General features: G+C 60.5%; 48 protein-coding genes and 1 riboswitch. Of the genes, 28 read left to right on the forward strand and 20 right to left on the reverse strand.

Annotated features, from left to right (window positions below):
• The first annotated feature begins 219 nt into the window (after positions 1 to 219).
• The 19 genes from ACEW8N_RS19685 to ACEW8N_RS19775 all read left to right on the forward strand — a co-directional run bounded on the left by ACEW8N_RS19685 (position 220) and on the right by ACEW8N_RS19775 (position 20,244).
• On the forward strand, positions 220 to 846 hold the full coding sequence (locus ACEW8N_RS19685; RefSeq protein WP_373501572.1) for a class I SAM-dependent methyltransferase: 627 nt from the start codon (positions 220 to 222) through the stop codon (positions 844 to 846).
• A gap of 150 nt (positions 847 to 996) precedes the next feature.
• Entirely contained in the window at positions 997 to 2,157 is a 1,161-nt protein-coding gene (locus ACEW8N_RS19690) for an iron-containing alcohol dehydrogenase (protein ID WP_373501573.1), read from the forward strand.
• A gap of 17 nt (positions 2,158 to 2,174) precedes the next feature.
• Positions 2,175 to 3,377 carry a histidine kinase dimerization/phospho-acceptor domain-containing protein gene (locus tag ACEW8N_RS19695; protein WP_373501574.1) on the forward strand — a complete coding sequence of 401 codons (1,203 nt, stop codon included), beginning with the start codon at positions 2,175 to 2,177 and terminating at the stop codon, positions 3,375 to 3,377.
• 43 nt (positions 3,378 to 3,420) lie between these two features.
• Positions 3,421 to 4,758, forward strand: a complete 1,338-nt coding sequence (locus ACEW8N_RS19700; protein WP_373501575.1) for a sigma-54-dependent transcriptional regulator — start codon at positions 3,421 to 3,423, stop codon at positions 4,756 to 4,758.
• Between the two features lie 482 nt (positions 4,759 to 5,240).
• On the forward strand, positions 5,241 to 6,743 hold the full coding sequence (locus ACEW8N_RS19705) for a DUF362 domain-containing protein (RefSeq protein WP_373501576.1): 1,503 nt from the start codon (positions 5,241 to 5,243) through the stop codon (positions 6,741 to 6,743).
• Positions 6,744 to 6,838: 95 nt separating this feature from the next.
• The gene (locus tag ACEW8N_RS19710) at positions 6,839 to 7,771 is read left to right on the forward strand and encodes a DUF362 domain-containing protein (RefSeq protein WP_373501577.1); all 933 of its coding nucleotides are present in this window, start codon (positions 6,839 to 6,841) and stop codon (positions 7,769 to 7,771) included.
• 25 nt (positions 7,772 to 7,796) lie between these two features.
• Positions 7,797 to 8,783 carry an Mrp/NBP35 family ATP-binding protein gene (locus ACEW8N_RS19715; RefSeq protein ID WP_373501578.1) on the forward strand — a complete coding sequence of 329 codons (987 nt, stop codon included), beginning with the start codon at positions 7,797 to 7,799 and terminating at the stop codon, positions 8,781 to 8,783.
• A gap of 98 nt (positions 8,784 to 8,881) precedes the next feature.
• Positions 8,882 to 9,208 carry a hypothetical protein gene (locus ACEW8N_RS19720; RefSeq protein WP_373501579.1) on the forward strand — a complete coding sequence of 109 codons (327 nt, stop codon included), beginning with the start codon at positions 8,882 to 8,884 and terminating at the stop codon, positions 9,206 to 9,208.
• Positions 9,209 to 9,218: 10 nt separating this feature from the next.
• Positions 9,219 to 9,581, forward strand: a complete 363-nt coding sequence (locus tag ACEW8N_RS19725; protein WP_373501580.1) for a hypothetical protein — start codon at positions 9,219 to 9,221, stop codon at positions 9,579 to 9,581.
• 93 nt (positions 9,582 to 9,674) lie between these two features.
• Complete coding sequence (locus ACEW8N_RS19730; protein ID WP_373501581.1) at positions 9,675 to 10,484, forward strand: mycofactocin-coupled SDR family oxidoreductase; 810 nt, start codon at positions 9,675 to 9,677, stop codon at positions 10,482 to 10,484.
• Between the two features lie 83 nt (positions 10,485 to 10,567).
• A complete protein-coding gene (mftA, locus tag ACEW8N_RS19735) occupies positions 10,568 to 10,714 on the forward strand; it encodes a variant-type mycofactocin precursor (protein ID WP_373501582.1) in 147 nt (48 codons plus the stop codon).
• 21 nt (positions 10,715 to 10,735) lie between these two features.
• Positions 10,736 to 11,017, forward strand: a complete 282-nt coding sequence (gene mftB, locus ACEW8N_RS19740) for a mycofactocin biosynthesis chaperone MftB (RefSeq protein ID WP_373501583.1) — start codon at positions 10,736 to 10,738, stop codon at positions 11,015 to 11,017.
• A complete protein-coding gene (gene mftC / locus ACEW8N_RS19745) occupies positions 10,998 to 12,032 on the forward strand; it encodes a mycofactocin radical SAM maturase (RefSeq protein ID WP_373501584.1) in 1,035 nt (344 codons plus the stop codon). The genes mftB and mftC overlap by 20 nt, the downstream gene beginning before the upstream one ends.
• A gap of 12 nt (positions 12,033 to 12,044) precedes the next feature.
• On the forward strand, positions 12,045 to 12,929 hold the full coding sequence (larE, locus tag ACEW8N_RS19750; RefSeq protein ID WP_373501585.1) for an ATP-dependent sacrificial sulfur transferase LarE: 885 nt from the start codon (positions 12,045 to 12,047) through the stop codon (positions 12,927 to 12,929).
• Entirely contained in the window at positions 12,922 to 13,770 is an 849-nt protein-coding gene (gene larB, locus ACEW8N_RS19755) for a nickel pincer cofactor biosynthesis protein LarB (RefSeq protein ID WP_373501586.1), read from the forward strand. Before larE ends, larB begins: the two co-directional genes overlap by 8 nt.
• 103 nt (positions 13,771 to 13,873) lie before the next feature.
• A complete protein-coding gene (gene larC, locus ACEW8N_RS19760; protein WP_373501587.1) occupies positions 13,874 to 15,094 on the forward strand; it encodes a nickel pincer cofactor biosynthesis protein LarC in 1,221 nt (406 codons plus the stop codon).
• A 114-nt stretch (positions 15,095 to 15,208) separates the two neighbouring features.
• Positions 15,209 to 16,951 (forward strand): aldehyde ferredoxin oxidoreductase family protein, encoded by a 1,743-nt coding sequence (locus tag ACEW8N_RS19765; protein ID WP_373501588.1) that lies wholly within the window; start codon positions 15,209 to 15,211, stop codon positions 16,949 to 16,951.
• Between the two features lie 131 nt (positions 16,952 to 17,082).
• Positions 17,083 to 18,246 (forward strand): FIST signal transduction protein, encoded by a 1,164-nt coding sequence (locus ACEW8N_RS19770; protein ID WP_373501589.1) that lies wholly within the window; start codon positions 17,083 to 17,085, stop codon positions 18,244 to 18,246.
• A gap of 42 nt (positions 18,247 to 18,288) precedes the next feature.
• The gene (locus tag ACEW8N_RS19775; protein WP_373501590.1) at positions 18,289 to 20,244 is read left to right on the forward strand and encodes a PAS domain S-box protein; all 1,956 of its coding nucleotides are present in this window, start codon (positions 18,289 to 18,291) and stop codon (positions 20,242 to 20,244) included.
• 37 nt (positions 20,245 to 20,281) lie between these two features.
• Here the strand turns inward: ACEW8N_RS19775 and ACEW8N_RS19780 are convergent, their stop codons facing one another.
• The 12 genes from ACEW8N_RS19780 to ACEW8N_RS19835 form a co-directional block, all read right to left on the reverse strand.
• Positions 20,282 to 21,439 (reverse strand): radical SAM protein, encoded by a 1,158-nt coding sequence (locus ACEW8N_RS19780; RefSeq protein ID WP_373501591.1) that lies wholly within the window; start codon positions 21,437 to 21,439, stop codon positions 20,282 to 20,284.
• Positions 21,440 to 21,473: 34 nt separating this feature from the next.
• Complete coding sequence (locus tag ACEW8N_RS19785) at positions 21,474 to 21,785, reverse strand: putative quinol monooxygenase (RefSeq protein WP_373501592.1); 312 nt, start codon at positions 21,783 to 21,785, stop codon at positions 21,474 to 21,476.
• 27 nt (positions 21,786 to 21,812) lie between these two features.
• Positions 21,813 to 22,088, reverse strand: coding sequence for a DUF4242 domain-containing protein (locus ACEW8N_RS19790; protein ID WP_373501593.1), 276 nt, complete (start codon positions 22,086 to 22,088; stop codon positions 21,813 to 21,815).
• A gap of 254 nt (positions 22,089 to 22,342) precedes the next feature.
• Entirely contained in the window at positions 22,343 to 23,077 is a 735-nt protein-coding gene (locus tag ACEW8N_RS19795) for a transporter (RefSeq protein WP_373501594.1), read from the reverse strand.
• 65 nt (positions 23,078 to 23,142) lie between these two features.
• Complete coding sequence (locus tag ACEW8N_RS19800) at positions 23,143 to 24,345, reverse strand: radical SAM protein (protein WP_373501595.1); 1,203 nt, start codon at positions 24,343 to 24,345, stop codon at positions 23,143 to 23,145.
• A gap of 116 nt (positions 24,346 to 24,461) precedes the next feature.
• Positions 24,462 to 25,895: a mycofactocin biosynthesis glycosyltransferase MftF gene (gene mftF, locus ACEW8N_RS19805; RefSeq protein ID WP_373501596.1), complete on the reverse strand. Its 1,434-nt coding sequence runs from the start codon at positions 25,893 to 25,895 to the stop codon at positions 24,462 to 24,464.
• Between the two features lie 67 nt (positions 25,896 to 25,962).
• Positions 25,963 to 26,871 carry a hypothetical protein gene (locus ACEW8N_RS19810; RefSeq protein WP_373501597.1) on the reverse strand — a complete coding sequence of 303 codons (909 nt, stop codon included), beginning with the start codon at positions 26,869 to 26,871 and terminating at the stop codon, positions 25,963 to 25,965.
• A gap of 33 nt (positions 26,872 to 26,904) precedes the next feature.
• Complete coding sequence (locus tag ACEW8N_RS19815) at positions 26,905 to 28,839, reverse strand: heterodisulfide reductase-related iron-sulfur binding cluster (RefSeq protein ID WP_373501598.1); 1,935 nt, start codon at positions 28,837 to 28,839, stop codon at positions 26,905 to 26,907.
• A 73-nt stretch (positions 28,840 to 28,912) separates the two neighbouring features.
• Positions 28,913 to 29,731, reverse strand: coding sequence for a hypothetical protein (locus tag ACEW8N_RS19820; RefSeq protein WP_373501599.1), 819 nt, complete (start codon positions 29,729 to 29,731; stop codon positions 28,913 to 28,915).
• Positions 29,728 to 30,720, reverse strand: coding sequence for an electron transfer flavoprotein subunit alpha/FixB family protein (locus tag ACEW8N_RS19825; RefSeq protein WP_373501600.1), 993 nt, complete (start codon positions 30,718 to 30,720; stop codon positions 29,728 to 29,730). The genes ACEW8N_RS19820 and ACEW8N_RS19825 overlap by 4 nt, the downstream gene beginning before the upstream one ends.
• Before the next feature lie 8 nt (positions 30,721 to 30,728).
• The gene (locus tag ACEW8N_RS19830; RefSeq protein ID WP_373501601.1) at positions 30,729 to 32,687 is read right to left on the reverse strand and encodes a mycofactocin system FadH/OYE family oxidoreductase 2; all 1,959 of its coding nucleotides are present in this window, start codon (positions 32,685 to 32,687) and stop codon (positions 30,729 to 30,731) included.
• Positions 32,684 to 34,645 (reverse strand): FAD-dependent oxidoreductase, encoded by a 1,962-nt coding sequence (locus ACEW8N_RS19835; RefSeq protein ID WP_373501602.1) that lies wholly within the window; start codon positions 34,643 to 34,645, stop codon positions 32,684 to 32,686. The genes ACEW8N_RS19830 and ACEW8N_RS19835 overlap by 4 nt, the downstream gene beginning before the upstream one ends.
• Positions 34,646 to 35,208: 563 nt before the next feature.
• Here ACEW8N_RS19835 and ACEW8N_RS19840 point away from each other — a divergent pair.
• The 3 genes from ACEW8N_RS19840 (at position 35,209) to ACEW8N_RS19850 (ending at position 38,761) form a co-directional block, all read left to right on the forward strand.
• Positions 35,209 to 37,302 carry an NAD(P)/FAD-dependent oxidoreductase gene (locus tag ACEW8N_RS19840; protein WP_373501603.1) on the forward strand — a complete coding sequence of 698 codons (2,094 nt, stop codon included), beginning with the start codon at positions 35,209 to 35,211 and terminating at the stop codon, positions 37,300 to 37,302.
• A 130-nt stretch (positions 37,303 to 37,432) separates the two neighbouring features.
• Positions 37,433 to 38,293 carry a M14 family zinc carboxypeptidase gene (locus ACEW8N_RS19845; RefSeq protein ID WP_373501604.1) on the forward strand — a complete coding sequence of 287 codons (861 nt, stop codon included), beginning with the start codon at positions 37,433 to 37,435 and terminating at the stop codon, positions 38,291 to 38,293.
• Between the two features lie 12 nt (positions 38,294 to 38,305).
• The gene (locus ACEW8N_RS19850; protein ID WP_373501605.1) at positions 38,306 to 38,761 is read left to right on the forward strand and encodes a ferritin family protein; all 456 of its coding nucleotides are present in this window, start codon (positions 38,306 to 38,308) and stop codon (positions 38,759 to 38,761) included.
• 57 nt (positions 38,762 to 38,818) lie between these two features.
• Here ACEW8N_RS19850 and cobI read toward each other — a convergent pair whose 3' ends face one another.
• The 3 genes from cobI to ACEW8N_RS19865 all read right to left on the reverse strand — a co-directional run bounded on the left by cobI (position 38,819) and on the right by ACEW8N_RS19865 (position 41,053).
• Positions 38,819 to 39,535, reverse strand: coding sequence for a precorrin-2 C(20)-methyltransferase (cobI, locus tag ACEW8N_RS19855; RefSeq protein WP_373501606.1), 717 nt, complete (start codon positions 39,533 to 39,535; stop codon positions 38,819 to 38,821).
• 183 nt (positions 39,536 to 39,718) lie between these two features.
• A riboswitch (cobalamin riboswitch) is annotated at positions 39,719 to 39,904 on the reverse strand.
• Between the two features lie 142 nt (positions 39,905 to 40,046).
• Positions 40,047 to 40,568 (reverse strand): rubrerythrin, encoded by a 522-nt coding sequence (gene rbr, locus ACEW8N_RS19860; RefSeq protein WP_373501607.1) that lies wholly within the window; start codon positions 40,566 to 40,568, stop codon positions 40,047 to 40,049.
• 38 nt (positions 40,569 to 40,606) lie between these two features.
• Entirely contained in the window at positions 40,607 to 41,053 is a 447-nt protein-coding gene (locus ACEW8N_RS19865; RefSeq protein ID WP_373501608.1) for a Fur family transcriptional regulator, read from the reverse strand.
• A 286-nt stretch (positions 41,054 to 41,339) separates the two neighbouring features.
• Between ACEW8N_RS19865 and ACEW8N_RS19870 the strand changes: the two genes are divergently transcribed.
• From ACEW8N_RS19870 to ACEW8N_RS19880, 3 genes are all read left to right on the forward strand, one after another.
• The gene (locus ACEW8N_RS19870) at positions 41,340 to 41,495 is read left to right on the forward strand and encodes a hypothetical protein (protein ID WP_373501609.1); all 156 of its coding nucleotides are present in this window, start codon (positions 41,340 to 41,342) and stop codon (positions 41,493 to 41,495) included.
• A 206-nt stretch (positions 41,496 to 41,701) separates the two neighbouring features.
• A complete protein-coding gene (locus ACEW8N_RS19875; protein ID WP_373501610.1) occupies positions 41,702 to 42,679 on the forward strand; it encodes a class I SAM-dependent methyltransferase in 978 nt (325 codons plus the stop codon).
• Between the two features lie 89 nt (positions 42,680 to 42,768).
• Positions 42,769 to 43,359, forward strand: a complete 591-nt coding sequence (locus ACEW8N_RS19880; protein ID WP_373501611.1) for a hypothetical protein — start codon at positions 42,769 to 42,771, stop codon at positions 43,357 to 43,359.
• Between the two features lie 30 nt (positions 43,360 to 43,389).
• Here ACEW8N_RS19880 and ACEW8N_RS19885 read toward each other — a convergent pair whose 3' ends face one another.
• Entirely contained in the window at positions 43,390 to 43,899 is a 510-nt protein-coding gene (locus ACEW8N_RS19885) for a type 1 glutamine amidotransferase domain-containing protein (protein ID WP_373501612.1), read from the reverse strand.
• Between the two features lie 262 nt (positions 43,900 to 44,161).
• On the opposite strand from ACEW8N_RS19885, the gene ACEW8N_RS19890 reads away from it, so the two are divergent.
• From ACEW8N_RS19890 to ACEW8N_RS19900, 3 genes are all read left to right on the forward strand, one after another.
• The gene (locus tag ACEW8N_RS19890; protein WP_373501613.1) at positions 44,162 to 44,758 is read left to right on the forward strand and encodes an alpha/beta fold hydrolase; all 597 of its coding nucleotides are present in this window, start codon (positions 44,162 to 44,164) and stop codon (positions 44,756 to 44,758) included.
• A gap of 106 nt (positions 44,759 to 44,864) precedes the next feature.
• Entirely contained in the window at positions 44,865 to 45,143 is a 279-nt protein-coding gene (locus tag ACEW8N_RS19895) for a type II toxin-antitoxin system Phd/YefM family antitoxin (protein WP_373501614.1), read from the forward strand.
• Positions 45,136 to 45,432: a Txe/YoeB family addiction module toxin gene (locus ACEW8N_RS19900; protein ID WP_373501615.1), complete on the forward strand. Its 297-nt coding sequence runs from the start codon at positions 45,136 to 45,138 to the stop codon at positions 45,430 to 45,432. Before ACEW8N_RS19895 ends, ACEW8N_RS19900 begins: the two co-directional genes overlap by 8 nt.
• On the opposite strand, the gene ACEW8N_RS19905 is transcribed toward ACEW8N_RS19900, so the two are convergent.
• From ACEW8N_RS19905 to ACEW8N_RS19920, 4 genes are all read right to left on the reverse strand, one after another.
• Positions 45,426 to 47,060 (reverse strand): TolC family protein, encoded by a 1,635-nt coding sequence (locus ACEW8N_RS19905; RefSeq protein WP_373501616.1) that lies wholly within the window; start codon positions 47,058 to 47,060, stop codon positions 45,426 to 45,428. The genes ACEW8N_RS19900 and ACEW8N_RS19905 overlap by 7 nt on opposite strands.
• 18 nt (positions 47,061 to 47,078) lie before the next feature.
• Positions 47,079 to 48,188 (reverse strand): ABC transporter permease, encoded by a 1,110-nt coding sequence (locus tag ACEW8N_RS19910; RefSeq protein WP_373501617.1) that lies wholly within the window; start codon positions 48,186 to 48,188, stop codon positions 47,079 to 47,081.
• Between the two features lie 12 nt (positions 48,189 to 48,200).
• A complete protein-coding gene (locus ACEW8N_RS19915; RefSeq protein ID WP_373501618.1) occupies positions 48,201 to 49,379 on the reverse strand; it encodes an ABC transporter permease in 1,179 nt (392 codons plus the stop codon).
• Positions 49,376 to 50,297, reverse strand: a 922-nt coding sequence (locus tag ACEW8N_RS19920; protein WP_373501619.1) for an ABC transporter ATP-binding protein, incomplete at its 5' end; no start/stop codon positions are given. The genes ACEW8N_RS19920 and ACEW8N_RS19915, both read right to left, overlap by 4 nt.

Genomic DNA, 50,297 nt, shown 5'->3' on the forward strand with positions numbered 1-50,297 from the left:
AATTGCCCGGCCTGCCTGAACGGGCTGGGCCGCCAGCGGGGCGTAAGGCCTGTCCACCTGGCCGTCGCCCTGGCGGAAGCCCTGGACGGCCGGGGGTGGAAGGACGACGTCGCGGCGCGGCTGGCCGGGGCGGAGCTGATCCGGTTTTAGGGGTGTTGCCGGCCGGTGTTTCAACTGCAGGGGCGAGGCGTGCCCCGCCCTGGAGGTCTGAAAGCCCATATGACGGATTACTACGAAAGCCATTTCCAGGCCTATGCTGCGGAAACCTTTTTCATCGACCCGGAATCCTTTCTGGGGCCGTTTGTCCGGCGGCTTGCCCCCGGTGCCCGGGTTCTGGACGTGGGGTGCGGTTCGGGCCGGGACCTGCTGTGGCTGAAGCAGCGGGGGTTCCGGCCGGTGGGCTTTGAACGGTCCCGCGGCATGGCCGCCTTGGCCAGAGAGGCCTCCGGATGCGAGGTGATCGAGGGGGATTTCGAAACCTACGATTTTTCGGGGGCGTCGGTGGATGCCGTCCTGCTGTCCGGGGCACTGGTCCACATTCCCCGTGAAAACCTGGGGCCGGCCCTGGAAAACATCTCGCGGGCTTTCATCGGCTGCAATCCTTCCGGAGGAGGCCCCGCCGGGGGAGGCCGGCTCTACGCGTCTCTCAAGGAGGGGACGGGCTCCTTCATCGACCGGCGCGGCCGGGCCTTTTACCTGTGGCGCGACGGCGCGCTGAGGGCCTTGTTCGCCCGCCTGGGCATGGAGGTCCGCCACTTTCTGCGAAGCCCCTCGGTCGACAGTACGGGAAGATTCTGGCTGGGGTATGTGCTGGCGCCGGGCGGAGGATCCGGCGTTGAATCCTGATCGGATGATCGCCTAAACTGTTGCCGTACCGGCTGCTTGATGATATCCGTTTGGGACGTCGCATGCGATGATGCCCGGATTTCCGGCCGGGCGGCTCCCGTCATCCGGGGGCGATCCCTGTTCCTGCGAGCCCTCAGAGGATGGAACCCGATGGCATACAGTGTCGACGATCTGCTGAAATTCGATATCCCCGAGATCATCTACGGTCCTGGCGCGTTGTCCGTGATCGGGCGTTGCGCCGCGCGGCTGGGCGGGGAGAAGATCTTCCTGGTCACCGATCCGGGCATTATCCGGGCCGGCTGGGTGGACCAGACCCTCCAATACCTGAAGCGCATGCGGCTTGACTGTGTGGTGTACGACAATGTGGTCGGCAATCCGCGTGATTTTCAGGTCGATCAGGGGGCGAAGCTATACCTTCAGAAAAAATGTGATGTGATTGTGGCGGTGGGCGGCGGCAGCACCATCGACACGGCCAAAGGGATCGGTGTATTGGCCACGAATTACGGGAGCGTCAAGGATTTCGTCGGCTGCAATCTCGTTTCCCAGCCGATTCCGCCGCTGATCTGCGCGCCGACGACGGCCGGGACCGGGGCGGATGTGAGCCAGTTCGCCGTGTTGCTGGACAGCCGGGAAAAAATGAAGATGTGCATCCTGAGCCGGGTCATCATGCCGGATATTTCCATCATCGATCCCACCCTGCTCCAGACCAAATCGCAGGAGCTCATCGCGGCGACAGGCATGGACACCCTGACCCACGCCATCGAGGCCTATGTCTCCTCTTTGTCCTGGCCCATGACGGACCCCCATGCCGTCCATGCCATCGAGCTGGTCAACGAGCATCTGGTAAGGGCCGCGGAAACCAAAGATATTGTTGCCTTGGAGGGGATGGCCGTTGCCTGCCTGGAGGCCGGCATCGCCTTTTCGAACGCCATCCTCGGCGCAGTTCATGCCCTGGCCCATCCGGTGGGCGGGATCTACGACCTGCATCACGGGGTTGTCAATTCCGTCCTGCTGCCGGCGGTGGTTCGCCGCAATCTCGATCATGCCCATGACAAATTCGCCGTCATGGCCAGGGCCCTGGGGGTGAAAACCCGCGGCATGAGCACGGCGGAGGCGGCTTTTCACGTACCCGAAAAAATTGAGGAATTGATCAGCAGGCTGGGGCTTCCCAGGCATCTCGCAGAACTGGGCGTGTCATCCGACGATATCCCGATGATGGCCGAAATGGCCCAGCAGGATATCTGCATGCTGACCAATCCGTGCACCTATTCAACTCGCGATATCGAGGCCATGTACCGCGAGGTCTGGTAGATTCAGGGAGTCGTGATATGGCGGAGAAGAAAACCCCATCCTCACCCGACTTCAAGGGGTTGGGCCATTCCAAGATCGGTTACTTCAAAGAGGTGCGGTCCAAGATAAAGGAGCTCGAAAAACTTAATATTCAGCTCGCCCGGCGGCACAGCCGGCTGGATGCGATTTTCAACAGCATGGTAGACGGCGTCACGATCCTGGACCGGGGGTTGAATATCGCTTTTACCAACCGGGTGCAGAAAGAAATGTTTCCGGAGAGTTCGAAGCCGGAGATGAATTGTCACCAGATCTTCTACCAGAGAGACCGGCGGTGCCCCAATTGCCCGGTCCTGAAAACGCTCGAGACCGGTGAAATGCTTCGCGGGGAGCATATGTTCAAAAAGGGAAGGCTGGCCGGTCGATATTATGAATGGACCACCTCGCCCATCTCGGATGCCTTTGGCAAGGTGGAGGAGATCATCCTGATCATGCGGGATATCACGGAAAGAAAAAAATATGAATTCAAATTGATGCAGACAGATCGGATGGTTTCCGTGGGCTTTTTGGCCACGAGCCTCGCCCATGAAATCAACAATCCCCTGACATCCATTGCCGGCTTTTCCGAGGGGCTGCTCAAGCGCCTGAGGACCAAGGACCTGCTTCAGGACGATAAGATAGTGGCATCCTTCAAGGAATACCTGGAGATTATCAACAGCGAGGCTTACCGGTGCAAGGACATCATCCAGAACCTCCGGGAATTCAGCAGCAGCGCATCCGATGAATACGAACCCATCGAGATTGATCAGATCATCCGGGATACCCTCTCCCTGATCCGCCAGCATGCCAAGGATCACCATATCCGCATTGTCTTCGAGAACCACCTGGCCGCCGGTTTCAATAAAATGATCGGGAAAAGAGGCCAGTTGAAACATCTTTTCCTGAATCTGTTCAAGCAATTGTTCAATGCCATGACCGCAGGCGGGGATCTGTGGGTCGAAGCGCGAAATGATGGGGAAAAAATCGATATCCTGCTGTCTGACCCGGATGGGAGCCTTACCCATGAATTTTCAGGGTGCCCGACCTATCAGGCCCTGGATGGACGTGTCGCAAAAGCCGGGGAAAGAATGGATTTGTCAATCTGTTACAGCATCATCCACCACCATCGGGGCGACATCAGATCCATGCAGGCGAGCGACGGCGGTCGTCTGCTGACGTTCCGTTTTCCGGCCGCATTGACGTGAGGGAGGCGCTGAATATCCAAAAAATGGAAAAGGAAACTGCGTTATGGCGCATGGAAAAATTCTGGCCATCGATGATGAAAAAAACATTCGTCATCTGATTCAGAGCGAATTCACACTGGAAGGGTTTGAGGTCGTAACGGCCGGCAGCGGGGAAGAGGGACTCGAACGCTTTTACCAGCAGAAGTTCGATATCGTCTTTCTGGACCTCAAGCTCCCGAATATGGACGGCATCGAGACCCTGCGGCGATTGAAGCAGAAATCATCGGCCGCGGAAGTCATCATGATTACCGGCCACGGAGAGGTCGAATCGGCGGTGATGTCGCTCAAGCTCGGCGCGAGGGATTATGTCACCAAACCCTTCAAGCTTGACGAACTGGTGACCCTGGCGAAGCATGCCATTCAAGACCGGCGGGCCGCGCAGTGCGAACCCAAAACAACGGCCGGCAGCGTTTGCGCAGGCGACGGCAGGGGCATCCGATGCCCCAGTCCGGCCATGGCAGAGATATACAGGGCCGTGGACCGTATCGCCCCCACCGATGCCACCGTGTTGATTCAGGGAGAAACCGGCGTGGGGAAGGACGTGCTGGCCACCCAGATCCACCAGGGAAGCCCCCGGAAAAAGGCGCCTTTTGTTGTTCTCGACTGCGGCATGCTCAATGAAAACCTGGCCGAGAGCGAGCTGTACGGGCATCGGAAAGGCGCCTTTTCAGGGGCCGATGAACAAAAACGGGGCCTGGTCGAGCAGAGCGACAAAGGCACCCTCTTTCTGGATGAAATCGGGAATATCGACCTCGATCTTCAGAAAAAATTTCTCCGCTTTCTGGAGACCGGCCGGTTTCGGCGCGTCGGGGAAACCAGTGAAATTCAGGTCGATGCGCGCATCATTCTGGCCACCAACGTCGATTTGTGTGACGCAGTGCAAAAAGGTCAACTGCGAAAAGATCTCCTCTACCGGATGGATGTCGTCTCCCTGACGATCCCGCCCCTGCGCCAGCGCCCCGAGGACATTCCCCTGCTCGTCGCCAAAGTGATCGAGGTATACGGCGCAGGGGACAGCAAGATCAGGATGTCTTCCGACGCCCTGGAGATTCTGGCCCGGTACAACTGGCCCGGCAATATCCGGGAGTTGAAATCGGTGATCACCAAAGCCCTGATTTTTGCCGACACAGACGTTATCCTGCCGGACGATCTTCCCCGCCATCTTGCGGCCCATCGAAAAGCGCCAACAAGGCAGCCCAAAACCCTTGAAGAGATGGAAAAAAACCACATCATCGCCGTCCTGGCGGAGACCGAAGGCAATCAGTCCCAGGCGGCCGACATTCTGGGAATCAACCGCAAGACCCTCTACAAGAAAATACACAAGTTCAAGATCTTCTCCTGACCCGGAGCTCCTCCTTGAAAACGACTCCATTCTCCGGCAAGGAAGGGGGCATGTGGTTGGGTGTCCATTTTGGCCCCATCAGCGGATTGCTAAATAAATACAAGCAATAACAATATTTTATATTATAAATTTCGGAATTACCATCACCCGGATCACCTCAGCCCCCATTCACGGCCCATTCTGCGTTTTTTTTCTTCCGCCCGATTTTAGACAATTTCTACCGGGTGGTTTTGCATATATAAAATTGATATTATAAAACAATCTTGAAAATTGGTTTTCGTGCGGTTCCATCGACTGGCGGTATTCAAAGAGGATGGTACGGCATTTGCTGAACTCATTTGGGTACGGTTTGTCTCTAATCTTTCAGCACAGGGGAGGGGGGATGTATTTCAGAGGTCATGGGAGGCCGTCGGCATGCGTCGCGGCATTTGAAGAGGCAGCGAAAAAACCGTTAACACCCAAACTGCGAGGAGGAAGCATCGATGACTGATTACAAATGCGAACCGACCAAATGGACCGAGATGAAGGGGCCGGTCGACGGAGGTCGCGACAACTATCAGGCAAAAAGCTGGAAACCGCCGAAAGAGAAATGGGGGCCGTTTACCGAAAAGGGACCCGGCAAGGTCTGGTTTGCGGAGGCGAACGCTACCAACTGGACCGAATCCATGATCTGCAAGTCAAAGGACCTCTTTTACGAAGCCAAGCTGAACGAATGCTTTGACAAGGGGGACGAGGTCGCCATCAAGATCCACTACGGCGAGTATAACCGGACGGCCGTTCTGCGGCCGGAATATATCGCCGCCATCGTGGAGGAGGTCAAGGCTTGCGGCGGTCATCCCTATGTCGTCAACGACACCACCCTTTCCTACCATACCCACAACAGCATGGCGATTTCCCAGTACCAGATGGAAGGGGCGATTCGCCACGGCTATACCGACGCTACCTTCGGCTGCCCGGTGTTGATCGCGGACGGATATGCCGGTGAGGATGATTACCGGGTCGATCTCCCCGAGGGGCTCATTCTGAAAGAAACCTATGTGGGGCGGGCCATCGCGGAGGCGGATGCCATGATTGTCCTGGCCCATGCCCGCGGGCATTCCATTACCATGTACGGCGGGGTCTTGAAACAACTGGGAATCGGCTGTCAGTCGAAGCGGGGCAAGTACATCACCCATCTGGCCCACTGGGGAGATCCCCACGATGCCATCGGCTGGCCCAAGTTCACGGATAACTGTCCGGGCAAGGCGTGTAAATTTCATCAGATGTGCGATGATTCCTGCCCGAGAAACGCTCACAAGGTGACGGAGCACGGCAAGCAATGGTTCCCTGAAAGGTGCCGGCTGTGCTATTCCTGCCAGGTGACCTGCATCTTCTCCGGCATGACCGGCATCACCTTCGAGGAAAATTACTTCCCCAATGCCATGATCGCCCATGCGGACGCGGCCCTGGGCGCCCTCAAGTGCTTCGAGCGCGGCAAAGTGGGCTATATCAACCACGCCATCGACGTGGTTCCGGAATGCGACTGCTTTCCGTGGGCCGGCCTGGCGGTATGCCCGGATGTGGGCCTTTTTGCCGGCAAGGACATGATTGCCCTTGAAATGGCGACACTGGACGCCATCGACAATATGCCGATCAATCCGGGATCCGTGGCCGCCGAAAAGGGGCTCAAACCAGGCGATGACAAATTCCGCGTGATCAACGGTTTCAGTCCGCGCATCACCATGGCCGCGGGTGAAAAGATCGGTCTGGGGACCCAGAAATATGAACTGATCCATTACGAACCGGTTCTGACCCCGGAAAATGCCGCCAAGTGGCAGGTTCGCGACGGCAGCCATAAACCCACGACCGTCAGGCTGAGGGATACGTTCCATCGGCACGATCTGGCCACGGAGGTCATGCCGTTCAGACGAAAGGAATACAACAAGGAATGGGTGTTCAACGAGTGGAAGAAATATGACCCGTTCAAGGGTGCAAAACCCGAATAAATCGGCACCTCAAGGGGGAGGCCGTTACGGCCCCCCCGGATCCCCAATGCCGAGGCGCGGGAAAACATGAACCCTTATGCAAAAAGGCAACCGATATGAGTGATGTGGTCTGGGTGGACAATCAGCACGTGTCCTTTGACAATACGGTGGAGCACAAGATCCGTCGGCTGGCCGATGCGGCGGCGGCGACCCGCAGGTTGTCCGAGGGCATGCGGGTGGCCTTGAAGGTAAATACATCGGAATCAGGGTATGAATACGGATTGCGCCCGAGTTTTATCCGCACCCTGTCCGATCTGGCTCGGATTGCGACAAAACAGCGGCCCGCCATATGCGACGGCCAGCGATTGGTGGACTACTGGAAGCGTGCGGGGGGCAATGCGTTTTTTGAGATGAGCAACCTTACGGGATACTCGAGCGAAACCCTGGGCGGCCATTTCGTCATCAACGGGGGATTCAGCGGTGATGAAGGGGACCTTTTTCCCTGTGGCGACGATTCCGGGCTGGGCGGGGTGGAGGTGGGAACGGCCGTCTGCCGAAGCGACGCCCTGTGGGTACTCTCGCATGTGACCCTCAACCCGCTGTTCGGTTTAAGCGGCGCCCTCTATAACGGCGGATTCGACTGCCTCTCGGCCCGGGCACGCACCCGGGTGCTCAAGGGGCTGAACCCCTACCTGTTCAACGGGCAGCGACCTTCACCGGAGGAGCTCAGGGCGTTTCGCATCCGGGCGCTGGAAAGCCATATGGCGGTCAGGACCGCCATGGAAGACCGCGTATTTTATGTCAATTTTCTGTGGGATATCACGCCCCAGCCGGAGTATTACCCCTTCAGCGAATCGCCGCTGCTGGCAAATATTGGGTTCATGGCGTCTCATGATCCGGTGGCCCTGGATGCGGCCACCTTTGCCGTTATCAAGGAGAACGCCGCAGTCACGCCCCGGATCGACGAGACGGTTTTCGAGGAGGTTATCGAACACGCCGAGCGGATGGGTGTAGGGATAAAGGGCGAAAGCCTTAACCGTTTGTCATAATATGGAAATAATGGGGGAGGACGGGATGGAGTTGGACCGCAAGGAATTCGTTGACAGGCAAAAACGACAGTTGATGATGGACGGGTCGATTGCCGACGCATTGAAATACGTGAAATACAAGATCGCCATATTGTCCGGCAAGGGCGGGGTGGGGAAAACGGCGGCCACCGTGAACCTGGCGGCCGCGCTGAAAAATATGGGCCTCCGGGTGGGCATTTTTGATGCGGATCTCCACGGCCCGAGCGTTCCCAAGATGCTGGGGATTAAGCAGGAAGCCAAGCTCGACGGCGCATTCTGGCTCAACCCGGTGACCACCCGATCCGGGATCAAGGCGCTTTCGGTGGCCCTTTTCTGGCCGGGGGACATGACCCCGGTCATGTGGCGGGGCCAGACCAAAAGCCGGACCATCCGGCAGCTTTTATCCGCCGCCAAATGGGGCGCGCTCGACTTCCTCCTGGTGGACCTGCCGCCGGGCACGGGGGATGAACCCATCGCCATTCTCAAATCGATCCCCGACCTGGACGGCGTGGTCATCGTGACGACCCCCCAGGAGGTCTCCACGCTGGTCTGCTCCAAGGCGATCAATGCCTCCCGAACCCTGGGCGCCAAAGTGCTCGGCCTGATTGAGAATATGAGTTCCTATACCTGCGGGTGCGGGGATACCGTCTATCTTTTCGGAAAAGACAAAGGGAAACAACTGGCCAAGATGATGGAGATCCCCTTCCTGGGGTCCATCCCCATCGACCCGCTCTTTTCTGAAGCGGCCGACACCGGGGTGCCGGTGGTCGATCTTCACCAGGGAAGTCTCACCGCAAGAGCGTTTGTGGAGATCGCGGAAACGCTGGCAAAACAGCTTCCGCCCAAAGTGGTGGCGGAGGCGCCCCCTGAAGCGGCGAGCGCCCCCTGTCCCGGATCGGGATGTCATCACCCCCATCACCCCCGCCACGGGGATGCGGCGGCTCACAGCCACCATCATCCGCCGGCGGGCATGACCATCATCACGGGCAAGTAACCGGCCGGCATGCCCGGTCGTCAGCAGCACGGGAATTTTCGAATCGGATACCTATCGATTCGTTATTATACGTAAAATTCGTCAAAAGGAGATGAACATTGAACGAACAAAAAATGGGAACCCACTACGTCAGGGAAATCAGCCAGAACTTCAGGGAAATCGCCCAAAAGACCTCGGTGGGGGTACTGAAAGACAAATTGACGGGGTTGGCGGATCAACTGGACCCCCTGGCCACCAAACTCTTCTTCAAAACCCAGAAGGGGAACGAGGATATGCAGAGGGCGGCGGAAGAGCTGGAGGGCATCAAGGATAAACTGGCCGCGGCTCAGGATCCTGCGGAGGCCGAAGCCATGATTGCGCCGCTGGCCGAAAAACTCGAGCAGACCATCAAACACGTCAAGACGATGAAGGTTCGGATGACCTGAGGAGAAGGCAATGGGCTTGAATCCAGCGGATCAGGAGATGGTGAAGGATATCACGCGCATGGGTGTTCGCGCCGGCGTGCTTCTCAGAGGGGTCATGCTTCAGAAGGTGGACGAGGAAACGCTCCGATGGGGGCTGCGGGAGCTGGCTCCCGGCGACATGATGGGCCGGTATATGCCGGTGCTGAGGAATCACCCGGAATATGTGCAGTTGCTCAACATCCTTCATCTGATCTTCAGCCTCGAGGGACAGCTCGATTTTCAGATACAGGAATATGGGTTTGATTCCCTGAAGGATGACCTCCAGGAGATCAATTTCAGCCTCCAGCAGGTCGGCGAACAATTTGACCTTCAGGAATTGGCCCAGACCGTCTGATGATCGTCCGGTAAGGAAGCCGGGGCAATTCCACGGCCGTGCTGTCTCAAAATGGGTAACACAGGTTGTTGACATCAAGAAAGGAGCGGATTTATGAAACTGGAAGGGAAGGTTGCCATTGTCACCGGCGGGGCGCGCGGCAATGGCCTGGCCATTGCCAGGTGTCTGGCAGAAGAGGGCGCGGACATCGCGATTGCCGACATTTGCGAGGATATGAAAACCCTGCCCTACAAGCTGTCCACGCCCGAAATCATGGCGGAAGCGGTGGAGGGAATCCGGGGGATGGGCCGCCAAGCCCTGGGCGTCAAATGCGACGTGCGCAAGGCATCGGATGTTTCCGCCATGGTGGATCAGGTGTTGAAAACCTTCGGCAGAATCGACATCCTCATCAACAATGCCGGCAACACCTCCATGGTGGCTATCGCCGAGATGGCGGAGGAGGTGTGGGATGAGGTCGTCGACACCCACCTGAAAGGCATGTACCAGTGCTGCCACTTTGTGCTTCCCCACATGATCGGCCAGCACAGCGGGAAGGTGGTCAGTATCTCATCCGTGGGCGGTCAGCGCGGGTTCGGCATGGGCGGCCACTATTGCGCCGCGAAACACGGCATCATCGGGCTGAACAAATCCATCGCCATGGAGGTGGCCGATCACAACATCAACGCCAACGTGGTCTGTCCGGGTACCGTGTGGACCCCCATGATGAAAGGAATCGCTGAAAGCTTCGGCATGGGCGACGAAGACGGCAAAGAGCAGTTTTTTGCAGGTCACCTGCTGAAAGATCGCGAACTTACGCCCGAGGATATCGGCCGGGCCGTGCTCTGGCTGTGCACGGAAGACTCGCAGAACATCACCGGCAACGTGATCACCGTGGATCAGGGATGGACGGCGCAGGCGCCTTGAGCATCCCCTCCGGCGGACATTTTTTCAACCCTTAATGCTAACCCGCATCATTTCAACCCTCATCATTGAAGGAGCAAAACATCATGCAGATCAAAGAGAAAGACATCAAGGAAACCCTGGAGCAGAAAAAAGAGACCGATACCCAAAACCAGCAGACCATCGCCCCCCCGTTCCTCGAGGAGATCACCATCGAAGAGCTGGCCGTGGACGGGATTTGCGGGATCTATTAACCCAATATGTCAGGGGAAGCCATGCATCTGGATTCGGTATACCGGCTGGCGGAGGGTGTTCAGGTTCGGAACGAGGTCTTTGGGCTCCTGTTTTACGATTATCGCGGTCCCCGGCTCTATTTCGTGCCGTCAAAGAATCTGATCACCGATGCGTTTTTCGAGGGCAGGCAGCGGGTGGCGGACCTCCTGGACATCCTCTGCGCGGAAATGCCCTGGCCCCGGAAATGGATACAGGATCAGGTGGAGCAGGTACTGGAAAAACTCGAAAGAAAGGGGCTCATCCATGGGCAATCAGTATGTTGAGATGGGCCTCTCGGCGCCCGTCAACGTCACCTGGGAGGTGACGTACGCCTGCAATCTCTCCTGCATCCACTGTTTGTCGGATTCGGGGAAAAAGCGGGCGGCGGAGCTCTCCACCGAAGAATGCCGTCAGGTCATCGATGCCCTGTCCGCCATGAAGGTCTTTCAGTTCAATATCGGGGGCGGAGAGCCCTTCATGCGGCCGGATTTTCTCGATCTCATGGATTACGCCCACGACAGGGGAATGGTCACCTGCATCAGCACCAACGGCACCCTGATCGACCGGGATATCGCGCGAAGACTCGACCACCGGCTGGTATACATCCAGGTCAGCCTGGATGGGGCCTCCCCCGAATCCAATGATCCCATCCGGGGCAGGGGCAGTTTCCAGAAGGTCCTGAATGCCCTGGCATGTCTGCGGGAAAGAAATATCGAGGTCAGCATCAATACCGTCCTGACACGGCTCAGCTTTCCCGAACTGGACCGGATGACCTCGCTGGCGACCGAATACGGCGCCAAGCTTCGGGTCTCCCGGTTCAGGCCGTCGGGGAGAGGCAAGCAGTCCTGGTCGCGGCTGAATGTCACGGGGGAACAGATGCTTGCCTTCTCCGACTGGCTCGGCCGCCACCTGGGGGTCTCCACCGGCGACTCCTTTTTTTCCGTCTCCACCGAAACCAGGCGATCCCTGGGGCTCAATATGTGCGGGGCGTGCAAACTGACCTGCTGCATCTCTCCCGAGGGCGGCGTCTATCCCTGCGCCTTTCTCCAGGAACCCGACTTTCGGGCCGGCGCGGTGCCGGAATCGTCGTTCGGCGATATCTGGCGTCAGTCCCCTGTTTTTCAATCGTTCAGAGGGCTGGAGATCAAATCCTGCGAATCCTGTCATCGGTTCGATCTCTGCCACGGCGGATGCCCCGCCATCGCCTACCATACCCAGCGGAAACTGGGCGTGGCGGATCCCGGATGCCTGGAAAACTGCGTTCGGGTGAAGGCGGCGGGCGCGGGGAACTCCGCATGAAAGAGAAAAGAGATGAACGAGATGCCTGAAGTGTCGGCGGTGGGCCGGGCCGGGCATGAACGCCTGCGGACGATCCTGCGGGAGATGGGACAGGTCCTGGTGGCCTTTTCCGGGGGGGTGGACAGCACCCTGCTCCTGAAAGTCGCAGCCGACGAGCTGGGGGACCGGGTTGTCGCGGTGACGGCCCTGTCGGCGACCACACCGGCGCACGAAAAGCGGGATGCCGTCGAAATCACCCGTGCCATGGGCGTTCGCCATCTGGAGATCGCCTCGCATGAACTCTCGATCCCGGCATTTGTCGAAAATTCCCCGGACAGGTGCTACATCTGCAAAAAAAGCCGTTTCGGAGAACTCGTCGGGCTGGCATTCGAACACGGGATCCCCTGGGTGGTGGATGGTGAAAACGTGGATGACGCGGCCGACTATCGCCCCGGGAGCCGGGCCGCCAGGGAACTGGGGGTTCGCAGTCCCCTGCGGGAGGCCGGCATGACCAAGGGCGAGATTCGCCAATGCTCCCGATGGCTGGGGCTCCCCACCTGGAACAAGCCCGCCTATGCATGCCTCGCATCTCGGATTCCCTACGGGCATTCGATTACGGCCGAAAAATTGGAACAGGTGGATGCGGGGGAGTCCTTCATCCGGGAGCTGGACATTTCATGGCAGGTAAGAATCCGGCACGAGGGAGACACGGCCCGCATCGAGGTCGAGGCCGAAGCCGTTGATCGCTTCATGGACAAGGACATTCGCCGCCGGGTGGCAGCCCGTCTCAGGGCCCTGGGATTTAAATTCGTGGCCCTGGATCTGGAGGGGTATGCCACCGGAAGTCTAAACCGCGTCATTGACGCACCGGCCGGCATGGAACAGAACACACGGGGGGAAGGAGTCGCCAATGGATAACCAGCACCTCATGGAATTGCTGAAACGGGTCCAAAGCGGTCAGACGGATCTGGACGCGGCCATGCAGCAACTGAAGAAGCTTCCGTTTGAAAATCTCGGATACGCCAGGATCGACCATCACCGCTGCCTGCGCACCGGCGTGTCGGAGGTGATCTATTGCGAGGGCAAGACCATTGAACAGACCCAGGGCATCATTCAACGGCTTTTGCGTCATCATGACAACATCCTGGCGACCCGGGCGAGTCGCGAGGTGTACGAGGGCATCCGGGAGGTGACGGAGGACTGCGAATACCACGCCATGGCCCGCATCGTGGTCATCCATCCCAGGGAGGTCGATCGCGTGGGAAATATCGCCGTCGTCACCGCCGGCACCTCGGATATTCCCGTGGCCGAAGAGGCGGCGGTCACCGCGGAAACCCTGGGCAACCGGGTCAATCGCATCTACGATGCCGGGGTGGCCGGCATTCACCGGATCCTGAACGTCCGGGAGGATCTCTTCCAGGCCAACGTCGCAGTGGTGGTGGCGGGCATGGAAGGCGCTTTGACCAGCGTCGTGGGGGGACTGGTATCCTGTCCGGTCATCGGCGTGCCCACCAGCATCGGTTACGGGGCCAGTTTCGGCGGTGTGGCCGCACTGCTCTGCATGCTGAACAGTTGCGCTTCCGGAGTGTCGGTGGTCAATATCGACAACGGGTTCGGCGCGGGCTACCAGGCCAGCCTGATCAACAAGCTCGGCGCAAGGCACCTGGAAAACCGGTCCTCCGGAACGGACGCCGCGAACCATCCGGAAAGAAAAGACGGCACGACCGACGCCAGAATCTCTCTGGTGAAGTCATCCTGAGGCATGGGCTGAAACGCGGCCCCGGTCGAATCCCGGACGGACGCCGTTTCGACGGAAGGGTGACGGATAACGGAACACTTATGGATACGGTTCGGAGGGTCTTTTGAAAATTGCCTACTTTGATTGTTTTGCCGGCGCCAGCGGGGATATGATCCTGGGCGCCCTGCTGGATGCGGGGTTGACCATTGAGCGCCTCCGGGAGGAGATCGCCAAACTGCATTTATCCCATTACGAACTGGATGTGGAAAAGGTGGTCAAGAAAGGGATCGGCGGCAGTCAGGCCCATGTCATCATCGACCAGGACCACCATCACCACCATCACCGCCATCTTTCCCACATCCGGGAGATCATCGGGAAGAGCGATCTGGATGCACCGGTCAAGGAGAAGAGCACGGCAATCTTCATCCGGCTGGCCGAGGCCGAAGCCCGGGTTCACCGATCGAGCGTGGAATCGGTCCACTTTCATGAAGTGGGGGCAATGGACGCCATCATCGACGTGGTGGGCGGCGTCGTCGGGTTGACCGCGCTGGGCATCGACAAGGTCTTCTGTTCGCCCCTTCACGTGGGCAGCGGCACCATCGAATGCGCCCACGGCACCCTGCCGGTGCCGGCGCCGGCCACCCTGGAACTGATCCGGGGGAGACCCGTCTATTCCACGGGCGTGAAGGGCGAACTGCTCACCCCTACCGGCGCGGCCATTCTGACCACGCTGGCATCGGGGTTCGGCCCCATGCCCCCCATGGCCGTGAACCAAATCGGCTACGGGGCCGGCACGGCAGACCCGGGCATTCCCAACCTGCTCCGGGTGGCCATTGGGGAAGCGAGGGACGATACGGGGGATTACGAGGTCGAGCAGACCGTGTTGATCGAAACCAACATCGACGACATGAATCCCCAGCTCTATGATTACCTGATGGGGCTGCTTCTGGGTGAAGGTGCGCTGGATGTCTTTCTCACATCCGTCCAGATGAAGAAGAACCGGCCCGGCACCCTGTTGTCGGTGATCTGCCTGCCGGATTCGGTCGGAAAGTTTTCGGATATCCTTATGAGAGAGACCACCACCATCGGGCTGCGATGGCGGGTGGAAAATCGCATCATGGCCCATAGACAGATCCGACAAATCGATACGGTTCATGGACCCATTCATATTAAGCTGGCCGAGAGCAATGGCCGGATCATCAACCTGACCCCGGAGTATGATGACTGCAAGCGGGCGGCACTCGAGAAGAATATTCCACTCAAAACGGTGATGGACGATGTGCGGTCCGAGGCCATCCGGCAGCTTCAGGGGATGGACGGTTTAACAAAACAGGGTTGTAATTAGGAAATGTAGGGGCAGGCCCCCGTGCCTGCCCCTTGCCGGGAGGAACCGCATGGGGTTGCCCTGCGGAGGCACTACGGCGGCGAGGTTCATGCCAAACCAGGAGGAAAGATCGTTATGGACAAAATTTTAAGAATCAACATGGGGGCCGACGGCGGTCCTGAAATCAAGGAAGATCCACTGGGCGACTATGCCGGCCTCGGGGGCAGGGGGTTGACATCGATGATCGTGGGCAAGGAAGTGCCGCCCTCGTGCCATCCCTTGGGGGAGGACAACAAGCTGGTCATTGCGCCGGGTCTCTTGAGCGGGACCATTGCATCCATGTCCGGGAGAATTTCCGTGGGGTGCAAAAGCCCCCTGACCGGCGGGATCAAAGAATCCAACTCCGGGGGCCAGGGGGCACAGGTCTTGGCGCGGCTGGGGTACGCGGCGATCGTATTGGAGGGCAAACCCAAAGATGACACCCTCTACAAAATCCTCATCAACAAGGACGGGGTAAAGATCGAGGCGGATAACAGCTTGAAGATGCTGGGCAATTATGATCTGGTCGAGAAATTACGGGCGGCATACGGGGAAAAGGTCGCCTGTATTTCCATCGGTCCGGCCGGCGAAATGAAGTTGAGCGCGGCATCGGTGGCGTTTACCGATATGGAACAACGTCCCACGCGCCATGCGGGCCGGGGCGGCGTCGGTGCCGTGATGGGCTCGAAGGGCGTCAAGGCCATCATTCTGGACGACACCGATATGAAGATGCGGCCGGCCAGGGATCCGGAAAAATTCAAGGCGGCCAACAAGGAATTTGTGGCGGGACTGAAAAAGCACCCGGTCACGGGAGAAGGGCTTCCGGCGTTCGGCACCAACGTGCTGACGAATGTCTTGAACGAGGCGGGCGGGTATCCCACCCTCAATTTCAGCAAGGGCCAGTTCGAAGGTGCGGGCAAAATCAGCGGAGAGACCCAGGCGGCCCTGGAAAACAGCCGGGGCGGCGAAGGCTCGGCCACCCATGGCTGCCACCGGGGCTGCGTGATCCGCTGCTCGGGCACCTTTTATGATAAAAACGGCCGCTTCCTGACCAAACAGCCCGAGTACGAAACGGTTTGGGCCCACGGCGGCAACTGCGGCATCGACGATATCGACGCCATCGCCATGATGGACCGCATGGACGATGATTTCGGGGTGGACACCATTGAAATGGGCGCCACCATCGCGGTCGCAATGGAAGCGGGGCTTGCGAAATTCGGCGATGCCCAGGGCGCCATCAATCTTCTCAAGGAGGTCGGCAAAGGGACCCCGCTCGGCCGAATCCTGGGCAACGGTGCCGCGGTGACCGGCAGGGTGTTCGGCGTGGAGAGGGTGCCCGTCGTCAAGGGTCAGGCCATGCCCGCCTATGATCCCAGAGCCGTTCAGGGCATGGGCGTGACCTATGCCACCACCACCATGGGCGCAGATCATACGGCCGGATATGCCGTGGCCACCAATATCCTGGGGGTCGGGGGCAGCGTGGACCCCTTGAAACCCGAGGGGCAGATCGAACTCTCCCGGAACCTCCAGATCGCCACGGCCGCCATCGATTCCACGGGAATGTGCCTCTTCATCGCCTTTGCCGTTCTGGATCAGCCGGAGACCTTCCAGGCCCTCATCGATCTGTTGAATGCATTCTACGGATTGGAGATGACAGGAGACGATGTGGTGGCTCTTGGGAAAAAGATTCTGACAACCGAAAGAGATTTCAACGTGCGGGCCGGGTTCACATCGGAGCACGACCGGCTGCCGGATTTCTTTCACAAAGAAAAATTGCCTCCTCATAACATCACGTTTATGGTAACGGATGAGGAGTTGGACGAGGTTTTCAACTGGTAGCAGGCGTGCGGTTTTGAGGATTGGTGTTTGAGTCAATGGGCGGGGAGTTTCCCGAGAGAACTCCCCGTTTTTTCCTCTGCAGCGTTTCACCAGGCGGCACCCCTGCCACCCCCTGACCCCCGGATGCGCCCATGGTCAAAGCCGAAACAATTCTATTGAAAGATCCATTTTCCCGGAAGACGGGAAGACGAATGGGCGCGGGCCTGGTCGAAAAACTGGGGATGGCCCCCGATGCCTGCTGGCTGTTCTGCTCTCCGGAAAACGGTCTGGAATCGCTGGCCAAAGGCGTTTATGAAGCCGTCGGAACCCGATTGCTCATCGGATGCACCACCGCCGGCGAAATCTCCACCGCCGGTTTCACCAACGGATCGGCCGTTCTGGGCGGTGTCGCGTCGGATCAGATCGGCTTCGAAGTGGTCTCCGTCACTGACATCGGCCGAGACAGCGAGCAAGCCGGCAGGGATCTGGCAACGGCTTTCTCCGATTCGGTCCGCTACGTTCAGCTCTTTTCCGACGGCATCACCGGAGACGGCAGCGCGATTTTGCGGGGGATGGCGTCTGCATTCGGGAAAAACATCCCCGTTGGGGGCGGGACGTCCGGAGATGCCGGGAAATTCTTGAAAACCTGGCAATTCGCCGGCGACCGCGTCCTCTCCGACGCGGCCGTGGCCATCGGCTTCACCGGTGATTTCAAGCTGGGCACCGGTGTGCGGAGCGGATGGTCGCCGATCGGCCTGCCCAAGAAGGTGACCCGCGCCGTCGGCAACATCCTCTATGAACTGAACGGCGAATCGGCCCTGAATGTGTACGAGCGGTTTCTGGGCAAGCATGCGGAAAAACTGCCGGCCGTAGGTGTGGAGTACCCTTTGGGGCTCATCGGCCAGTTCGAGGATCTTGACGGAAACGGCCAACTGCTGATGCGGGCGACCATGTCGGTGGACCGGGAGGAACGGTCGATCCATTTCGCGGGGGAAATCCCTGAGGGCACAATGGTCTATCTTACTTGCGGGGACAGAACCTCTCTTTTGGATGCCACGGAAACGGCCGTCCGGTCCGCCATCCAGGACCTGGGGCATACCACAAGGCCGTCCCTGGTCTTTTTCTACTCCTGCATGGCCCGGAGGGCCCTTCTGGGGCTGCGAACGAAAGAAGAGGTCGATCGGGTTCGATCCCAGTTCAGCCCGGAGGTGCCCCTACTGGGGTTCTATACCTATGGGGAATACTGTCGTATCAAGCCGGGCGGCCCCAGCCTCCTGCACAACGAAACCGCAACCCTGTCCGTGATCGGGGTCTGACGCGTGCGTGCCAACCGGTCCCTGCTGAAGAGGATATCCGATTTGCAGGAACTGATCGAGGTCTCCGAGCGAAAAGCCGACATCCTCACGAACCTGCTCAAAGAGGCCGGTGCGGAATACGAGCAGACCCTCAAAAAGATCCAGGTATCCGAGGCGAACTTTCGGACCATTTTTGAAAACGCGCCCGAGGCCATCTACATCATCGATATCGATACCCGCCGGATCCTCGACTGCAATCCCTTTATCCAGAAATGGCTTGGCTACACCCGGGAAGAACTCCTGACCATGCGGCTGGAGGAGATTCTTGCGCCGGGGGCCGAAAATGTCCATGAAAACATTCAAAAAGCCGTCGAGGAGGGACTGGTTTACGTTCAGGAGCGCCGATTTCAGAAGAAGGACGAGGCCATTGTCGATGCCGAAGTGACGGGCACGATTGTGGACTATGAGGGTAAAAACTGTTTCGTGGCCCTGATCCGGGATGTCACCGAGCGGAAACAGATCGAAGCCCTGTCCCGCTATAAGGAACTTTTCGAGAGCGTCAGCGACGTGGTGTTCATCAATGACGCGCTGGGCAGGTTTCTGGAGGTCAATGACGTGGCCTGTCATTGCCTGGGATATTCGAGAGATGAGTTTCTGAAGCTCACGTTGAAGGACCTGACCTGCCCCGAGTATCACGGCGTCCTGTGGGAAATGGGCCGCCAGATCAGCAAAGACCGGGCGTATCAGTTTGAAATCAGCATGGTGAGCCACAAAGGCTTGCCGATCCCCTTCGAATTCCAGGGGCGTATCATCTCATACCGGAATAGAACGGCCTTTTTAAGCGTCGCCCGGGACATGAGTGTGCGGAAAAAACTCCAGGAAACCCTGATCCGGACGGAGCGCCTTTCCGCTGTCGGCGAAATGGCCAGCGGCGTAGCCCATAATTTCAACAACCTGCTTCAAATGATCATGGCCGGCGCCGAAGCCGCCAGGACCAAACTTGAGTCCGGCAGGATCCTGGACTGCCGGGAGGCCATTCAGAACATCATCAACGCCTCCCACAGGGGGGCTGACGTGGTTCGACGCATCAAGGATTTTACCCTGGTAACGCCCGATGGGATCGATGAGGGCGCTGTGTTCGATCTGGAAGCATTGGTTGCGGAATCCATCGAACTGACCCAGCCCCTGTGGAAACCCCCGTCTTCCCCGCGCAGGTATCGCCTCAATTTTCTCAAGAAGGGCGATTGCCACATCAAGGGAAAATCCTCCGAGATTTATGAGGTGCTGGTCAATCTGATTAAAAACGCGCTTGAGGCAATGCCCCGGGGCGGCATGCTGACCCTGTCGACCTACGCGATGGGGGGCGCCGTTTTTTTGAGGGTATCGGATACCGGCCAGGGAATACCGCAAGAACAGTTCCAGCGGATTTTTGAACCTTTTTTCACCACCAAGGGCACCCAGAGCAGCGGGCTGGGCCTGTCATCGTGCTACGGTATCGTAAAAAAACACCAAGGAGAGATTCAGGTCGACAGCTTCCCCGGACAAGGAACTGAGTTTATACTAAAATTTCCGAAAGCCCAGATGATTGGGGCGCCGGAAGCGGAGGCTATGCGCCCCATCGAAAAACAGACCGCCATTCGATTTCTGTTGATCGACGACGAAATCAACATCCTCAAGGCGGTGGAGATGTATTTCGAAGACTCCGAAATCGCCATCTCCACGGCCAATACGGCCCAGGAAGGGCTCGCGGCCATCCAGTCCGATCCGTTCGATGTGATTCTGTGCGATCTGGGTATGGATGACATGAACGGACTGGAGGTGGGAAAATGGGTGGTCGAATACTGCCGAAGCCGGGGAATCCCCAAGATCCCGCTGCTGCTCTATACCGGCCTGGACAAAAAGCTCGATAGCGTCAGGCTCAAGGAGGCGGGCGTTGACCGCGTTGTCAACAAACCCACCTCCTGCAGGGACCTGCTTTACATCATCCGGGAAATGGTCGCGCTCCGCAGGTCGTCATGATCCGCCGCCCCGAGACGGCCTGAACCCGCATATGATCCTATTCTTCGGCACGACGCCTGCGGTAAACCGTTTTTCGAAGCCGGCACCGGTCTTCGACGGAGAAGAAATCCCCGTGGGCCGAATAGGCGCGGCCCATGCAGCCGGCGCCGCACCTTGCATAATCCGGGCAGACCTTGCAGGCGGCCAGCCGGGTGAGGCGGGATCCGCTGATCTGCTGCAGCCTCGACCATGACGCGATCTTTTCGGAGATGGCGGCGGTGACGGGGCGGTTATAAACCTCCGTGGCCGCGAAGTCGTCCGCATGGAGCATGACGCAAGGGTGGAGGCGCCCCTCCGCGGTGACGTAGGGCGTTTCGATGAAGGTGCAGCAGGTGCCAGCGGCCCGGGCGGTTCCCAGGAACCATTCCAGCGCGGCGATGTTGCCGATGGCGTCATACCGGTCTCTGAAGGTCCTGTCGCGCTGGTAGCGCGACACCAGCGCCGCATACTGGGCCGGGGTGGGCGGTTCCGGACCGCCCGGCGCAGCGGCCCGGCCCCTGGAAACCAGGGTGCCCGTGACGAACCGGCCGATGCCCATGTCGCCCGCAAGCTTCAGGAGGTCGGGGATGTCCTCCAAATTATGCCGCATCTCCGTAAAGGTGATGCAGATCCGGGGGGCCATCCCGCTTTTTTCCAGCAGGCGCAGCCCCGCCAGGGTCCGGTCGAAGCTTCCCGGCCCTCTCACCCAATCGTGATACGCCGCCGTCGCCCCTTCAAGGCTCGTCTGGATGAAGAGCCCCCGATCCTTCAAGGACAGGAGAGCCTCCACATGCGCCGGGGTGATCAGGATGGCGTTGGTCTGGAGACGGACCTCCCTGATCCCCGGCCGGGTGCAGGCATAGGAGAGCATCTCGAACCAGTCGGGGTGGGTCAGGGGCTCGCCGCCGGTGATGACGAGCTTTTCGGCGCCCAGTGCCGAAAAGCCGTCCATCAGCCGCAGCACCCGGTTTTTCGGCACCACCGGCGCATTCTCGTCGGGGCCGCTGTCGGGCCAGCAATGACGGCAGCTCAGGTTGCACCGGTTGGTGACGGCAAGGGTCACCGACCGGGGCGGTTTCAGCCCGACCTCGGCCAGACGCCGGATAACATCCGCCGCTGTCGGCGTCACCCTGTCAGATCGTGCCGTATCGATGGGGTCCCTTCGGGTGCGATGCATTCATGTTGTTCACCCCCGCGCCGGCGAAAGAGGGTCATTTCGACGGCTCGCTGATCATCTGCCACAGCGCGATATCCACCGGCGCCCTCAACATGCCGTCGGCTTTTCCCAGAAAGTCCTTCAGGTACGGCATGGCCAGATGCTCATCCAGTACTTTTTTGCTGACCCAGTTTTCATAAAGCATGAAAATGGACGGATCCTCGGTGGATTGGTGCAGGTCATAGTTGATGCACCCGGATTCTGCCCGGGTCGGCGGGATCAATGCCTGAATTGCCTCCCTGACCGTCTCTTCCATACCCGCCTTTGCCTTGAATGTCGCGACCACGGTGACTTTGCCATGAGCCATGAGTGACCTCCTTGGGTTGACGCCGGTTTATCCTTCCGCGCTCGTCGGATCGATCATTCGTCTGACTTCCGAGATCTTGTTTGCCGGAAAGCCGCCTTCCTCGGCGTGCTTTTCGATTAATTCCCGGTTGGGGGCAATGTAGACGCAATAGATTTTATCATCGGTGACAAAGCTTTCCACCCACTGAATCTGAGGCCCCAATCCACTCAGCACCTGGCATGATTTTTGTGAAATTCCCAAAATCTGATCGTCTCCAAGATCGCCTGCACCCGGTAATTCGCGTTCGATGATGTACTTTGGCATAGGATCGCTCCTTGTAAAAGTGGTTTAAGATAGTTTAGTTGGGATACAAAGGGGTTGTCCACCTATTTCCGCCAAAAAAATCGGCAAGGTTTCAGGAAGTCGCATCAGGTCAGAAGAAAAATGCCAGACGTCCCCCGATGGTGCTTGTTTTCAATCCATTTTCAACCTCCAGGTCCTGTTTGTATTTGAAGAGGAGCTGGCAGGAAGGCGAGAGCATGAAACCCAGGGTGCATCCGGCTGAATGATCGTTTTCTTCATTTTCCTGATCGATTCCGTCCGCATTTGTTTCCCCCCCCGTAGTGATAAAAGTAATCCGCGGAGAGAAAAAAGGATGGGTTGAAGTCGTAGCTCAGATGCCCTTCCAGGATGTATAAGGGGTCCTGTTCGAGCGTCAGGCCGGCGGGTGTGTAGTCGTCGTTATCGGTGTAAAATTCCACATTGGCGGCGAGATCAAGAATAACATTCCCAAAGCCTTTGACAAACCCCAGTTCTGTTTTGAAAGCGTACCGGTTTGCTCCCAGATTGATTCCCTTATTGTTGTCATATTCCCCGATGGGCAAGGTGATAAACGGGGTAAAGCCCAACCAGGTTTTCGATTCCGGATCGTTAAGAAACCAGAGGGTCGCTGCCAATATCGGGTCGGCAAGTCCGGATGATTGGATCTCAACCCCTCCCACGGCCTCTCCGTCCAGGGATTGCGCACCGAAAGGAATGATCGCCTGGGGGTCTATGGTAAACGGGCCGATTTTTGTATAGTAAACCGGCCGGATAACCCCGATGTTGGCGTTAAGATTCGCATCGCCGCTGATTTTATCCCCTTGTTGATACAAATCCGTTGCGCTGGTATAGTTGTAGTAGAGCGCCATCAGCATGGTGCCCGGCGGCAGCGGTATGTAGTCCCGGACATCGTTGTCTGCGAATACCGATGTGGGCAAAACCAGTAGAACTAAACTGCAGCATACCCCGATACTTTTCAACAAGCGTTTCATCGCGCCCTCCAGATTCGTTGATGCCTTGAAAATTTATTTTAATTGTCTCTTGCCGAGGCCCTCAGTTAGTAAGAATCTTCCCTCCTTTCAGGTTTCGATGAATTGTGAAAACACGCAGCCCCCTGCGTAAAGTATTTATCGAGGCCCATGTGATGGTGCATGTGGAGAAACCGTTTTCTGCCCATCTTCGGCAGCAGGGAGAGATACGTCCACCCTTCACAGGGCAGGCTGTATCGTTCGAGCCCCGGTTCGGTGCAATGGCGGCATTCCGGAAAACGGCCGGCCTGGCGGCGGATTCGGACGGCCGCGTCCGATGCCAGCAGGGTTTCAACAGGGGTTTCCGCCACGTTTCCCGGGCTGGCATCGATCATCGGGCAGGGAAAGAGAGCCCCATGGCTCCGGATAAAGAAATAATTGAATCCGCAGGAACAGGCTTTTTTCATTTGTCCGGTTTGAAAGTACCGGACGAGGCACTCTTCGTGAAACGACCACCGGGATGCCTGTTTCTGAAAGAACCGGGTCATCTCCTGAACCTGCTCCGGGGTGAACGCCAGATCCTCCGCCCGGTCGGGGTTCAGGTACCTGCCTCGGGTAATGATGCAGGGAGAAATGATTGTGAAAAGATCGTTTTTTTTCGCATACCGGACGATGGCGTCGAGCTGCCCGACGGTTATCGGCAATACGGTGGTTTTCAGGCCGATGATCAGGTTTGAAAATTCCGCCCGCAGACGCTTGAGCCCTTGAATGGTCTGGTCGACCCGGCGCCAGCCTCCCGGAACATTTCTGACGCCATCATGGACATCCCCCACGGCGTCCATGGCGCAGACCATGACCAGGTCCACGTCGGCGCACCGGGCTTCAAACAGAATTTTTCGGCTTTCTTCCAGGACCCGGCGGGTCAGGAATCCGTTGGTGGTGACGGCGATGGACCTGAGGGAGGCCAGACGGCTCTTTTTCAATTCGCAGACCGATGTCAGCAGGTCGGACAGATCCTTTCGCAGAAACGGCTCCCCGCCGGTAATGTCCAACTCCACCAGATCGCTGAACAGATCGCGCGAGAGCAGCGCCAGCCAATCCTGGGCGGAGAGCGACGGGGTATCCCGGGGGATCCGCCAGATATTGCACATGATGCATCTGGCGATGCATTGGTGGGTGACCTCGATGCTGACGGCCGAGGGTTTTTGGACTTTTCCGGATGCCCTCAGGCAGCGGAAACGGATGCCGTTCGTGATCAGTCGTCCCGCCAGCGTTATCAGGGAATCCGGCAATAGGGTGCCTCTCGAAGGTCAGCCTCGGGGGGCTGCCCGTACGGTTTATCTACCACGGGTGGTTGCTCCTGCGTTCAGGGTTGGTTGCCGGCGGCAGGGCATGGCCGTTTGTGCCGTCATGAGACCCGTTTGTGAACGATCCTCGGGAGTACCGGGCTGAAATTGACCCGGTGAATGCACTCCCACCATACGCCGGATTGATAGGATGCCTGTTCCAGCGTGAAAAAGAACAAAAAGGAAAAGGGGTTCAAGCGCGGTTTCCGGACCGCGTATTCCACCATGCCTGCGGTCAGGTGCATTCCGGCCATGACGGCGGCGGCCTGCGGGGAAATCAGGGTGACCGCGGGCAGGGCGACCAGATAGTAGCGGGATATAAAACCGCAGCAGTGATGGACGAAGGCGAGGTATCCGCGGACGACGGCCGTGAAGGTCTGACGTCTTGTCACGGGGATCTGCCGAATTTTCAGCCTGCCGTGTTTTCTAATGCCGTCGGCAAGGAGCAGGATCGCGCCCGGAAAAAGGGGCAGGGCGGTTTTCAGAACCACCGACAATAAGAGGAAGAGCCAGAAGAGGGATTCGGGCCAGGGCATATACAGGGTTTTCACCCGGCCGGCGTGGATTTGCTGAAGTACGGGTTCAGAGGTTCCGTAATCGAACCGCCGGGCGCAAAAAGCCGCAAGTCGGTTTCGATGTCTGTGAGACACCTTTCCCATGGGCCGATATTCCAGAACATGGCCCGCATCCTGCAGTCGCCAGCAGAAATCGACGTCCTCCCCCACATGAAGGTCCTCCCGGAAGCCGCCCAGGCTCAGGAAATCCGTCCTTCTCACCAGGAAATTGCAGGTGGGGACATAAAAGAACCGTTCGGCCGGTTCGGACCGCTTGAACCAGGACCCGATGTTCAGGGCCGATTTGACTTTTTCATACCGGTCCAGCCCGTTCTCTTCCGAGGCGGCATCGACCCAGCCGCCAAGGGCGCCGAGGGCGGGGTCCCGAAACGCGGGCACCAATTCCCTGAGCCAGGTGGCATCGGCCAGGCAGTCCGAATCGATGAAGGCCAGGATGTCGCCCCGGGCGGCTTCGGCGGCCCGGTTTCGGCAAAAAGAGGCCTGGCGGTGCTGCTGCATCCGGAGCAGGCGGACCTTTGGAAATCGGGCCACCGCCTCGGGGGTGTCGTCTTCGGAGGCATCGTCTGCCACGAGGATCTCCAGCTTTTCGGCCGGATAATCGAGGCGGGCCAGGGAGGCGAGGCAGTCGGTGATCTCCGCCGGACGGTTTCTGACCGGGATGATGACGGAGACCGCGGGGCAGTCGGCGTCATCGAGCCGGGCGAATCCATCCTGGGCGACGTACCCCTTCTGAATCAGGGTGTTGAGGAAACGTTCGATCTGGTCGGGCGGAATATGGGGAACCGCTTCTGTGATCTGTCCCAGCGGCACCCACGCATCATCATCATGAATATCATCCATATCATCAGGGCACAGACAGGCCAGCAACGGATGCCAGAAGTCATGGACGAACACCGCCCGCAGCGGAAAAAGCAGCACCATCGCAACCTTTCCGTCCGGGAGGCGGCGGCATAGTGCCCGGGGCCTCAGCCGAAAGGCCAAGGGGCGGTTAATGGGCTGCACCGTTCGCCCCGAGGAAGCCGTTGGCTTTCAGAAAGGCGATGATCCCCTCGACCTGCGATTCGGGGTTTCCGGTCAGCATCTCTCCTTTTTTCTCGACCCGGCTGCCGGTGAGAAGCCGCATGACCCGTTCATAGGCCTGCAGGCGGCTGTCCGGTGCGGGGACGATTTTCGGGCGGGGGCGCGGTTGAAACCGCCGGGTGCAGACGACCTTGGGAGCGACGACGTCTTCGCCCAACGCCAGTTGGCGGGGGATATAGGTCCCGGCCCATTGCCGCCCGGCAAACCTGGGGAGCCTGAGATCCGGACCCAGATCCACACTGAGGACGGCCGGCAGGCGGCATTCGATGATCTCCCGGACCCCCCGGCCGGCGCTTCGCTGCACCTGCAGGGCGCCGCCGGAGGGGTCCATCTGAAGATCGGTGATCGCCGATACATAGGGCCGGTCAAGGCGATGCGCCAGGAGCGCGCCGACCTGACCGCTGCCCTTATCGAGAGACGCTTTGCCGCAGAGTACCAGGTCCCCCCGGATGTTGTTTGCGGCTCGGGCCAGGAGATCCGATTTGACCCACGGGTCGGGCTGATCGAGGGGATCGGACGCGGGGGAATGCTCCCCTGACGCGCACGGCCCGTTGGCAGGGATGTGATACAGATCGTCGGCGCCCGCGGCCATGCACCGCCTGAGCGCGTCTTCGGCGATCATGGGCCCCAGGGTGAGGAGCACGACGGTGGTGTTCTCGTGCCGGTCTTTCAGCCGAAGCGCCAGCTCCAGGGCCGCCTCATCGTGGGGGTTGACCCGGTAGACGCCGTCTTCGGGGCAGATGTAATGGGATTCGGGCGATGTTCCCGTTCTCGCGTAGGTATGTCGAATTTGCTTGGCACAGACGATGATCTTCATTTCATCCTCGTTTGGTGATGGAAATGGTGGCGGCTATCCCAGCGAATCGGCAACGATGTCGATGATATCGGCCACTTTCGGCGTTTTCTCCAGTTCGAGGGATTTCACCCCGTCGTCCAGCATGACCAGACAGTAGGGGCAGGCAGTACCGATCAGATCGACGCCGGTCTCCGCCATCTCCCCGGCCCGCACCACATTGATGTTCCGGCCGATGTTTTCATGCAGCCACATCCGTCCGCCGCCGCCGCCGCAGCAGAAGCCGCTGTCCCGGTTCCGCGCCGTCTCTTTGATCCGGGTGCCCGGCACGGCCCGGAGGATATCCCGGGGCGGCTGATACACCTGGTTATACCGCCCCAGGTAACAGGCATCGTGCACGGCCATGCTGTCCGCCACGGGATACTTGAGGGTGATGCGCTTGTCCCGGATCAGGGTCATGACCAGTTCCGTGGCATGGATTACGTTCAGCGTGCAACCCAGCTCCGAATATTCATTTTTCAGGGTGTTGAGACAGTGGGGGCAGAGGGTGACCATCTTTTTCACCTGATAGTGATTGAATCGGTCGATGTTGGCCCGGGCCAGCTTCCGGAAAAGGATCTCGTCGCCCAGCCGCCGGGCGGGATCCCCGCAGCACATCTCCTCTTTTCCCAATATGGCGAACCGGACGCCGGCCGCCTTGAGAATCTTCACCAGGGCCCGGCTGGTTTCCTGGTTCCGGGGGTGGAATGCGCCGGAACAGCCGACCCACAGGAGGATGTCCACATCGAACCCGCTTTGGGTCGGGGTCCGGGACATCCGGGTAACCTCCCGGTTCACGGCCCAGTCCGCCCGGTGCGCCGCACCCTTGCCCTGAACGTCGCCGTAGAGTTCCAGGTCCCGGATCATCGGCCGGGCCTCGGCGGGGAGCCGGCCCTCGCCCATGACCTGATACCGCCGCATGTCGATGATCTTGTCCAGGGGTTCGATGAAGACCGGGCAATGCTCCACGCAGGCCATGCAGGAGGTGCACGCCCACATTTCATCGGCGGTGACGGCGGTTTCCAGGAGCGGCGGCTCGGGCGCATTCCACATGACATGCCACGGGCGCTGCTGATCTGCCGTGACCGTCTCCATCTGTTCCCGGATATTCCGGATGACCTTCCGGGGCGACAGGGGTTTGCCGGAGATGGCGGCGGGGCAGTTTTCATCGCACCTGCCGCAGGCCACGCAGGCTTCGGCATCCAGCATCTGCTTCCAGGAGAGGTCTGCCACGGTTCTGGCGCCGATCTCTCCGTTTTCGATCGACGGGTGCGTCAGGGCGGCCCGGGCCCCCCGCTTCCTGTAAAATACGTTGAGGGGAGAGGCCGCGGCATGGCGCATGAAGGTAAACGGAACGGCCGCGATGAGCAAGAGCACGGCAAAGAAGTGGAGGCGGATCATCATCTGCATGAAGACCGGCGATGCCGGCGAGATGAGGGAGAAGACCCATCCCGCGGGAGAGGGCCACGGAAACCCGTCGGCCCGGAGGATGCCAAGCCTGGCCCCTTCTGCCAGAAACCCGGAGACAAGGATGGTCAGCAGCAGAACCATGGGCAGCATGGTGCGCGAAGGTCCTTGGGCGTCCGTGCTTCCCATGCGCCGAAAGAGCAGGAAGAGGGTCCCGATCAACAGCGCAATGCCCGCAAGATCCTGAATCAGGGAGAGCAGTCTGGCCGGCGCCTGGGGGATGATGAACCCGAATTGGGCGACGATGATCACGATCAGGGGAATGACGACCCCCCAGAACGCCGCCAGATGGGCCCCGCCCACCGAGGGCCTTCGCAGGATGTCGCGGTGCTCGATCAACGCGGTCTTGAGGCCCTGCCAGTCGCCGGGGATGCCGGCGGGTTTCCGCTGCCGCCACAATGACCATCGCCCTGCCAGGCCGACCGCCAGGATGAGAAACGCCAATGCGATCAGCAACAAATCAAATGAGGTTAACAGTGCCTTCAACGCTTATCTCCTCGGTAACTGAATTGGATTGGGGTTGCCGCTTTGATCGCATCATTATTGACCCTTTTCGGGTTTACCGGTTTCGGGGGATCCGGTCGAAAACGAGATCCAGGAGCCTGCCCAGGAGCACGATCAGACCGATGCCGACAAAGACCTGATAGATGGATGCAGCGAAAAAGACGGTCGGCTGGGTCTTCATGTCCGCCCTCGGGTGCATCACCCCCCACATGGCGCCGGTCGCCTCCGGAGACAGGTGGCACTTATGGCAGTCCTGATCGTTGATCGGCTCCGGCTCGCCGTGGGCGGCGGCGCCCTGATGACACCCCAGGCAGTTGTCTTTTTCGTAGGCGGTCGCGAAATCCCCTTTGTTGTGGGAGGCGATCTGGAACGAGGGAAACCACGAAAAAAAGTCGGTTTCGCCGGAAGCTTCCGGATGGCACCCGGCGCAGGTGACCGCCAGTTGATCCGGGTGAACGGCGGAAGCGGGGTCGGTCCTGGCGCGCATGTCATGCGGGGTGTGGCAGTCGTGGCATTGGGGCCGAAGGTCTTCCGGTCCGTTCAGGCCGTGCCGGTTGACCTGCTCGTGGCACGCGCCGCAGTCTGCGGCCCCCGAACCCTCGGTGCTCTGGTGGCTGTCGTCGATCACGCCCGTATGGCAATCCAGGCAGGTGATCTCCGGGCCGTGAACAGATGCCTTGTATTCCTCGACGGAGATGTGCAGCCCGCTCTCTTCGCTCCCCGTCTGGTGGCATTCGATGCAGTCCTCCGGGGTATAGGCCGTTGCGGCTTCGTCGGTTTCGGAAGCCCTGCCGTGTCCGGCCATCAGGAGGGTGATGGCCATGGGGATCATTATGGCGCCTGCGCATAGGGAATGAAAGGGGGATCGCTTCATTTCTGTTCCTCGATTCGGGAGATCAGCAGGGGCAGGATTTCATGGACGTCGCCGATGACCCCCAGGTCGGCGAACCGAAACATCCGGGCCCTCGGGTTGAGATCGATGGCGATGACCTGTTGTGATTTTTCCATGCCCGCCGTGTATTCATTGGCGCCCGAGATGCCGCAGTTGATGATCAATCGGGGGGAGACATACTTGCCGGTCTGGCCGATCTGGCGTTCGTAGGGCAAGAGTCCCCAGTCGACGACGGGCCGGGTGCCCCCAACCGATCCGCCGATGGCCCGGGCCAATGCATGGATGGGTTCAAAGGACGCTTCTCCCTTGCCGAGGCCCCGGCCTCCGGCCACGATGATATCGGCCTCTTCCAGGTCCAGGTCTTCGGGTGCGGCCTCGATCACCGACACGGTTCGGGTTTTCAGATCATCGGCGGGCGCAGGCGACGGGACGCGGATCACGCTTGCCGTCGCGTCCCGGTCGGGTTCCGTGTCAAAGAGCACGGACGGCAGAAACAGGACAATGGGGGACGGGCGGCTGTCCATGACCAGGTCCTCGAAAAGGTAGCCGCCCGCAACCGGACGAATGGCCCGGGCAGAGCCGTCGGGCGTCATGGAGAAATCCATGGCCCGGGTGACGAGGGCGGTCTTCATCATGGCCGCCATCCGCTGGGCCAGGTCTTCCGTTTCCGCTGACTGGACCATGAGAAGACAGGCGGGATCCTCCTGTTGAACGAGATCAACGAATGCCCGACTGAAGATTTCGCCCTGGTAACGGTTCATATGGTCGCCTGAAGCATGCAGCACACGGTCTACGCCATAGTCGCCCAGGCGCTCCAGCACCGATTCGGAGGCGGGGCCCAGGGCGACGGCAGTTATCCGGCCCGCTTCGCCCTGTTGTGCGATCATCCGTCCGGCCTCGGCGGCAAGGCCGTAAGTGGCGTCCTCGATGTCGTCGCCCCGGTGTTGAACGAATATCCAGATATCAACCATGGCCCCTCCTATATGGCTCTGCCGATGCGGTGGCCCTCGATGATGGCCATGTCCGTTTTCCGGGGCGCCACGCAGTCGCCGACCCGGTATAGTTTTTCCACGCGGCCTTTCAGCTCGAAATAGAGGCTGTCGTTTGCGATATTCCCCGCAGCCAGCACCACCGTATCGTAGCCGTCGAAATCAATCAGTTCGTTGGAATAGACGTTGAGCCCCTTGACCAGGGTTCCCTGGATTTCGAGCACCGCGATGTCAGGGGTGAAGGTCACCCCTTTCAGGGCAAGCCGGTTGCGGGTGAGATAGAGATCCTGGAGGGGGCCCAGGGCCGAGCCGATAAAGAGCGCCGCGGTGATCATGTGGACCCGTCTGCCGCGGTCCGCCAGAAACTCCGCCGTGCCGGTGGCCTGATGGTGGCCGTCCAGGTCGATGAGGAGCACCCTTTCCCCGGCCTCCACCGCATGGGTGAGAATCTGCACGGTGGTCACCACCTGCGGCGGTCCGTATTCACCGGGAAACGGTGCGGTTTTGGGGAAAGAGCCGGCGGCGATCACCACCACGTCGGGCTTTTCCGCGAGCACCTGGGCCGCAGTGGCCTCGACACCCAGCCGGATATCCAGGTCGAGCTTGTTCAACTGGCTCACCAGCCATCGGGTAACCCCGGTAATCTCCTGGCGGCCGGCCGCTTTTCCGGCAAGGATGTTCTGGCCCCCGACCTCATCCTCCTTTTCGAATAAAATAACGCGATGTTTCCGCAGGGTGGCCACCCGGGCCACTTCGAGGCCGGCGGGACCCGCGCCGACCACAACGACCTTTTTGGGGGTCTCGGCGGGCGTGAGTGTGCCGATGCCCAGGGCCTCCTCTTCGCCGGCGGCCGGATTGTGAAGACATCCCAGACGGTAGCCCAGGCCCATGCGGGCGATGCAGCCCTGGTTGCAGGCGATGCAGTTCCGGATATCGTCCGTCCGTCCTTCCATGGCTTTGTTGGGCAGCTCCGGATCACAGATCAGGGCCCGCACCATGCCGATGATGTCGGCCTGGCCGTTTTCCAGGATCTTCTCCGCCAGATGGGGGTCGTTGATCCGGTTGGTGCAGAATACCGGCAGGTTGACCACCGACCGCATGCCGGCGGACAGGGGTACGGTGTAGGCCAGGGGGGTGTGCATGGAGCCTTCCACCAGGAAGAGATTGTAAAAGGTGCCCAGGCTGAGGTCCAGGAAGTCGAGCTGACCGGATGCCTCCAGACGGACGGCCACCTGTTTGGCATCCTCGTGGGTGAGCCCTCCCCGGGGATGCATTTCGTCGGCATTGAGCCGGATCCCCAGGGTAAAATCAGGACCCACGGCCTTGCGGACCGCATCGATCACCTCGAGGGCGAAACGGCAGCGGTTCTCCATACTCCCGCCGTAAGCGTCCTGCCGGTGGTTGGTGAGGGGCGATAAAAACTGGCGGATCAGGGAACTGTGTCCCAACTGGAGTTCGATACCGTCGAACTCGCCTTCTACGGAATTTTTCGCGCATATGGCGAAATATTCGATGCATTCCTGGATATCTTCGAGTTCCATGGCCTTGCAGGTTTCCCGAAAGATGGGATCCTTGCCGGTCGACGGCCCCCATACCGGCAGTCGGGAAATCTTGCCGTCCCCCTGCATGCCGTTGTGGTTGAGCTGGGCGAAGATTTTGGTGTCGTAGTCGTGGATGGCGCGCGACAGCCGCTTGAACCCGGGAATCACCTCCGGTTCATAGACATCCACCAGCTTGTCATAGGGGTGGTCCGTGGGATGGATCCCCATCTCCTCGGTGGTGATCAAGCCGACGCCGCCTTTGGCCCGCTCCCGGTAATAATGGATATGCCGGTCGCTGATCAGGTTGTCCACCGCATAGTTGGTCATATGGGCGGCGAAATGGATCCGGTTGGGTACCACCGTGGCGCCGATTTTGAGTGGTGAAAAAAGATATTTGAATTCGCTCACAACAGTTCTCCCACCTGTCTGCCTTCGATAATCGCCATGTCGATTCCCCTCGGCGCGACGCAATCTCCGGTTCTGTAGAGCTCCTTGACCCGGCCCTTCAGCCGGTGGTACAAATCGTCGTCGGCCGCACTCCCCACATCCAGGACCACCGTGTCGTAGCCGTCAAACAGGATGGGCGCGTTGGTGTAAATATCCCGGGCCTTGACGCGCAGTCCGCCGCCGCTCGTATCGATTTCCAGGATGTCCAGATCGGTTCTGAAGGTGGCGCCCTGCTGAAGCAGACGCTGACGCCCCAGGTAAAGCTCCCCGCGGGGGGCCAGTTCGATGCCGATGAAAAGATCACTGGTCACCATGTCCACTTTCTTGCCCTGTTCGGCCAGCAGCTCCGCCGTGGCCATGGCATGGTGCCCCCCGTCCTCGTCGATGAACAGCACCTTTTCACCCACCGGATGGGTGCCCAAAATGACGTCCCAGCCGGTCAGGACGGCCGGCGGCCCGTATTCCCCGGGGAAGGGCTTTGAGACGGGCACGGAGCCCGTGGCCACCACCACCGCATCCGGATTCTGTTCCAGGATCATCTCGGGAGTGGCCGCCACGCCCCGCTGAATCGGCACGCCGTGTTGGATGAGCCGATGCCGGAGATACCGGATCACCCCCTGCATGGCGCCGCGGCCGGGCCGCCTGCCGATGAGCCGGACCTGGCCGCCCACGGCGTCCTGCTTCTCATAGATCGTCACGTCGTGTCCGCGTTCGTGGGCCACCCGGGCGGCTTCCATGCCGGACGGCCCCGCCCCCACGACGATGACCTTTTTCCGCTGTCGGACGGGGGGCCAGGACTCGTCCCCGGTCAGGGACTCGCAGCCGACCCGGGGATTCTGGATGCACCCCAATGCCTTGGATTGATTGATGCGGCCGACGCAGCCCTTGTTGTCCTTGACGCAGTAGCGGATATCGGCCATTCGGCCTTCCCGGGCCTTGTTGACCATGTCGGGGTCGCTGATCATGGCCCGCACATATCCCACCATGTCCGTCTTGCCCTCCGCGATGAGCCGTTCGGCCTTGCCCGGAAAACCGATCTGGTAGCTGGTCATCACGGGAATGCCGACCCCCTTCTTGATCTGTTCGGCCGCGTCCATGGTAAAACCAAAGGGGATGTGCATGGACGGCATGATCAGGTGAAGATTGTAGTAGGTGCCCACGGCCACATTGATGAAATCCACGGAGCCGGTGGCCTCCAATGTCCGGGCCATACGGACCGATTCCTCTGGCGCGATGCCGCCCCAGAATTTTTCATCCGCGCACAGACAGACCCCGATGGTAAGATCGCCGCCCACGGCCCCTCGAACGGTTTCCAGAATTTTCAGGGGAAAGCGCATCCGGTTTTCCAGGCTGCCGCCGTAGTCATCCCCGCGATGGTTGCTGATGGGCGACAGAAACTGGCGCAACAGAGATTCCGGCCCCATGTCGATTTCGATCCCGTCGAACCCGCCCTCCCTGACCCGGGCTGCGGCCCGGCCGAAGGCTTCCGCGATGTCGGCCATGTCTTCGGGCTCCATGGGTTTGCAGGTTTCGCCGAATACGATGTCGGCGACGGCGGAAGGACCTATGATCGCCTTCCGGGTTACATGGCCGCTGCTCTGGAACCCGTGGTGGTTGAGCTGCGCGATGATCCGGGTATCGAATTGGTGGACGACGTCGGTGAGCCGCTGAAAGTCCGCCACGGCCTCCGGGCGATAGGCCTCGATCAGGGTCTCCCACGGGCGGTCATCCGGGTGCACCGCCATTTCCCCTACGATGATCAAGCCGCATCCTCCCTGTGCCCGGCGTCGGTAATAGGCGATATGTCGGTCCGTAATCCGCCCGGATTTACCGAAATTGGTGCGATGCGCCAGCAGGCTGATGCGGTTCGGCAGTCTGGTTCCCCTCAGTTTCAGAGGGGAAAATAGATTTTCATGCATGGTCGGCTTCACTTTAACGGTCTGTTTTTTTGTCATAAGTTTCTGACGCAGGACGTATGATACCTATGTCGGCAACAAAGCAACTTATGTGCCACGAAAAGATATCGCCATGATATCGACCGGAGCCGCAAGGGGGAGGCTGGGCCGCTACGGTATGTTGAAAAGCCTGTATCGATATAAAGTTATCGGTCCGTGACGTGCGAAAACCCCGATCGATGCATGAAGAAATTCTGGATACATTCTGAATTTCGGGGGGATTTCTCGGGGAGGGTCATGTCCGGTATTGGGGCAATAGACCCCATCCGGCAAGGGGTTTTCACCCCTAACCTGCGATGATCAAAGTGAATATCCTGACATGTGGCCGCCTGTGGCGAGAAAGGATGGGGCGATTCATGCTCAGAAACCGCAGGGCAGGCTCGGGGAATCAGCCCCTGGTGAGGGTGGATTTTCCGGCCGATGGGATGCCCCGAATCGCAAAAATAGTTATGAACGCAGCCCGGAATCCGGTATGATGTTCATCCTATCCGAACAGTCCGCCCCTCTTGAATGAAGGAGATCCCGTGTTGAGAGAGCGATTCCGGGAAAAGCAGGTGCTGGAAGACGGAAGCCGGGTCTGCGTCGTCGGCGGCGGGCCGGCCGGCGCCTTTTTTGCCGTTCATCTGCTCCGGGAAGCCAGGCGGGCAGGCCGCGACATCGCCGTCACGATCATCGAGAAGAAGGCCCAGCGCCATCCCGCCGGGCGGCCGTGGCTGCGAAAGGGGTGCAACCACTGCGCCGGCGGAATTTCTCCGCGGCTGTACGATCTCCTGCGCGAGAGCGGCCTGGATCTTCCCCGCGAGCTGATTCAGGAGGATTTCACCCACATCTGGATCCACGGGCTCTGGAAAAATTTCCCCCTGAGGGTCCCCCCGGGCCAGCGGATGACGGCGGTGTTCCGGGGGAGCCTGCCCGGCGACCGGCCGGACGGCCGGGTCGGGTTCGACCACTTCCTCCTGAAGTCGGCCTTGGCGGAGGGGGCGACCCTCCTGACCGGCGAGGTCCTGGGGGTCCGGTATCTGCCTTCCGGCAAACCGGTGCTGACGGTGAAGACCCCCCGGACGGAATCGGAAGAGATCGCCGCGGATTTCGTCGCCGTGGCCGTGGGCATCAATTCCCGGCCCGGGCGGCCCCTCGCGGCGGACAGGCTTTTCCGGTCGATCCGGGAGGTCATGCCCCGTTTCAGTCCGCCGGGTGCGCGGCGCACCCTCGTATTCGAGCTGAAGCCCGGGCGCGAATACCTGAGAAAGTACATGGACCGGGAGATCTACTTCATCGAATCCGGCGGGAAAAATCTGCCCCTCGAGCACATCGCCCTGGTCCCCAAGGGGGAATACCTCACCGTGGCCCTTGTCGGCAGGAGCATCGACCGGGCCGACCTGCCCCGGGATACCCGGAAGCTCGTCGCGGCATTCCTTTCCCTTCCCCATATCCGGACCATCCTCCCCCATCTGTCTTCCGATGCCCCGCCCGTCGCCTGCGCGTGCAGCCCTTTCATGGCGGTGCGGCCCGCGAAATCGCCGGTGGCCGACCGGATCGCCATGGTGGGGGACGCCTTGGGCGCGAGGCTTTACAAGGACGGGCTTTACGCCGCGTATGTCACCGCCCGGGCCCTGGCCCGGGCCGTGGTCCGCGAGGGCGTGGACGAAGGGAGCCTCCAGCGGGGATACGGGCCGGTCATGACCTGGCTGGAAACGGACACCCGCTACGGCAGGCTGGTGTTCGGGCTGATCCGGACGGCCTTCGCCTCCCCCCTCCTGAGCCGGGTCCTGTACCAGGCCTTTGCCACGGAAATGAAGTTCAGGGAAAAGGAACGCTGGCGCCTGGGGGACGTCCTCTGGAAGATCGGCAGCGGCACCGCCGACTACCGGGATGTGTTTGTCGAGCTGCTGAGCTTCCCCGTGATCCGGTCCGTTGCCGTCGGCGCCCTCAAGACGGTGAGAAATCTGCTGACGGAGCTGGCCTTCGGCATCCGGTGGGCGGATATCGGCAGGTATCCCACGGTGATCATCAAGGAAAAACGGGGATACTTCAAGAAATCGATCGCAGCCCCGCTGGGGGTGACCCTCGACGCCGCCCCGGAGATGGAGCGGATGTACGCCATCAAGATCCGGGCATCCGCCCGGGCTGTATTTGCAGAGCTGAAAAAATTCGGCGACCCGAACCGGCGCTTCCTCAACCTCAGGTTCGTGCAGGTCCGCCGCATATCGGGGTCCCCCGGGCAGGCCGGGACGGTGATCCGGTACAGCCTGGGCCGGCTTCCTTTGGCCATGGATGTCCGCCTGGTCCGGGCCATCCCCGACAAGGCCCTGCTCTACGAGGTTCAGGAGGTCTTCTCGGACCGGGGCCGGCTCCTCTTCGATATCGCACCCACGAAGGACGGGAACAACCGCCTGGTCATCTACACCGCGTTTGACTTCAAGAAGGGGCGGGGCGGTGCCTCCGGGATATTGTGGCGGGTTTTCAGGGGACTGTTTCCCGCCTACGCTCATGATGTCGTATGGAACCATGCCATCTGCTGCATCAAGGATGAGGCGGAAAGAAACGACGGGAGCCCCCCGAGCCCGCCGCCGGATGAAACGGACCCACCCCGGACGCCGGGACCGGATCAGGCCGTTTGACCGCGTCACGATTCGCGCTTATGTTGGGGCTGAAGGTTATGGGAAATGGAATCTGCCGGAATATCCGGGATACCGTAACGGCGCCTTTGAGATCAGGACTTCATGCGCCGAACCGACGGATTCTCGGCGCATGACCGAACGCTCACGGGAGACGAGGGAAAGCATCGCAGCCATCGACATATCACGTTCTTATCGGGGAAAAGGGCTGCTGTTCCTGCTGTCGGCAGCCCTGCTGATCCTGGGCTGTCGTCCTCGGTTGCTGCCGCTTCCGCTGCTGCCCGCTTCCGTGCCGCCGCCAGGGATCGAGAGCTTCATCGTCGGGCGATCGGTGGAGGGGCGCCCCATCGAATGCGTGGCGGCCGGTGAGGCCGGCGATGTTTTGCTTATCATCGCCTCGATCCACGGCGACGAGACCGGCGGGACCCCGCTGGTCCGCCATCTGATCAAGGTGCTGGAAGCCCGGCGGGATCTTGTGCGGTCGAGGCGGGTCGTCGTCATCCCCGAGGCGAATCCCGACGGCGTGGCGCGCCGCAGCAGGCACAATGCCAGGGGGATCGATCTGAACCGCAATTTTGATACCCCAAACTGGTCCCCCGGCCGAAGGGCCGGGGAGATCCCGTTTTCGGAACCGGAGTCCCGCGCCATCGCGATGGTGATCCGAACCTTCCGGCCCGACCGGATCGTCAGCATCCACGAACCGCTCGGGTGCATCGATTACGACGGCCATGGGGAGGCGATGGCCATGGGGATTGCCGAATACAGTGATCTGCCGGTTCGTAAGCTGGGGGGGAGGCCCGGATCCCTGGGCAGCTATGCCGGCGTCGACAAAGGTATCCCCACCATTACCCTGGAGCTGCCCCCGGGCGCATCGGAGGTGCCGTCCCGGGTGCTCTGGGAAGCCTACGGCACGCTGCTCCTGTCGGCCGTCCGCTATCCCGACCCCGTCCGGGAGTTGGAGATATCGGGCTTTTTTCGAAACCATCCACACTGAAGGAGGGAAACCATGAATCGTGCGCAGTATGACATCATCTTGAAGAACGCCATTCAAAGCGAGATCGCGGCCCAGAAATTTTATGGGGACGTTGCCGGCAAAATGAAGGATGCCTTTCTGAAAAATCTTTTTACAGGCTTTGTTAGCGAAGAGAAAAAGCACCAGGAGATTCTGGAGGGGTTTCGCGCCGCCATCCCTGAAAAGCTGCCCTTTGAGGAAAGCCGGGACTATCACGTGGCGGAGGCCACGCCGGACCCGATTGTCTCGCCCGAGATGACGCCTACCGATGCATTTGCCCTGGCCATGAAAAAGGAGGAAGAGGCCATGAACCACTACACCCACCTGGCCGGCGGCTGCACCGACGCCAAACAGAAGGAGATTTTTCTGGAGCTTGCCGCCATGGAGCGGGATCACAAGCGGAAGATGGAGCGTGCCTTTGTCGACATCGGGTATCCCGAGTTGTGGTAGGCCGGGGCATGTGCCGTTGCCGCCGGAAGGCGTCCGGTCCGAAAAAGGCGTTTCGGATCAGGGGGTCTGCTTGGCGATGATGATGGTCCAGTAGCCGGGTTTCCTGTCCTTGAACGCCCGGACGTCCCGGATGATCTCCTCCTGGGGCAGGCTGCAGCAACTGATGCCGACGCTGTTGCCGATCATGTCGTTCTCCTCGAGGGCCAGGGAGATATCGGCGGCATTGCGATACGCCTTCAGAAAAACGATGTTTTCCGGCTTTGGCGAGGTGTTGCGGAGCCGATCGCCGCCCTTGACGCCCGAGGTGATGAGGAGGGACTCCTCACCCTCCACCAGGGGGGTGTTGAGGCGGGAGGCGCAGGCTTGATAGGAGGTGATTCCCGGTACGGTTTCGATGGGAAGATCCGGACGGATCGCCAGAATGCTTTTGAGGACGTATCCGTAGGTGGAATAGGTCATGGGGTCCCCCAGGGTGATGAAGGCGGCCTGTTTTCCGGCGTCCACGTGGGAGATGATGGTCTGGGCGTTCTCCCGCCAGGCCCGCTCCGTTTCCACCTTGTCCTGGGTCATGGGAAAGGGGAGCTTGATGATCGGCGTATTTTCGGGGATGTGGTGCTTGGCGATGTCGACGGCCATGCTGTAGGTGTTCTTGGATGAAGCGGCGGCAAAAACCATATCCACCCGGCCGAGGATCCGGACGGCCTTGAGGGGGATGAGTTCAGGATCCCCGGGGCCGACGCCGATGCCGTATAATTTCCCTCTGATTGTCGTCATGATGTTTCAGTGAACCCTTCCCATGGCATGGGTCGTCATGCCGTTGTAGTTGTCCGCGCGTATCTGAAGGACCTTCCGCTTGCCCGGAAATAAAAAAAGCCCTTCAAACCCATAGGGTTGAAGGGCTGCACCCGGCTTTCTTGACCCTTTCACCATGCCCGTGCATCTATCCGTCGTAGAGAAAAACAGGCTGGCATCCAAGGCAGGTCTTCTGGTTTACGGATCGTTCTACTTTCCGCACCTTCCCATTTGCTTGAAACAAACAGTGGTATCAGCGGATTTCGTCCCCGATTACAGCGGCGGGACCACTCCCGATTTCCACGGGATTCCCATTTTGAGCTCTGCGGCACCTTGAACGGTGTTCAAATGCCGCTTGATAGAAGATTTATCGGCGGTTGTCAAGACATAATCCACCGATGCATCGGCGGTTCGGGAGGGGATGGGCGCGGAGCTGCCGCCGCGGGCGCGCCGGCAGCTCCTGAGGCGGTGTGATGCCTGTTCGGGAGGCTCTTTAGAAATCCATGCACGTCGGTTCGTAGTATTCCCTGGGTTTTTTGCACGAGGGGCATTTGGGCGGCGGCTCGGTTCCTTCGACAATATAGCCGCAGACGCTGCATTTCCATTTGATGGGCTGCTCCCGCTTGAAAACGGTGCCGGCCTCGACCATGGCCAGAAGTTTCTTGTAGCGTTCCCGGTGATGGGCTTCGATCTTTGCGACCTGCTGGAAGGCGATGGCCGCGAGCTTCTCGCCTTCCGCCTCGGCTTCCTTTGCAAAGGTGGGATACATGCTCTCGACCTCGTAGTCTTCGCCGCCCATGGCGGCCTTCAGGTTTTCAAGGGTGGTGCCGAGGGCGTTGAGCATCTTGAAATGGTCCATCGCGTGCTGTTTTTCATTGTCGGCGGTCTCTTCAAAAAGCTTCGCGATGTAGTGATAGCCTTCCTCCCGGGCAACTTCGGCAAAAAAGGTGTATTTGTTCCGGGCTTGGGATTCCCCTGCAAAAGCGGCTTTCAGATTTTCCTGGGTCTTGCTCATTCCTGGTTTCCTTTCTGTTGTGTGGGTGGGTTTATGGGTCAGCGGCTGTTGTTGCTGCACTCGTTACAGATTCCTTTCAGGACGATTCGCTTGTCGAGGATCCGGAAATTTCCGGGGACGTCCTCCGGATCATCCAGATCGTCGAAATGCCTGTGATGGAAATCCATGATTTTGCCGCATTGGATGCAGTGTACGTGATGGTGGTCCGTGGTGTTGGGGTCGAATCGCTTGGCGCCCCCGAATATCTCGACGACGTTGGCGACCCCGATGTTTGCAAAGGTCAGCAGCGTCCGGTTGACCGTGTCAAAGGAGATGTTGGGGAACTCCTTTCTGACGGTCTGATAGAGGGCGTCGGCCGACGGGTGCATGTCTGACTGCACCAGCTCGCGATAAATGGCGACGCGCTGCGGCGTGATCTTGAGCTGATGCCGGCGGCATGTCTCGAGGAATTGGGCGATTCTTACGGTGATGTCTTGATCATCCATGGCACTACTAAATAGGAATTAATCCTATTTGTCAAGCCTGTTTTCAGGGGAGGGTCCGATTTTTTGGGATGCCTTCCTGCCCGGAGGGCCGGTTCAGCAACTCCCCGGGCCTGGCGGGATCGTCGAGGGCGGACCACGGCGGTTTTCGGGCCGGATTCCGAGGCGGGCCGGCCCCGGGAAGCCTTTTGACATTCGGCCATTTTGTCCTCATATTGCTGTTGTTGAAAGAAAACGCGATCCGCTGCGGGTTAAAAACGTGCTGAAGATCTGAAAGGGAGGGTGGAAAATGAATATCGGTTATCGTCTCCTTATCTGCCTGGGAATCGTGGGCCTCCACTTTGCGGCATTTATCGTGCCCGTGTCTGAACTGTTCATGATCTACATCATTCTGTTCAATCCGCGCTGGTTCAGGGATGTTCTGAAGAATATGAGTCCCCCCTGACGCACACGGACGGGAGGGGTCTATCCAATTGAAAACGGCCCCCGTGCCTGCCCTGAAACGTTTGCCGCAGCGGGATTGCAACGACACGGAGGGCAACCACGGGGAGTTGCCCCTACACGGAAATTGCCCGTAGGGGCAGGCCCCTGTGCCTGCCCATGACACGCGAAAACGGGCGGATTCAACAGGGGGGACACGAGAATATCACCATGACGGAAGAAAAACTGGCGCAGAAATACCAAAATCAGGCCGAGATGCTCGCCAACAGGGTCAGTAACCGGTTCAAGCACCTGCATCGGCGGTACGCCCGCCGGAATATCGAGGCCTTCCGGCTCTATGACTGGGAAATCCCGGAGATCCGCGCCGCCGTCGACTGGTATGCCGGCCACCTGGTCGTGGCGGAATACATCCGGCGTCAGTCCACGCCCGAGTGGCTCCCCATGATGGGGGCCGCCGCGGCCGCAGCCCTGGATGTCCCGCTGGAAAAGGTGCACCTCAAGCGCCGGTTCACGGGCGGGGGGGACGGCATCCGCTACGAGCGCCTCGACACCACCGACGAAAAAATCGTCGTGCGCGAGGGAGATCTCTCCTTCCGGGTGAACCTCAACGATTATGTGGACACCGGGCTCTTCTCGGACCACCGGAATACCCGACGGATGGTGAAGGAGACGGCGGCGGGCCGGGATTTCCTGAACCTTTTCTGTTACACCGGCACCTTCTCCTGCCATGCGGCCAGGGGCGGCGCAAGACGGACCGTTTCCGTCGACCGTTCGGAGACCGCGATCCTCTGGGCGAGGGAGAACATGGCCCTCAACGGGATTCCCGAGGCCGGGAACACCCTGATCCAGTCCGACACCTTTGATTTCCTGGAACGGGCCGCCCGGGAGCAAGCATCCTTCGACCTCGCGGTGGTCGATCCGCCCTCTTTTTCAACCCGCAGGGACGTCCGGCGGGGCATCGAGGCCTCCTTCGACGTCTCGGCCGACCACCCCGGGCTCCTCAACCGCGTCATCCGCTTGATGCGAAAGGGCGGCGTAGTCCTTTTTTCCACCAATCACCAGCAGTTTGAACCCCGCATGAACGAACTCGCCGCCTCAGGCGTGGAGGAGATCACCGCCCGGACCATCCCGGAGGATTACGCCAGTAAACGGAAGGCCATCCACCGGTGCTGGCGGATCGTCGTCTGACCGTGGGGGGCGCACGATACACCGCTGGGATACCTGGATGACAGGGAGAGACCCTATAACCGATCCGCAAAAAGGAGGATACCTCCGCCATGGACAGATTCACCCGGTTTCCGGATGCGCCTATTTCGCATGCCGGGATCATCTCCAGAACCTTTCTCGACATGGGCATCGACCGCTTTATCGCGGCCTGCCGCTACGTGCATGAGCTGCCTTACGGCTACAATTCCGACAAGGACGACCTGATGATTCTCTTCAAGGAGAAAAAAGGGACCTGCACGACGAAGCACGCGGTGATCGGCACCCTTGCCGTCGAACTCGGGCTGCCGATGACCAAGACCATCGGCATCTACGCCATGACCGAGGCCATCGTGACCGGCACACAGGCCGTCCTGGAGGCGTATCGCCTGCCCTATTTGCCCATGATCCACTGCTTCCTGACTTCCGGGTCGGTGAGGGTCGACCTGACCGAGGGCAACCGGAACGGCAAAAAGCGGCCCATCGATGATTTTCTCTACACCGAAGACGTCCGGCCCGCCATTTCGGCGAAGGCCGAGTACCTGCTCTACCGGAGGGCGTTATCGGAGGTGATCCTCAGGCGGCAGGAGCTTGCGGGCGTCACCCTGAAGCAGGTTCTCCAGGCCCGGGAGGCCGGCCTGAAGGTGCTGAAATCCAGGATTTAGCGGGAAGGCCCCGGGCTGGGATGGATCATCTCAGTCGAGCATTCCGAGCGAGGCCCGGATGAAGGCCGGAAGGTCTCCCGGAAACCGGCTGCTGACGAGGTTGCCGTCCACGACCACCTCCTGGTCCAGAAATTCGCCGCCGGCATTTTTGATGTCCTGGATGATCGATTTCCAGCCCGTGATTTTCCGGCCTTTCAGAACATCCGCCGTGATGAGGATCTGGGGGCCGTGGCAGATGGAGAAGACGGGCTTGCCACTCTTTGTGAAATCCCTCACGAATCTGACCGGGGCGTCATGGGCCCGCAGCTTGTCGGGAGAGTAGCCGCCCGGGATGAGAAGCGCGTCGAAATCCTCGATGCCGGCCTCCTCCACCGCAAGATCGATCACGACCGGCGTGTTCTCCTTTTTCCCCCGGACCGTTTTTCCCTTTTCAAGGCCGACGGTGACGACGTCATGCCCCGCGGCCTTGAAGGCCTTGGCCGGTTCGGTGTATTCGGAATCCTCAAACCACTCATCAATGATGACAGCAATACGACTCATGGAAGACCTCCCTGTCTGTTGGGTCCGATCGCGGCGAAGGCCCTCGGGAACATTCCCCGGTCCGGCGCAGTCCGCGAAGGTTTATGATGAAACCAGAAAATAATCATTGTCCGCTTCGGGGAAATAAGGGAAATTCGGTATCTATCGTCGATCCGAGCGCAGGCGGAACAGACGTGACCCGTGCTGGACCGGCCGGCGTCAGGATTGCGGATCCGGAAAACCATAACCAACCACCATGGCCAAAAAATGAGGAGGCGATACCATGAAAATCGAAACCCATACGATACCGGTCGATGGAGAGACCGTTCATTTTTTATCCGCGGGAGCGTCCGTCAACACCGTTGTGCTCCTGCACGGCAAGAGCTTCAGCGCCGAAACATGGCGAAAAACCGGCACGCTGTCGTCGCTGGCGGAGGCCGGCTTCCGGGCGTTGGCCGTCGACCTGCCGGGGTACGGGCTTTCGGCGCCGAGCGGGAAACCGGAGGACCAGGTCTTGGGCCCCATCCTGGATGCCGTGGGGGTGGCGTCGTCAGTGGTCGTTGCGGCCTCCTTCAGCGGCTGGTATGCCTTCCCCTACATCCTGGAGCATCCGGAGAGGGTCCGCGGCTTCGTGTCGGCGGCCTCCCGGGGCATCCGCAAGTACCGGGAATACCTGGGGCGGCTGCGGTTTCCGGTCCTGGCCCTGTGGGGCGAGAAAGACGACCTCGTCCCCGTCGAGAGGGCGGACATCCTTGTGGCCTCGGTCCCCGACGGCCGAAAGGTCGTCATTCCCGAAGGCACCCACGCCTCCTATCTGAGCGATCCCGAACGGTTCAACCGGGAGGTTTGCGCCTTTGTCGCCGAATGTTTCAAACAGTAGACGAAAGCCACGGCCGAATGGCCAGAACAGATCACCCCCTGGCATGGGTTGACATGCGGGGCCTAAATATGTACTGTATGCATGTACATAAATCAGGGAGGTCAACATGGCCATTCAAACCACCTATACCGATGCCCGCGCCCACCTCGCATCCCTGCTGGATGAGGTCACCCAGAACCGCGAAGTGGTCATCATCCAGCGGCGGGGGTGCGAGGATGTCGCCTTGATTGCCGCCGATGAATTGGCCGGCATCCTGGAAACAGCCCATTTGATGCGGTCGCCGGCCAATGCGGAACGGCTTCTCTCGGCGCTTGAAAGGGTCCGGAAAGGCGAGGGGACACCCCAGACGATCGATGCGCTTCGGGGTGAGGTCGGCCTTGGGTAGGCCCCCTGCCAAGGCTCCGCCGGATTCCGAACAACGGGAAGCGGTATTCCAGCCGGACTTCAGAGAGGATTTACGCTACTGGGTCGAGACGGATCGCCGAACAGCGCTGCGAATTTTCAAATTGATCGAGGCTGTGATGCGGGATCCGTTTCAGGGCATCGGCAAACCCGAGCCGCTGAAATTCCTCGGATCGGGGGTCTGGTCCCGGCGCATCACCCAGGAGCATCGCCTGGTGTATGTCGTGGGACGCAGCAGAATCGATTTCGTCCAGGCCCGCTATCATTATTGAGTTCCAGACACCCCCAACGCCCCCTCATCCACCGACGCCAGGATGCCCAGGCGCTCCAGGTTGATGCCCATGGCCAGGTAGAGCCGGGCCAGGCCTTTTTGGTAGTCGGCCAGGGCAGTGGTGTGGCGGATGCGGGCTGCGACAGCCTTCTCCTGGTAGTCGAGGACGCGGAAGGTGTCCGAGAGGCCGCTGCCAAGCCGGGCCGTCTCCTGTTCCAGGGTCTTTTCGGAAAGCCGCGCAAACCGTTCCCCGGCCCGGACCCGTTCCAGGCCCCGGTCCACGGCCACCAGGGCGTTTTGGATCTCGGTGTCGATGCGGTGTTTCGTCCGGTCGATCAAAAGCTCGATCTTGCGCTGCTCCAGTCGGCTTTTCCGGTACTGGGCACTGGCGTCCCGGTTGCCGACGGGGTAGTGGAACCGGAGCGCCGCCGAGAGCTGGTAGCCCCCGTCCTCGAGCATGCTGCCGTAGGCGTCCCCGTAGTCGCCCGTAAGCGTGGAGGTGCGGGGATCCCCGAAGATCGCAACCGGGCGGTCACCGCCCGAGAGGCCGTTGGCGCCCGCCGAGGCGACCAGGTCCACCCGGGGTTTTTTCTGGTTGCGGTAATATTCGGCCAGGATCTCCTGGCCGTCCCGGGCCAGCATCGCCTCTTTCAGGTCGGGGCGCCGCGCCAGGGCGACCCGGAGGGCCGCCGGATGCTCCGGCCGGACCTCCCGGCCTGTCGGGAGGGCCGGGGTGCGGATCTCGTTGCCATACAGGGGATCGGCCGGATCGACCGCCATGAGGTCCTTGAGCCCGTTGGACAGGGTCTCCACCCGCTGCCGGGCCTGGATCACCGCCTCGTCCCGGTCGACCTCGGCGGCCCGGGCCTCGTCCACCTCGGTGACGGAGATCATCCCCTGCGCAAGCCGCCGCTGGTTCCCGGCAAGCAGTGTCGCCGCCAGCTCCCGGGCCTGGATGCGGAGCGCCAGGACGGCCGATGCGCCGGCCAGATCGAGGCAGGTCTCTTCAATCTCTCCCCCGAGTGCCTGTGCCCGGCCCATATACCCCGCCACCGCCTGGTCCACCCGGTTTTTTGCCGCCCGGATGCTCGCTGTGTTGACGTCCGCGCCGAAATCCCGGAGCAGGGGCTGGGTCAGCTCGAAGACGATGATGTTCCGGTACTTGGGATCGAGGGTGTCGGCGAGAAAATTATCTTCCGCCCCCTGGGTCTCAAAAGCCAGCCGGGACCGGAGGCCGGTCGTGAACCGCTTCAGGACGCCCACGCCTGCGCCGATCTCCCGGTTGTGCTGAACCTCGTTGTCGTAGAGGATGACGCCCGTGAGCAGCTTTCGGTCCCCGGCAGAGAGGGAGGCCTCAAGGGCCGGGTCGAAGGCGGCCTCGCCCGACGTCACATCCTGCTCCCGGATCGGTATCTCCAGGCGCGTCATGGAAAGGTCCAGGTTCCGGCGGATTCCCCTGGCGACGGCCTCCCGGAGCCCGATCACCGTGGTGTTGTCCCCGGCTTTCGAGGGCGGGGCGCAGACGGCAAATACGGCCAGCAGGGCCGCCACGGTCAGGAGTCGGCGCGCGGTTCGCGCCGCCGGGGTGAGCATGTCGTTGCGGTCTTGTTTTCCTGAAGGGGTCCCCAAACCGGTCCCTCCTTTCGATCAGTTGATCCTGTGCCGGAAGAGCCATCCGGCGAGGGTCAGGGTGATTGCGGCGATGACGGCCATGGGCCAGAACTGGGCGAAGAAGACGGCAGGCGGCGCGTCTTCGAGAAAGACGCCCCGGAGCACCACCATGAAATAGCGTACCGGGTTGAGCAGGGTGAGGTGCTGGACCGGCGCCGGCATGTTCCCGATGGGGGTGGTGAAGCCCGAGAGGATCACGGCCGGCACCATGAAGAGGAAGACGCCCAGGAGCCCCTGCTGCTGGGTGACGGAAAGCGACGAAATCAGGAGCCCCACGCCCACGGCCGACAGGAGAAAGAGGACGAGCCCGCCGTAGAGCATCAGGAGGTTCCCCCGGAGCGGCACCTTGAACCAGAGGGCCGCCACCAGCAGGCAGGCGGTTCCCTCCGCGAGCCCGATGAGGCACCCGGGGATGGATTTCCCGATGAGGATCTCCACCGGCCGGAGTGGGGTCACCAGGAGCTGGTCGAAGGTGCCCTGCTCCCGCTCCCGTGCCACCGACAGGGCCGTCGTGATGAGGGTGACGAGCAGGGTGATGACCCCCAGGATGCCGGGGACGATGAACCAGCGGCTTTCCAGGTTGGGGTTGTACCATGCCCGGGTTTCGAGCACGGCGGGAAATCCCGTGCCGCCGCCGGATGCGGTAAGCTCCCTGCTGTAGGCCATGACCACGGCCCGGACGTAGTTTAAGGCCACCATGGCCGTGTTGGAGTTGCGGCCGTCCAGGATGACCTGGACCTTCCCCGGCCGGCCGGAGAGGATCTCCCCGCTGAACCGGCGGTCCACGTGGATCACGAGAAGGGCCTTCCGGCCGTCCACCAGGGGCGCGATCTCCGCTTCGCGTGCGATCTCCGCCACCTTTTTGAAATTGGGGGACCCCGCAAGGCGCGCCGTAAACGCCCGGGAAAAGGCCCCCGGGTCTTCGTTGAAGACCGCGTAGGGAACCTTCTCGAGATCGTAGGTGGCGGCATAGCTGAACACGAAGAGCTGGACGATGGGCGGAACGATGACGGTGAGCCGGCTCCGCTTGTCCCGGAAGATGGCCAGGAACTCCTTGACGACCAGGGCCAGAATGCGGTGAATCATGCGCCCTCCCCCCTAATCCAGCCGCTTCTTGGATTTGAGGCCGCAGAGGGTCAGGAAAAAGACCGCCATGAGGACGAGGGCCGCGAGGTTCGGCCGGACCACGGCCCAGACGTCCCCGGCCAGGAAGCTCGACTGGAGGATGGCGATGAAATACCGGGCCGCGACGATGTGGGTGACGATCTGCACCGGCCGGGGCATGCTGGCGATGTCGAAGATATAGCCGGAGAGGAGGAACGCCGGCAGGAAGGTCACGATGATGGCGACCTGCCCGGCGACGAACTGGTTCTTCGCCACGATGGAGATGAAAAGCCCGATGCCCAGGGAGACCAGGAGAAAGACCGAGGAGACGAGCACCAGAAGCCACAGGGAGCCCCGGAGGGGCACCGCGAACACCCACACCGCCATGGAGACCGAGAGGGCCATGCCGCCCATGCCCATGATGAAATAGGGGATGATCTTCCCCAGGAGGATTTCGAGGATGGAGACGGGCGTCACCATGAGGGCCTCCATGGTGCCCCGCTCCCATTCCCGGGCCATGACCATGGCCGTCAGGAGCGCGCCGATGAGGGTCATGTTCACGGCGATCAAGCCCGGCACGAGGAAATTCCGGCTCCGCATCTCGCTGTTGTACCAGATCCGGGAAACGAGTTCCACCGGGGGGCGGATCTCCCGACCCGCCTGCCGCTCCCGGTCCTCGAGCCAGAGTGCCCACACCCCCTCCGCGTAGCCGGAAACCAGGCGGGCCGTGTTGGCGTCCACGCCGTTCAGGATGACCTGGATGGGCATGGGGCCCGTGGGGGCCATGGTTCCGGCGGTGATGTTCGAGAAATTCTCCCGTACCCGCACGATGCCGTTGACCTCATGGGTGGAGAGGGCCGCCACCGCGTCCTTCATGATCGCAAACCTTCGGACATCGAAATAGGGCGATCCGGCAAAGGCCTCCGCGAGGGAGGCTGCTTCGGCGCCCGGCGCTTCCGCCACAAAGGCCAGGGGCACGTTGGTCGCGTCGAGGGAGACCCCGTACCCGTGGAGGAGGAGGAGAAAGGCCGGCAGCAGGAAGGCGATGGCGATGCTGCTGGGGTCCCGGACGATCTGGAGGAACTCCTTCCGGATGAGGCCCCGCAGGCGCATCCCGTTGATCCCGGGGCGTCGCGCGCCGGCATCTGACCCCGCGTCGTGAAGCGGCGTCATGCGGCCTCCTTCTCTCCGGTCTCGATGAGGGCGATGAAGGCCTCCTCCAGGGTCCCGACAGGGGCGCCGGTGCGTTCCGCGGCCCGGGCCTTGACCTGGGCCGGGGTCCCGATGGCCAGGATCCGGCCGGCCGTCATGACGGCCAGCCGGTCGCAGTATTCGGCCTCCTCCATGAAATGGGTCGTCACCAGCAGGGTGACCCCGGCCCGGGCGAGGGCGTTGATGTGGGACCAGAACTCCCGGCGGGCCATGGGGTCGACGCCCGAGGTCGGCTCGTCCAGGAAGAGGATGTCCGGATCGTGCATGAGGGCGCAGGCCAGGGCGAGCCGCTGCTTGTAGCCCAGGGGCATCTCCCCGCTGGTGGCGTCGGCCATGGCCGAAAGATCGAAGCGGTCCAGGGCCCACTGGATGCGAAGCTGCCGCTCCCGGTTCCGGAGATTGTAGGCGCTGCTGAAAAACCGCAGGTTCTGGAGGACGCTCAGGTTGCGGTAGAGGGAGAATTTCTGGGCCATGTAGCCGATCCTGGCCCGGGCCTTGGGCGCGGCCCGTCGAAGATCGACCCCGGCCACCCGCATCTCGCCGCCGCTGGCGGGCAAGAGCCCGCACAGCATGCGGAAGGTGGTGGTCTTGCCCGCGCCGTTGGCGCCCAGGAGGCCGAACACCTCCCCGGGATAGACCTCGAAGCTCACGTCCCGGACGGCATAAAACGCCCCGAACCGGCGTTCCAGGCCCTCCGCCCGGATGACCGCCTCCCCCGCCGCGCTGTCGCCGTGTCCTCCCATGATCTCCGTCCGGGGGGCTTCCCCTTGGCTTTCCGTTTCCTTCAGCAGGGCGATATAGCTGTCCTCGAACCGCGGCGGCACCGCGCTGACGGCGGCGCCGGGGATGCCCTGAACCAGGGATTCCGCCGCGTGCCCC

It is taken from the genome of Desulfococcus sp. (genome assembly GCF_041737845.1).
Taxonomy (GTDB): Bacteria; Desulfobacterota; Desulfobacteria; order Desulfobacterales; family Desulfococcaceae; genus Desulfococcus.

What these genes read in the sequence shown, in the direction of transcription:
- ACEW8N_RS19895 (WP_373501614.1), top strand. Translation starts at nt 44,865, where the DNA reads ATGGCCATTCAAACCACCTATACCGATGCCCGCGCCCACCTCGCATCC.
- ACEW8N_RS19690 (WP_373501573.1), top strand. Translation starts at nt 997, where the DNA reads ATGGCATACAGTGTCGACGATCTGCTGAAATTCGATATCCCCGAGATC.
- ACEW8N_RS19910 (WP_373501617.1), bottom strand. Translation starts at nt 48,188, where the DNA reads ATGATTCACCGCATTCTGGCCCTGGTCGTCAAGGAGTTCCTGGCCATC.
- ACEW8N_RS19730 (WP_373501581.1), top strand. Translation starts at nt 9,675, where the DNA reads ATGAAACTGGAAGGGAAGGTTGCCATTGTCACCGGCGGGGCGCGCGGC.
- ACEW8N_RS19870 (WP_373501609.1), top strand. Translation starts at nt 41,340, where the DNA reads ATGAATATCGGTTATCGTCTCCTTATCTGCCTGGGAATCGTGGGCCTC.
- ACEW8N_RS19765 (WP_373501588.1), top strand. Translation starts at nt 15,209, where the DNA reads ATGGACAAAATTTTAAGAATCAACATGGGGGCCGACGGCGGTCCTGAA.
- mftF (WP_373501596.1), bottom strand. Translation starts at nt 25,895, where the DNA reads ATGGTGCTGCTTTTTCCGCTGCGGGCGGTGTTCGTCCATGACTTCTGG.
- larB (WP_373501586.1), top strand. Translation starts at nt 12,922, where the DNA reads ATGGATAACCAGCACCTCATGGAATTGCTGAAACGGGTCCAAAGCGGT.
- ACEW8N_RS19865 (WP_373501608.1), bottom strand. Translation starts at nt 41,053, where the DNA reads ATGGATGATCAAGACATCACCGTAAGAATCGCCCAATTCCTCGAGACA.
- ACEW8N_RS19790 (WP_373501593.1), bottom strand. Translation starts at nt 22,088, where the DNA reads ATGCCAAAGTACATCATCGAACGCGAATTACCGGGTGCAGGCGATCTT.
- ACEW8N_RS19885 (WP_373501612.1), bottom strand. Translation starts at nt 43,899, where the DNA reads ATGAGTCGTATTGCTGTCATCATTGATGAGTGGTTTGAGGATTCCGAA.
- ACEW8N_RS19835 (WP_373501602.1), bottom strand. Translation starts at nt 34,645, where the DNA reads ATGCATGAAAATCTATTTTCCCCTCTGAAACTGAGGGGAACCAGACTG.
- rbr (WP_373501607.1), bottom strand. Translation starts at nt 40,568, where the DNA reads ATGAGCAAGACCCAGGAAAATCTGAAAGCCGCTTTTGCAGGGGAATCC.
- ACEW8N_RS19770 (WP_373501589.1), top strand. Translation starts at nt 17,083, where the DNA reads ATGGTCAAAGCCGAAACAATTCTATTGAAAGATCCATTTTCCCGGAAG.
- ACEW8N_RS19725 (WP_373501580.1), top strand. Translation starts at nt 9,219, where the DNA reads ATGGGCTTGAATCCAGCGGATCAGGAGATGGTGAAGGATATCACGCGC.
- ACEW8N_RS19710 (WP_373501577.1), top strand. Translation starts at nt 6,839, where the DNA reads ATGAGTGATGTGGTCTGGGTGGACAATCAGCACGTGTCCTTTGACAAT.
- larE (WP_373501585.1), top strand. Translation starts at nt 12,045, where the DNA reads ATGAACGAGATGCCTGAAGTGTCGGCGGTGGGCCGGGCCGGGCATGAA.
- ACEW8N_RS19700 (WP_373501575.1), top strand. Translation starts at nt 3,421, where the DNA reads ATGGCGCATGGAAAAATTCTGGCCATCGATGATGAAAAAAACATTCGT.
- ACEW8N_RS19845 (WP_373501604.1), top strand. Translation starts at nt 37,433, where the DNA reads ATGACCGAACGCTCACGGGAGACGAGGGAAAGCATCGCAGCCATCGAC.
- ACEW8N_RS19850 (WP_373501605.1), top strand. Translation starts at nt 38,306, where the DNA reads ATGAATCGTGCGCAGTATGACATCATCTTGAAGAACGCCATTCAAAGC.
- cobI (WP_373501606.1), bottom strand. Translation starts at nt 39,535, where the DNA reads ATGACGACAATCAGAGGGAAATTATACGGCATCGGCGTCGGCCCCGGG.
- ACEW8N_RS19780 (WP_373501591.1), bottom strand. Translation starts at nt 21,439, where the DNA reads ATGCATCGCACCCGAAGGGACCCCATCGATACGGCACGATCTGACAGG.
- ACEW8N_RS19810 (WP_373501597.1), bottom strand. Translation starts at nt 26,871, where the DNA reads ATGAAGATCATCGTCTGTGCCAAGCAAATTCGACATACCTACGCGAGA.
- ACEW8N_RS19820 (WP_373501599.1), bottom strand. Translation starts at nt 29,731, where the DNA reads ATGAAGCGATCCCCCTTTCATTCCCTATGCGCAGGCGCCATAATGATC.
- ACEW8N_RS19825 (WP_373501600.1), bottom strand. Translation starts at nt 30,720, where the DNA reads ATGGTTGATATCTGGATATTCGTTCAACACCGGGGCGACGACATCGAG.
- mftA (WP_373501582.1), top strand. Translation starts at nt 10,568, where the DNA reads ATGCAGATCAAAGAGAAAGACATCAAGGAAACCCTGGAGCAGAAAAAA.
- ACEW8N_RS19795 (WP_373501594.1), bottom strand. Translation starts at nt 23,077, where the DNA reads ATGAAACGCTTGTTGAAAAGTATCGGGGTATGCTGCAGTTTAGTTCTA.
- ACEW8N_RS19880 (WP_373501611.1), top strand. Translation starts at nt 42,769, where the DNA reads ATGGACAGATTCACCCGGTTTCCGGATGCGCCTATTTCGCATGCCGGG.
- ACEW8N_RS19875 (WP_373501610.1), top strand. Translation starts at nt 41,702, where the DNA reads ATGACGGAAGAAAAACTGGCGCAGAAATACCAAAATCAGGCCGAGATG.
- ACEW8N_RS19685 (WP_373501572.1), top strand. Translation starts at nt 220, where the DNA reads ATGACGGATTACTACGAAAGCCATTTCCAGGCCTATGCTGCGGAAACC.
- mftC (WP_373501584.1), top strand. Translation starts at nt 10,998, where the DNA reads ATGGGCAATCAGTATGTTGAGATGGGCCTCTCGGCGCCCGTCAACGTC.
- ACEW8N_RS19785 (WP_373501592.1), bottom strand. Translation starts at nt 21,785, where the DNA reads ATGGCTCATGGCAAAGTCACCGTGGTCGCGACATTCAAGGCAAAGGCG.
- ACEW8N_RS19890 (WP_373501613.1), top strand. Translation starts at nt 44,162, where the DNA reads ATGAAAATCGAAACCCATACGATACCGGTCGATGGAGAGACCGTTCAT.
- ACEW8N_RS19915 (WP_373501618.1), bottom strand. Translation starts at nt 49,379, where the DNA reads ATGACGCCGCTTCACGACGCGGGGTCAGATGCCGGCGCGCGACGCCCC.
- mftB (WP_373501583.1), top strand. Translation starts at nt 10,736, where the DNA reads ATGCATCTGGATTCGGTATACCGGCTGGCGGAGGGTGTTCAGGTTCGG.
- ACEW8N_RS19705 (WP_373501576.1), top strand. Translation starts at nt 5,241, where the DNA reads ATGACTGATTACAAATGCGAACCGACCAAATGGACCGAGATGAAGGGG.
- ACEW8N_RS19715 (WP_373501578.1), top strand. Translation starts at nt 7,797, where the DNA reads ATGGAGTTGGACCGCAAGGAATTCGTTGACAGGCAAAAACGACAGTTG.
- ACEW8N_RS19695 (WP_373501574.1), top strand. Translation starts at nt 2,175, where the DNA reads ATGGCGGAGAAGAAAACCCCATCCTCACCCGACTTCAAGGGGTTGGGC.